Raw genomic sequence first — 56656 nt, forward strand, 5'->3', positions numbered from 1 at the left:
GTCCACCGCCACACCGCTGACGGTGTACGTGTTCACCCCCTGCGCCGATGACTGGTACGCCGGCAGCACCACCGCATAATCTCTTCCGTTCTGCACAATTTTACCGCCGGCTGCGTTCAGGGCTGAAGCATCCCAGTCGATGCGTTCTAGTCCATGCCTGCTGTTCACTGATACCCCCAGAGACTTCTGCTCACCGGTATAACCCGTCACCAGGTCTGCCGTCTTCAGGCGGACAATCTCTTTCTTTCGGTACTCGAGCACAATATTATTGTTACGCTCCACCAGGTCATACTGGCTGCCAGCCAGGCTTCGCATCGCCGCCACCGCGGTCGGGTCCACCTGGGCGCGCCACGGCACCCCGAGGTGGTAATTCATATTCAACGTCAGCCGGGTGTCGCTTTTCCCTGACTGGCCCTGACGCTGTTCCGCCCCCAGGGTGATCAGCGGCACCGGGGTATAGTTAATCCCGACCGTGATGGCATGCGGGTTCCTCTGGCGACTGTCCACCCCGAACAAGGCGACTTCTTTGCCATAGTACTGCTCATACGTGAGCTTGCCGCCCAGCTGCGGCAGCGACGGTACCCAGGCCTGCCCCCGGACATCCCAGCCGTTTGCTGGCCGCTCCTGATAATCCTCCAGGTCCGGAGAGTCTTTCCATCCAGACAAACGCAGGTAACTATTGACACCCAACTTCAGGAAGTTTCGCCAGTACTCAAGACCGGCGCCGGCACGCGCATGGTCCCGGGACAGGTCGAAATCCCCGAACAGGTTGCCGCCCAGCATGTATGTGGAGGTGGAGTGACGCCAGCCGGCGCCGAGGCTGGCCTGGGTACGACTGTCGGTACGGTGCAGGCTACCCTGGGTGAACACAAAGTTATCGCCCTGGTCATACAACGGCAGCAGCAGGTCAAACTGCGAGTTTTTCAGGGAGAAGTTTTTGTCCGCGTCCAGCTGCACGCGGGCGGTGCCGAAGTGGCTCAGCCACTGCTGAAATGCTCCGCCGGCCTCGACGGTGGCCATATTGCGGGCCATGGACGCGGCGGCGTCACTTTTTGCACTGCTGGCCAGGAAGCTGCCAGCCTGTGAGGCATACCCGGCCACTTTCTGCGCCTGCTCATTGCCCTCTTCTGCGGAAGCAGACCTGCCGGGGGCGGCGGCATCTGACGCGTTTTTATTATCCTTTGCTGCCATCAGCGGCACATCCACGTCATCCCCAGGCTGCAGACCATTGAGTCCGTGCGCGAAGGTGCGCAACTGATTGAGCTCGCGCAGCTGGTTCAGGGTGAGATCGAATTTTTTTGCAACCGAGATGGCCGTCTCACCGGGACCCAGTGTGTAGACCTGCGTGCGCTGCGTGGACAGCGGCGCAGGCTGCGGCAGGAAATGCTGTTCGCCGGCCATCGCCGGGGGGAACGCCACCGCCAGCGGAAAGGCCACCTGCACGGCAATGTTAAACCAGGCCAGTCGGCGCAAAGCCGGAGAGGCAACGGCATCCCCGGACGGATGCGGGAGAGATACAAACTTCATTAAATAGATTCCCTGCTGATACTATCGTCCACGCCCCTGCAGCCACGGGGTAATGAGGGGGAACACATCACTCTGTGGCTGCAGATAGCGGCTCAAAATTACTGCTACTGGACTTGCAATCCATCTGACAGACATGCAGTCCAGAACCGCTGACTCACATTAGACGCCTGCTTTCTATCATCTCAGGGGAACCGTGGAACTCGACATCATGCACTCGGGTGCTCAGGTCAAGGTCGGAGTGTTGCGCCTGTAGCGAAACCCGTGTTGGTTGTCGGCCCTGAAAATGAACGGTATGGTTGGCGGCTTCACTCTGTCCGTCCAGAATGTGGCGCGACAATCCTGCTAATTGTTTTGCGTGCTGGTCGAATACATGGCCCATCTTGCCAGGCTGGTCCAGAAGCGACATGCTGGCGCCTGCCTCGAAGAACTTGCTGTTTTTAACTGTCAGTTTCTGAGCGTCGGACAAGGTTATTCCTTGTAGGTCACTCCTGGATATTGCTTCCGGCTTACCTTGCTCATTCCTGCCGAAAATAGCGTTTAGAGTACTGCCTAATCTGGATACAAACATGGGTAACCTTACCTGGAGATATTAAAGTCACTTCTATGCCATGGGCTGTAATTGGAAACTTTCATAAAATGACTATTGAATTAAAAGTGTTAGTACAGCAGGGCAACTGATTAAAGTTTATGGTGACGCCAAAACGAAAATATTAGGAAGAGTATTACTCCAGGATTATTTTCTGCTTATGTCAAATTGGTGTATACCCTAACCTGACGTCAGACCTGATAATGAAAAACTGTCAGAGATCTTTTTCTTTATTCGTTCACGCTTCAGTAACTGAAAAAAACTTTCTGCAACTGCATTGTCGTGGCAGTTACCACGACGGTTCATACTGCTCTCCAGTCCGTGTGATTTCAGGATAACGCTTACTGCTCATGTGCACATCTGTCTAAGCCATTTTTGACGCTGAGGTGTCTGTTAATCCTGTGGTGATTCAGCGCTTTCTTTCGGCTCATTTTCAACGCGATAATAGGTGTCTACATCATAATTCTGTTTACGAAGATCATCGTCACTGTAAACACTCAGCTTTTTTTTAAGCCTGTTATCTTAAATACCCATTTTAAGGCATCTTTAATATAGCAAGCATCATCATAAGCATTCTCATCCGGAAACTCTTTATAACCCATACGCAACGCAACAGCACTACCATGCTTACTAGCATAGTTATAACTCATAGCTCCCACTAATATATTATCTTTAATATCTCATATATAAATCATGAGAAAAAAATATCCTGATAATCTACCCCACATGAAAGACAAGGTTTTATTCAATGTGTTCCTATAATGGCTTGTAATATCCCAAAAAGCAGCACTCGTTATGTAGGGATAGTTTCCAATTTATTAAGAGTTACAGTAGCCATACTTAATAAAAGCACGCGTCCCACTTAATATTTAAGCTGTGCTTTATGTTATTTAAATATAAATAAGTTAATCCTTAACCCACATATTTCAAATTTATACCAAATAATTTTAAAACTATCTATCAGAAACAATTTGCAGGGACATAGTTTGTTTTTTCAATCAATAATCCTCTCTGACATGTAAAATAGAAACATTTATTCATAATATGAATATTGTTGTGGTAACAGATTCGCGTGAAAGTAAATCGACTGAAGGTGATGCCGATGAATATTCCTTCAGAAAGAACTCAATAAGGTAATCCAGAATCGGCAACGGATTACTGTCATCAGCTTAAAAACGGAAATCGCCCCGGCGATTAATGACTTTAACACTGATAGTAACTATCAGTGAAAGGCAACAACAAGGAATGAATTATGTCTACACCCGCGAATTTTAACGGTCAACGCCCTGCCATTGATGCTAACGACGCAGTAATGCTGCTGATTGACCACCAAAGTGGCCTGTTTCAGACCGTCGGCGACATGCCGATGCCGGAATTACGCGCGCGCGCCGCGGCGCTGGCTAAGATCGCTACCTTATGCAATATGCCGGTCATTACTACCGCATCCGTACCACAGGGACCGAATGGTCCGCTGATTCCGGAAATCCATGCAAATGCGCCCCACGCGCAATATGTCGCGCGTAAAGGGGAAATTAATGCCTGGGATAATGCCGATTTTGTACAAGCGGTAAAAGCGACAGGCCGTAAAACGCTGATCGTCGCCGGTACTATTACCAGTGTCTGCATGGCTTTTCCAGCCATCAGCGCCGTCGCGGAAGGGTACAAGGTATTTGCGGTAATTGATGCCTCCGGCACGTACAGTAAAATGGCGCAGGAAATTACGATGGCCCGCGTGGTGCAGGCGGGCGTAGTACCAATGGATACCGCGGCGGTAGCCTCTGAGCTGCAACGTACCTGGAATAGGGAAGATGCCGCAGAATGGGCGGATGTATATACCAAAATATTCCCGGCCTATCAGCTACTGATTGAAAGTTATACCAAAGCGCAGGAAGTAGTAAAAAATAATGAACTACTGGATTCTCAACGCGCATAAATAACGCCCTGAAGCGGCTAAATAGCCCCATTTAATGGGGCTATTTTACTTGCCATTTTGGACCTGGGCAGTGCTCGCCAAAACGCGTTAGCGTTTTGAACGCCGCTTGCGGCGGCCCGAAGGGCGAGCGTAGCGAGTCAAACCTCACGTACTACGTGTACGCTCCGGTTTTTGCGCACTGTCCGTGTCCAAACTGGCTGCGCCAATAACGCCTGGTGGGATAGGCTCTTAATCAAATACGCCATTAATAATCGCCGTGACCACCGCAGTACTGAGCGCGATCAGCACCAGATTATCCCCAACGATTTTCCACTCATAGCCCGGATAATAAGGTAATTGTCCCAGCATAGACGCCGGCACCGTTTTTTTAGCGATTCCCGGCGGCAGCGGTTTTCCTCTCGCCAGATTTTTCGCAATCCCCGGAGGTAAAGACTGATAACCCGTCAGCCCTAAATTCACTGCCAGTTGCCTGGCGACAGCATAGCTAATGTCCGACTCGACGTGATCCGGTTTACCGCCATTTTTACGGTGTTCCGTTTTTTGCCCGGCATTTCCTTTATGTCCGTTACCGTTATTACCCTGATTAGCCGCGTTATTACCATGCCCGCCGCCATTGCCATTTCCCGGATTCGCCAGCACAGGCGTAGCGCTCAGGGAAAACGTAATCAACGTCGCCAGGACGGCGGTTAAACCACGACGATTGTTCATAATATTGCCCTTCGGATGTGGGATACCATGAAAATAGCGCCCCGCCATAAAAAGAACAACTACATCGATTCTTATTTTAAGCGGGCTCGCCAACAGCAGCTTATCGTATCCAGATAGTCAGTAAAATCAGGATGATTGCTATCAGGACAACCTGATAAAAAATTTTGTCCAACCCTCTTTTTTGCATGGCGTCACCTCGTTAGAAAACGATTTGCCAGAGGGCTAAACACAACACCAACAGGCTAATCAGTAAAAATATCAGCGCGATGATTTTATCGGGTGAGCGATTCATCTGAGCGATCCTCAAACATCGTTAAAACCACTGGCCAAAGCGTTTGATATAAAAGCGCTTCATGCCTTGCGCCACCAGACAGTAGCTCAATAGTGTCGCCACCAACCACGGGAAGTAGCTCAGTGGCAGCGGCTCCAGTCCAACCATCGCGCCCAGAGGTGAGAATGGAATATAAATGCCTATCGCCATAATCAAGCCGGTCGTCAATAATACCGGCAACGTCGCCCGACTTTGGATAAACGGTATTTTCTGCGTCCTTAGCATATGCACGACCAGTGTCTGCGAGAGCAGACCCTCAATAAACCAGCCGGACTGAAAGAGCGACTGTGCCTCTACGTTATTAGCCGCAAAAACGTACCACATCAGCGCAAAGGTTGTGATATCGAAAATAGAAGACGTTGGGCCAATCCATAGCATAAAACGACCAATATTTTTCGCGTCCCATTTCCGCGGCTTACGCAGGAACTCTTTATCCATTTTGTCCCACGGCAACGACAACTGCGAAATATCGTACATCAAATTCTGGATCAACAGATGAATAGCCAGCATCGGCAGAAACGGAATAAACGCGCTGGCTACCAGTACCGAAAAAACATTGCCGAAATTAGAGCTGGCGGTCATATTCAGGTATTTAATGATATTGCCAAAGGTTTCCCGCCCTTTGATAACGCCTTCCTCAAGCACCATGAGATCTTTTTCCAGCAGAATAATATCTGATGACTCTTTAGCAATATCGGCGGCGCTATCGACGGAAATCCCCACATCCGCATCACGAAGCGCGGGCGCGTCGTTGATCCCATCCCCAAGAAAACCAACGGTATGACCATTTCTCTGTAGCGCTTGTAAAATACGTGTTTTTTGTAACGGCGTCAGCCGGGCGAATACTGCGCGTTTCTCCACTTCAGACGCCAGTTCGGCATCCGACATCGCCTCAACCTGGGTTCCGGTCAGGATATCGTGCGTATCAATACCCACTTCCAGACAGATACGCGCCGTCACGACCGGATTATCGCCGGTGAGGACTTTGACCGCCACGCCGTTATCCCGCAACGCGGCAATCGCTTTTCCGGCGCTCTCTTTCGGCGGATCGAGAAAAGTGAGCATCCCTTCGATGGTAAGTTCGGTCTCATCCTCCACACTTAATGTCGGATTGTTCCCGGAACCATCCAGCTTACGTGTCGCTATCAGCAATACACGGAATCCCTGAGCATTGTAATCTTCGGTTTTCGCCAGCAGCAGCTCGCGGCGTGTTTCCGTCAGCGCCACCACACGATCGCCTTCGCGAAGATGAGTGGCTACCATCATCATCTCTTCAACTGCGCCTTTACAGATCAGGCATCTGTCTCCATGCTGCGCATCCTCCACCAGGACCGATACCCGGCGACGTACAAAGTCGAATGGCAGTTCATCGCGTTTAATGAAGCGCGCTTTTGTCGATGGTGCGATTCGACCCTCGCCAAAACGCAGTATGGCGCGATCCATCACATTCCGGGCGCCGCTCTGGCTGCTACTATTCAGCCAGGCCAGCATCAATACCCGGCCGCTTTTTACACCGCTCACATCCAGATGATGCTCCAGAAAAATATTGTCCTGGGTTAAGGTGCCGGTTTTATCTGTACACAGCACATCCATCGCGCCGAAGTTTTGAATAGCGTTCAGGCGTTTGACGATCACTTTGCGCCGCGACATCGCAATCGCGCCTTTTGCCAGGTTGGAACTGACAATCATGGGCAACATTTCCGGCGTCAACCCCACCGCAACTGCCAGCGCGAACAGCGAAGCCTCTACCCAGTCTCCCTTACTGAACCCATTGATCAGCAGGACAACCGGTACCATGATCAGCATAAAGCGTATCAACAGCCAGCTCACGCTGTTGACTCCGCGATCGAAAGCCGTCTGGGTACGCGTACCCACAATGGATTTCGCCAGCGAGCCGAACCAGGTACGGCTTCCCGTCGCAACCACGACCGCTTGCGCTCTGCCGCTGGTTACATTGGTTCCCATCAGACAGATATTGCCCAAATCTAACAGGCTTTTATCTTTGTCAGGCAATTGCTCGCTGTCTTTACCTGCCACATCAGCCATAACATCGTATTTTTCTACGGGTAATGATTCACCACTAAGAATTGACTGACTGATAAAGAGATCGCGCGACGCCAGCAGTCGGACGTCGGCGGGCACCAGATCGCCTGCGGCCAGAAAAACCACATCGCCCGGCACCAGTTCTTCAATGGGAATCTCTTCCTGCACCGCGCCTATATTGCCCGGCCCACGACGCAACACCGTGGCGGTGGTGCGAACCATCTTTTTCAGCGCCTGTGCTGCTCTGTTAGTGCGAAACTCCTGCCAGAAACGCAATAACCCGCTCAAACTGACCATCGTCAGAATAATCAGCACGCCGGTGAGATCGGTCTCTTCACCACGGCGTAACGGGAGCCAGTAATCCGTGATGAAACTGACCCCTGCCAGTGTCATCAGAACGTAAATAAACGGGTTATTGAATGCCTGCAAAAGCTGAACCAGCACCGGAGGAACTTGCTCATGCGCCACTTCATTGCGCCCATACACTTTCAACCGTTCGCTGGCCTCCTCCGTCGTGAGGCCCTGACGATGGCTGTTCAGCCGCGCCAGTGTCTCCTCCGGGCTATGAAAAGCTTCCGCTTCGATCGGAAATACTTTTTTATGCTGCTTATCATTTTCTGACGCCGGGCGATTGAGTTTCCGGTTTTCAATGTTCATGTCAGTCATGATGAATCCCCAAAATTAAGGTGTAGTGTTTCCTGCATATCACGCCCAGGGAATAGTAAACTCACGATTTGAAGGTGAATGCCCCGGGAGAATTATCTATGCATAAAAAAGGTTATTGCTTACTCACTATTTTGAGTGGGTTTTATTTTATCGACTCGGGAATATCCATCATTCCCTCCTTATACGTCTGGCGTAATGTTGCAATTGAATAAAAAACTATTATTGACTATCAATGCTCCAGTGAATTGCGGTGATATTATCGTTATCACCTATTCTGGATATAATCAGTTCTCGCGTTTTACGATAATCAGCATGACCCACGAGCTCGGCACGAATTTCTTTATAGCCCTGTTCCTGAGCGGGGACCGAACCTAACCCTTGTAAACAGATCGCGGCCTCTTTTACGATATTCAGTAACCACTGACGAACCGCGCTCTCATCTTCTTTATTACAGGTTACTTTCAGGATATAACGTTTTTCTGCCTCGGCGGATACCGGGAGTTGATTTATACGCTGCGCCGCTTCACGCAATAAAATATTGGCACAAAGAATAATGATCGTCGCCGCCAGCGCATTTTTGAACTGCCCTAAGCCGCATAACACGCCGATGCCCGCCGAACACCATAGCGTTGCCGCAGTGTTCAGTCCGCGCACATTCATCCCTTCGCGCATGATGACGCCCGCCCCCAGAAAGCCAATACCAGAGACAATCTGCGCCGCAATTCTCCCGGGGCTGTCTGGCGATGTCGTCATGGAGCTCAGAATAAAAACGGCGGCGCCTGTCGCCACCAGCGCATTAGTGCGTAATCCCGCCATACGTTGACGCCATTGTCTTTCCGCGCCAATCAGCGCGCCCAACAGCATAGCGGCCAGTAAATTCAAAATATAAGGAAACATTAACATACGTTCCTCCATTTTTTCTGGAAGAATAAGTACGTGCTATATTTAGCACACGACAAATTTCTGCCCTGAGGCAATTAGCGTCGTGTTAACGGCGGAGGAAATAAAGCGTGTTTAAACATGAACATGACGATTACCTCGCGACAATGCGCGTGTTGTAACATTATTGGGATGACAATCGTCACAAGGGGAGATTGCTGCCCACCGGTTCGGCAAGCAGCGCAGGAATAGCGTGCGTTAACTTGCCAGATGATTTACGTAAAAGTGACTGTCCAACATATTACTCCTGCATGAATTTGCGCTTATTATAGTCAGTCAATATGTTCTGTAAAGTGCAAAGGCGGGGATAGTGACGATTTGTTTAAGTTTGTTTGATATTTTCCTATGACAAAAAAATGACAATATTATGTCAATAACAGGCTCGTCTGAAATCATTAAACAATAAATTCCTGCTTAATGCCGGCGATAGCTCTGTTATGATGCCTGCACGTAAAAAAATAAAACAACATGACGAGGAAAAAATGGGTTCCACCAGAAAAGGGATGCTAAACGTCCTGATTGCCGCCGTATTGTGGGGGAGTTCAGGCGTTTGCGCGCAGTACATCATGGAGCAAAGCCGTATGTCGTCACAGTTCCTGACGATGATACGTTTGTTATTCGCCGGGCTGATACTGGTGACCTTCTCCTTTATGCACGGCGATAAGATATTTTCAATTCTTAAAAACCGCAAAGATGCACTGAGTCTGCTGATTTTCTCCGTGGTGGGCGCGCTCACCGTTCAGCTAACCTTCCTGCTCACGATTGAAAAATCCAATGCCGCCACCGCGACAGTGCTGCAATTTTTATCGCCGACCATTATTGTCGCGTGGTTTGCATTAGCGCGAAGAACACGACCAGGCATTCTGGTCTTAACCGCCATTCTTACATCGCTTATCGGCACCTTTTTACTGGTGACTCACGGCAATCCAACATCGCTGTCGATCTCTTCAGGCGCGCTGTTCTGGGGTATCGCCTCCGCATTTGCCGCCGCCTTTTATACGACCTGGCCTTCCAGGCTAATCGCCCAATACGGCACGCTGCCAGTGGTCGGCTGGAGTATGTCCTTTGGCGGCCTTATTCTGCTGCCCTTCTACGCTAAAGAAGGAACGCACTTTGCGGTGAGCGGCAGTCTGATTCTGGCCTTTTTCTACCTGGTGGTGATCGGTACGTCGCTGACGTTCAGCCTCTATTTGAAAGGCGCGCAACTGATTGGTGGCCCCAAAGCCAGCATTTTAAGCTGCGCGGAACCGTTAAGCAGCGCCCTGCTGTCGCTACTGCTGTTGGGGATTAGTTTTACCTTGCCGGACTGGCTGGGCACGCTGCTCATTCTCTCGTCAGTGATTCTGATCTCCCTCGATTCCCGTCGACGCGCGCGGGCCGCTTAACGCCGTTGATAATCACGATGACCGGGCGGAAGAGGGAAAAGTTTAATGGCGCTTTGCCTTAATCTCTTCGTCAGAAAGCCCGGTAATCATCAGCACCATCTCTCGCTCGATCCCCTGTTCCAGCATCGTATGCGCAATACGCAAGGCTTCCTCCTGCTTACCTTGATGTATACCTTGCTGTATGCCTTGTTGCACGCCTTCACGCTTACCTTTTCTGCGCCCCGATTCACGTATTCTGTCTACGATCGTCATTAATCTCTCCTTGTGTTGGGGAACACGACGCGCCACCTCGCGGATAAACTTGCCAAAACGAGGCGTGCTGCCATGCTGTATTAGCAAATAATTAAACAGCGCTTTTAGCTGACTGTCATTAGCGTTTCCCGTAATCAGAAGTACCGCTAAGCGCTCGACCAATCCCATCAGGTCGCGCTGACGTATATGCTTTTGTACCAGCTCCAGCATCGCGATACGTCGATGCTGCATAATCTCGTTATCCGGCACCACTGTAATGTCTACCAGTGGAAATGCCGTCGCATAAAGCTGACGCGCCAGCGCAGGATCGTCAAACTCATCCAGCCAGCAAAGCGAAAAGGGATACGGGCTTTTCGCGCCATGGTAAAACAGCATGGGAATCACCAGCGGTAACGTTTTATGGCCAGCATCCAGATGGCGCTGCATCGCGGCAGTCGCGTAACGCATTAACCGAAACGCCATATGCGCGTCCGGCGTACTCTGATGCTCTATAACGACATAGATATAACCGTCGCCTTCACACGTTTTTAGCGACCAAAGGACATCGGAATAAAACGCGCGTAAATTTTTCTCGATAAAACTGTCTGGCGCCAGTTTCAACGTCGTCAGATCGCAACGTATTCTTAGCGAATGGGGAAGATGAATATTGAGAAAATCCCGCGCGGTATCCGGATGGCGTAAAAACGTTTTGAATACCGCATCATGAGGTGTGGACGTGGGACTTTTTTTCATGGCGATCCGTCACCTGAGGAATAAGATGACGCCACTGTACTCGCCAAAAATACAGACAGCATTCAGGAAAATTTTACCCTGCGAGGAGGCTCGAAAGGGAATCACTGACGGCTGCAATACGTACATTTTTGCCCAGCCTGCTACGCATTATCGCCCGATAGCGTAACGCTAACCGGGCCTACAAATACACGTCATCTGTAGGCCAGGTAAACGCAGCGCTCTTCGGCGATAAATCTCACACCAGCGCTTTGACTATCTCCATCAACCGAATGACGTCTTCGGGGCGCGTATTGCCGGTTTGCGGATCGATAATCGAGCTGTAAACATGCGGCATGACGCGCGGCACGCCTGCTTCCAGGCAGGTTTGCAGGATAATACCGAAATTATCCAGTGAGATACCGCCGGTCGGCTCGATGAGCGTCATGCCGTGGCGGGCGGCGGTTGTCGCCAGCGCATAGAGTTCCGGTAACGACTTTTCGCCGCCCATCGGGAAAAACTTCGCCGCATGTGCGCCCATATCCTGCATCATGCGTACCGCCGCTTCACAGGAAACGCGGGCTGGCGTTCCCTGGCTGCTGCTGACGCCGGTAGAAATCAACACCTCGCCAGGCGTTCCCGTCGGGCTGACCAGGGCGTTAATATGTGTTTGCTCGCCGCCTGTCGCCGCCAGCGCGCCCGCCGCGAAGCCGCTGCCGGTAAAGGTCTGGTTAACGTGGGCCGGGTGAGTATGGGCGGCAATCATCGCCGCTTTGTAGTACTGCGCCGGGTCGCCTGCGCCCAGACCCACTGAGATAGACGGCACCTCCGCCATCCAGCGTTTCACCTCCGGCACGCCCTCTTCTACCGTAGCGAACTGCGCGGAAAGTACGCCAATGACCGCATGGCCTTCGGCGGCTTCATAGATAGCCTTCGCGTTGGCGATATCCTTTGCCAGCACGTTAATCGCTACCCGCTGACGATAAAAATTAATCTGCTGCATGTTCTGCAATCTCCCTGAGTCGCGCCACAATCAATGCCATTTCCCCTTCGGCTACCGTGCGTGGATCGAGGCTAAAAACCCCCTGATGAAGCTGATATTTGCGGGCGTAAATCGCTATCTCGCCGCCGCGCAACTGCGCTTCGACGTCCTGCGCATTCAGCCCCAATTCAGATGCGTTCACCCGCACACGAATACGCCAGATTGCACGCCCGGCCTCATCCTGTTCGATATCGGCATAAAGTCCATGGATGGCGGAAATCGCTTCCGCGACCGGCTGTAACTGTGCTGCGGTCACGGTCGTCTGGCCCTGGTGGTAATTCTCCAGCGCATACACCAGCCCAACCATGTTTTCCTTGCCGATTTTCATTGCCCTGGCAATCCCCTGGTGCTGCGCTTTGCAGGCGGCAATCCACGTTTTCTTACCAGTGATAAACCCGGAGGTTGGCGCATTAAAGGCTTTTGCGCCGCTGTAGATAACCATATCCGCGCCGCTCGCCACCCAGCCGCGCAAATCCTCTTCCGCCGCGGCATCGACAATCAACGGCAGGTGGTTGGCCTGCGCCACCTGTACAAAATCGTCAATGCTCAACATGCCTTTCTGTACGCAATGGTGTGATTTCACATAGAGTAGCGCGGCGGTCTTTTCGTTAATGGCGCTTTCCAGTTGCCAGCGGGCCGCCAGATTGCTCGACCCCACTTCCACTATGCGCCCGCCGCCAAGACGAATGGCGCTGGTGACTGGCGCGCCGTAGTCAACGTTATGCCCGCGCAGCATCACTACCTCATTGGCCATACCGGTACTGTCCGGCATCAGGGCGACGCGCGCCCGATCGCCGTGGGTGATGGCGGCAGCGACGGCAATGGCAATACCCGCCGAGGCGCACGAGGTGATATAGCTATCTTCAGCACCCGTATAGCGAGATACCAGTTCGCCGGTTTTTTCCACCAGCGCATCAATCTCGACGAAAGCGGAAGCCGCGCGCGCGGTGGCCTGCATGACCTCCGGCGCGACGCTTGAGACGCCCAGAATGGTCATTTTGCCGCAGGCGTTAATGACCTTTTTCAACCCCAGTTGTTGATAGATATTCGGCGTCATGATTTACAGCACTCCCAACAACGAACAGACTATGCTCAGTGCGACAATCGACAGCAAAATGGTGGTGTAGCGCGGCCCTTTTTTTACCAGATAGAAGTAGATGGCGAATACCGCCGCCAGTGGCAGTAAGCCCGGCGCGATAGAGTCGAGGATCTGCTGAACCACCACTTCAGATCCTTTCAAAGCGCTAATTTTTAACGGCGTGGTGATTTTGACGTAGCTGGCGGAAAGCGCGCCCATCATGATCAAACCCAGCACGTTGGCCCCGTAGATCAGTTCTTTGATTCGCCCCCCTTGCAACAGGCCGATAATCGAATCACGCCCCAGCGTATATCCCTTGTGGACCATGCCGTAGCTGATCGCCAGGGTGATCGCCGGGTAGAGAATCAGCGGGATAATACCGCCCATCGCGCTGCCATTTGCCGCGAACGGAATAAAGATCGCTATCAACAGCGGCATCACCGCCGCCCAGATAATCGAGTCGCCCATCCCGGCAAGCGGCCCCATCAGGCCCGTTTTAATGCCGGTGATAGACGAGTCGTTAATCGGCTCGCCGCGCGTTTTTTGTTCTTCCATGGCAATAGAGATGCCCTGAATCACCGCGCCGAAGGTCTGCTCGGAGTTAAAGAAGTTAAGGTGGCGTTTTAGCGCTTCTACCTGCTCCTCTTTTTGTGGGTAAAGTTTTTTGATGATCGGCGTCATCGAGGCGCAGAAAATCAGGCTTTGTAAGCGCTCATAGGAGCTGGAAACCTCGGCGCCCAGCCAGTAGATAAACCAGGCTTTGGTGATATCTGCTTTGGTCAGCGCCCCGCTTTCCCGCGCGCGCTCAACCAGTTCATGTTGCATTACGTCACTGCTCATCATGCTGCTCCTTCATTTTTCGCCAGGCCTTTAATCAGGAAGGCGACACAGGTGCCGAAGATGGCCATCGCCATGATGTCGACCTTGAGGTACAACACCGCGAAGAACCCGCCGATAAACCACGGCAGCAGGCTCTTTTTACCGATCACCATAATGGTGATGGCAAAGCCCAGCGCCGGCAGAATGCCGCCCATGATTTCAAAGGAGTGGGTTAACCAGTGCGGCATCAGTTTAAGGAAACTTTCCACCACATCCTGGCCAAAGTAGTTAGCGGCAAAGACCACCGGGAAGCGCAGCACCAGCCCCAGCAATGCCGGGTAAAGAAAGGCGCAACGCATGATGCCCGCCATGTTTGCCGTTTCCGCGTGTTTATCCGCCATATGCACCCAGGCGGCGTTCAGCGTGCGCCTAAGCTGATCGAGAAACACGCCAATCACGCCAAACGGGATTGCCAGCGCGATCGCCAGGTTTGGGTCCATACCGGCCTTCACCGCGATAGGAATGGAGATACAGGCCGCCAGCGCCGGGTCCGACGGCACGTTGCCGCCCGGCGTTGAGGTCACGCCCAAATAAACGAGCTGCATCCCTGCGCCGATGATCATCGCGGTCTGCATATTGCCAAGCAAAAGCCCGACAAATACCGCGATCACCACCGGTTGTAACAGCATCGCGGAGAAGGTGTAGCCGAGGCGTAAACGGGCAAACCAGTAATACAACCCCATCAGGCTTGCAAAGAGTAAGGTATCCATAGTGTTATCCTATACACTTCATCCTTCAGGCTGCCTCTTTGTTGGCTGCCTTCGCTCACCCCAGTCACTTACTTTAGTAAGCTCCAGGGGATTCACTCAGTTGCCGCCTTGATGCATCCAGAATGATTTTGTGTCTATTAAAGGGTTAGAATTTTTTCAGGATATCGTCGAGCGGCTGCGGCTTATCTTCCGGAATGGTCTGGAAAAATACCTGAACGCCACGGTTTTTCAGGTCGTTAAGAATGCCGACGTCTTTTTCATCCAGCGTAATATTCTGAAAAACCGCTTTGCGGTTTGGCCCGCCGCCGAGACCGCCAACCTGAATGCGGGTGACGTCAAAGCCCAATTGTATGGCGTCCTGCACCGCCGCCAGTGAGGGAAAAAGCACCAGCACGTTACCGTCGCCAAGCTGATTTTCTTTCCATGCAGCGGCAAAACTCTGGTTGCCGAAGCAATCCACTTTGATATTTGGCGGCGCCGCCATCAGGTAGATATTTTTCATAAACGGATCGGCGTCCAGTTCATCACTCACAACGGCTATCCGGTTCGCCTGAGATTGTCCGACCCACTTCGTGACAACCTGCCCATGAATGAGACGGCTGTCGATGCGGCATAAAACGATATTGGCCATGATGTTTTCCTTAGAGTGATTGTTGTAGCTGACGTACATGGGCGACCACATCCAGGCAGCTACTGCGCCCGGCCTCAACTAACTCGTCCACGCAGGCGGTTAGCATCCCTTGTTCGCGCCTGTCCAGCGCCTCCAGCAGTAGCGACGCATTCAGTCCGGCAATCACCGCCACCGGATAATCGGCGCTTAGTCGCGCCGCGACGTTGGATGTCGTGCCGCCGACAAAATCCGTCAGGATCAGCGAGCCTTCCGGCAGCGTTTTCACCACGGCCTCGACGCGTTGATAAAACTCGCCCAGCGTATCGACAGGCATTAGCGCGATTTCCGTCACGCCTTTAATTTCGCCCGTGACCATACGCAGGCTGTTGCAAAGCGGTTGTCCCCAGCCGCCATGCGTCAGCAGCAGGATGTGGGGCAACGGTTGTGTGGTAGTCAAAATGGCCTCCTGGCGCAATTACATGAGAACACCGGCATATATTGCCCGGTGGCACTGCGCTTACCGGGCCTACAGAACGCTCCCGGTAGGCCGGATAAGGCGTTTACGCCGCTATCCGGCATAACGCATCATCAGAAGAGCAAAGGTTGTGCCAGAATTTGTGTCACGCGAGGAAGAAGAAAGGTCTGGCGAGGCGCGAAGCCCCGCCAGTAAAAGGATTAGCTATAGAGCAGTTCGTAGATATAAAAATATTCCGCATCCGATAAACGGATGGCGTAGGCGTCTTCGATGGGCAGAAAAGCGGATTTGATGACACTAAACGCGCGCGCGTCCAGATTCGGCTGACGTTCCAGCGCCATCTGTAACGGTTTTCGGTTAATCACAATACGCTCTACCATACAGCAGCAGTGGATCAGGAAGCGCAGTGTCACCTGGCGGCTTGGTTTCAGGGAAAGCGAAGACGTCAGATGGTTAAAAACGCCCTCCATCTCTTTCAGAATACGCTGCGGGTTAAGCACGGAAATATGGTTGATGATGCTCTCCATCGTTAGCGCGCTGATAAAGCGCATGGCGCTGCGCTCCATCTCCAGACGGCGTTCAGCGTTGGACAGATCGGGCGTTAACAGGCTCAACACCAGTTCCGGCCCTTGTTCGGAGAAAAGCTCTTCCAGCGAAATAAACGGAATATCCGGCAGCCCTGGCTGGAAAGTGCCGACAATCCCCGCCAGCCGCTCGCTGGCATTCAATGCCTGCTGAACGCGCTCCAGACTTCGTACCTCGTTATAATCAAGGATCACCATCCTGGTGTCCTGCGACATCAGTTCGCCAAAGCTCTCCTCCAACACCTTTTTGATTTTTTCCGCCGTTCCCATGCCGGTAATACAGGAGATGACCAGCACTTTGCCGCCGTTCTCCTGCTGCGGCGTACAAAGCTGGCAGGGGATATTTTTACTCTGCAGGAGCGCCGTCAACTGTGGTAAGTCGCTGGTTTCATAGCTTAAATCCAGCCCGACTTCCAGCAGACTGGTCAGCGTGATATTCGGCATGAGCAAAACATCTATCTGGAATAATTTACTGATCGTACTGCCGAAATGGATCAATGAACCGATGTCCACCAACAGGATAAGCCGCCGATATTGTCGGGTTTGAATCATTTGGGTCAGCGTTTCCAGCGTGTCATGCACCGACTGTTCAAACGGCATGTCGATGGCGCTGAACAGCTCGCGCTCCAGCACGCGGTTGACATATTGCGCCTGGCTGGTGGCGGTGGTCGCGCCGTGGGCGATCAAAATGACCCCGCAGTCGGGGCTGGCATCGATGCGCTGACGATAATGGCGGCACTCTTTCAGGAACAGGCATAACCAGACCACTTCCGTCGCCGGACACTGAATATGCAGCAGTTCGTTGATTTTCCGACACAGCAGCGTGGCGTTGTCATATTCGTCTTTGCAGCGATCCAGGATCAAACTGGAAGAGTAAAGCTGCGGGATCAGGCCGCGCTGCACGTAGCCTATCAGCGCCAGGAAGTGTTTACGCAGTGGGTTAACCAGATTTTCCGGCAGCGAAAATCCCAACACCTGCTCTACGCAGCCAATCAGCAGCGTCACGCGCTCTTCAATCTGGTCGCCATAGCGCGGCGGATGCGCCACGCTGTCGCGGCTGTAGAGACCGTATTCAAAAATCGAGCTGAGTTTATTTTTCAGGATCGCCAGCGTCTCCGCCGGGGGGACGTTACTGTTGCGCAAATTAACATACTCGCGCGTCAGGAAGCTGTAAAAGAGGTCGCTCTCTTCAATTTCCGCCCCGGTCGCCAGCGACGTCTTCAATGCGGGCAGCGTGCGCGCGTCTATATTTAGCCGCGCTTTACCGTCAAACAGAGTATCCACCAATAGACGCTGTTCCGGCGTCGGGTTAACCGACATCTCCGCCAGCCGCTTATCCAGCTGTAGCGTGTCGTTATGCTCGGTCATTCCCGATGCCCACGCCTGAGCGCAGAGAAACTGAATATCGCTTTTTAGCTGACCGATATTGCCTTCCAGGGGTTTATTCAGCAACCAGAGCAACAACGGTTTATCAATGCTGACCGTGCGTTCTATTTTGCGGCTTTCCCGCTGTAAGAACCCCACGATCAGTTCGATCTGTTCTTCAACAGAGCGCTGGCGAATGCCCGGCAAATCAATGCATACCTGAATACGCCGCTGGAAAGTACGTAACAGCGCCGACCCGACCGGCTCGGTAGTGGCGCAAATCAGACGTACCGAAATTGATCGCGGCTGGCTGCTCACGCCAAGCGGACGGTACTCGCCTTTATCCAGAATAGAGAACAGCTTTTCCTGCCCTTCATAAGACAGACGGTGCACCTCGTCCAACAGCAGATAACCACCGTCCGCCTGCTCCACGAGGCCTGTTTTATGTTCATTCGCGCCGGTAAACGCCCCCTGCCGATGACCAAACAGATGCGAGGAGAGCAGTTCCGGGTTATGGGCGTATTCCGCGCAGTTAAAGTAGACCAGCGGCGGGATAGCGCCGCTCGCCTGTTCACAGGCGAAACGGTGCATCAGTTCCGCAAAAAAGGTTTTACCGACGCCGGACGGCCCGGTAAGCAGAACGTGTAAACCGTGCGGATAGAGCACCGCCGCACGGCCTTTTTCTACCGCATCGCGCAGGCTGCGATCGTAACCAATCAGGCTGGTAAACGGATCGTCGGGCGCGTAATGCTCTTCATGCGGCAGCACATCCGCCACCGACCGCACTTCGCGTTCAGACTCTTCCAGCTGACGTCCCAGCAACGTTTCCAGCGCCTGGCGATGCAGAAAATAGACCGGGCGGCCACGGCTTTTGATTGCCAGGCCGTCATTCCATAACTGATTGAGATCTTTGCTGACGGAGTTACGCGCCAGCCCAAGATTGAAACCTATCGCCTCCGCCGTAAACGCCGTCTCCTGCGCCAAATCGGCAAGGCATAGCCCGCGCGTCAGCCGTTCCAGCTCTCCCAGTACGATCTCAATACGTCTCATTACACTACCGCTTACGAAATAAAAGAGTAGTCAGAACATACACTATTCTGCCACGCAAGAAAGTGAAGGCGCAGCGAGAAACCGCCTTCCCACTTTTGCCTGACTTCAACGCCAACGGATAGCACGCCCCGATGAGTGAACGTCGCACGGTCTACACTTACTCTTGAAAAAGTGCAAACCGATAAGGATACCGTTTATGAAACGAAAAACGCTTCTGCTTATTGCCACACTTGTCGCGCTACCGGGCGTCACGTATGCCGACTCTCCGTTTAGCTCACTCCAGTCGGTGCATGAAAAAAATACGATTTTAAAGGATTTGCGCAAAATGTGTACGCCCAAAGGCGCGCTAACCGATGAAGCCTGGGAGAAAAAAATCATGGCGAGCGAGGGGAACCAGCAGCATATTCGGGAGGCGATGATCGCGATAGAGCGCAACAATCAGCATAACTACTGGCAGGCTCTCGGTAAGGTGGAATGCCCGGAGATGTAGCACACCTTTTCCGTTTTTTGGTCGCGAAAATGCGGACTGTAACCGGTTTCTGTTCGCTAAAACCGCGTATTCTGGAGCGAATTTACGCGATCAAGGAGTACGACAATGCGATACCGTTTTCCCGATAACTTCTGGTGGGGCAGCGCCTGCTCAGCGTTGCAAACCGAAGGGGATAGTCTGAATGGCGGTAAAAGCCAGACCACGTGGGATGTGTGGTTCGAGCGCCAGCCGGGTCGTTTTCATCAGGGCGTCGGTCCAGCGGAAACCTCAACGTTCTATCGCCACTGGAAGCAAGACATCGCGCTACTGAAACAGTTAAAACACAACAGTTTTCGCACCTCGCTAAGCTGGGCGCGGCTCATTCCAGACGGTGTAGGCGAGGTGAATCCACAAGCGGTGAGCTTCTACAATCACGTCATCGACGAGCTACTGGCGCAGGGCATCACGCCGTTTATTACGCTGTTCCATTTTGATATGCCGATGGTCATGCAGGAGAAAGGCGGCTGGGAAAATCGCGACGTCGTAGAGGCGTTTGGTCGGTACGCGCAAGCGTGTTTTACCTTGTTTGGCGACCGCGTGAAGCACTGGTTTACCTTTAATGAGCCGATTGTGCCGGTGGAAGGCGGCTATTTGTACGACTTCCACTATCCCAATGTGGTGGATTTTAAACGTGCGGCCACCGTGGCGTACCATACCGTGCTGGCGCACTCGACCGCCGTGCGCGCCTGGCGCGCCGGGCGCTACGACGGTGAAATCGGCGTAGTGCTGAATCTGACGCCGTCCTACCCACGCTCGCAGCATCCCGCCGATGTGCAAGCCGCGCATCATGCGGATCTGTTATTCAACCGCAGTTTTCTTGACCCGGTATTAAAGGGAGAATACCCGGCGGAGCTGGTGGCGCTGCTGAAAACCTATGACCAGCTGCCTGCCTGTCAGCCAGGCGACCGTCAGCTTATTGCCGATGGCAAAATCGATTTACTGGGGATTAACTATTATCAGCCGCGCCGCGTGAAATGCCGTGATACGGCGGTGAATCCGCAAGCGCCGTTTATGCCGGAGTGGTTATTTGACTATTACGACATGCCGGGGCGCAAGATGAACCCTTACCGCGGCTGGGAAATTTACGCGCCAGGAATTTACGACATCATTACCAACCTACGGGATAATTACGGCAATCCGCGCTGTTTTATCTCCGAAAACGGGATGGGCGTTGAGAACGAGCAGCGTTTTGTGCAAGCGGGACAGATTCACGATGATTACCGGATTGACTTTATCTCTGAGCATCTTAAATGGCTGCATAAAGGCATTAGCGAGGGCGGTCACTGTCTTGGCTACCACATGTGGACCTTTATCGATAACTGGTCATGGCTGAACGGCTATAAAAATCGCTATGGTTTTGTACAACTGGATTTAGCCACCCAAACGCGCACGGTGAAAAAAAGCGGAGAATGGTTTGCCGCCACCGCAGAGCATAACGGTTTTGATTAAGCATTTATTATTGCCGGATAACGACTAACGTCGTATCCGGCCTACAAATGGCAGCAATATCAACTCATTGGCGTAATACGGACTTTCGCCGCCACGACTAACGCCGTCAACAGCATCAGACCGCCGGAAAGCGCCAGCGGCGAAAGCAGCCCGAAATTGTCGAGCGCATAACCGCCCACCGCCGCGCCACAGGTATTTGCCAGTTGAATCACCGCGACCTGGATGGAACCGGCTTTTTCCGCCTGATCGGCAAGGGAACGAGTGATCCACGTTGACCATCCCACCGGCACCAGCGCAAACGCCAGCCCCCAGATAATCGCTATGACCGCCGCCACGGTTTTATCGCCTCCCCACACAATGAGCGTCAGCGCGCTCAGCGCCAGTAGCAGCGGCGCACCGGCCAGCGCCAGTTTTACCGAACGTTTCAGGACATAAGATGAGAAAGAAGTGCCAACGAAGCTGGCAATACCAAAACTGAGCAACACCAGCGTCAGACCATCAACGTCAAAGCCCGCCAGATTCATATAGACCGGGCGAATATAGGTAAAGAAAGCGAACTGCCCGGCAAAAGACATAAAGATGGCGATCATCCCGGCCATCACGCCAGGGCGTTGCAACAGGCTAAACATATTCTGTTTCTGGTGAGAAGGTTCGCCCGGCAGCGACGGCAGTGATTTCACCACCCAGATGACGCACAGTACGCCCATCACCGCAGCGGCGTTAAAGACATTACGCCAGCCAATAATACCGCCCAAAAAACTGCCCAGCGGCGCGGCGATCACTAACGCGATGGAAACCGCGCCAAAAATCACCGACAGCGCTTTCGGCACGGTACGCGCGGGAACCAGTCGCATGGTCAGCGACGCCGACATCGCCCAGAATCCGCCCAGCGCCAACCCAAGACAGGCGCGGCCCAGCAATAGCAGCGTAAAGCTGTTGGCAAAGGAGACCATCAGACAAGAAGCCGTCAGCAAAACGGCGAACAGAATAACGATATAACGCCTGTCGGTCGCCTGAATAATCTGGGTAATGAACAGGCTGGAAAACATCGCGACAAACGCCGTAACGGTGACCGACTGACCGGCGACGCCCTCGGAGATCCCCAGATCCTGCGCCATCGGCGTCAACAGACTAACGGGCAAAAACTCAACGGTAATCAGGCAGGCGACACAAAACGCCACGGCAAAAACGGCTGACCAGTTAGGCCTGGCAACCCCATCAGCGCGGAATTTTTCTGCGATATTTTCATTCATTGTGGTTACCTGCGTCGTTTTAGTGCGGAAAATCCACGCAGTGTAACATTACAAAATGTGATCTGATTAACATTTTAGCAACTGACATTGTTGCGCTGCATTTTGCGAGGCTGGTCGAGCGTTGAGAATTATCTTCTCTCGCTGCGTGCAAAACCAAAAGGTAAGACATAGTGTATCACCTGGTGCTATACTTTAGATTACAGGATGTCAATCTGATGCGAACCTTCAAAACCAGGTGGTTTAACAGAGAAGCGAAGCCCCACACGATAAAAGACGACGAGTTAAGCGAGGCCATCAACGCCGTACTGCAAGGAAAAGCAGATAATCTCGGCGGCGGAGTTTATAAAAAACGTCTCAATCAAAACCGCGATCGCGCAATCGTGTTGGCAAAGGGAGGCGAACATTGGTTTTACACCTTCCTGTATGCCAAACAGGATATGGCCAACATTAGCTATCGCGAACTCGCGGGTTTCCGTGAGTTAGCAAAACACTATGCTTGCCTGACCGAAGATCAGATAACGGCACTCATTAATAACAAAGAACTGATAGAGGTGCGCCATGTCAGCAAAAACTAAATTCAAAAGCCCTGCCTTTGAAGCGATTCATAGCGCGGCATCTGGATTATTTAGCGTGGATGCCATTCCCCCGGAGACAATGCGCAGTTTTGACACGACCTGCTTAAGCAGCATCAAAGACCTGCAGCCACTTGAAATAAAAGCGTTACGAGAAGAACTCAACGTTAGCCAGCCGGTTTTCGCTCGGTACCTGAATACCAGCGTATCAACGGTTCAAAAGTGGGAAAGCGGCGCCAAGCGTCCCAGCGGGATCTCACTGAAACTACTTAATGTTGTCCAAAAACACGGGCTAAAGGTGCTGGTATGAGGGTTTTACCGATGGTCTGTTAAGGCTATTCATACGATCATGAGTGCAGGAAGCCTCTACAACTTCCTGCGCCGTTTGATGGGAATTGCACTATACTGACTCACCAAAGCCATCAGCAAATGCAGATTTTAATTCATCCATAAAAGCCAGTTCATCCTGTCCATCACAAATTAAATCAATCATTGTGTTTCCCTTTACGCCAGCCCCCAAAATACTCATCATTCCTTTAATGGGAATTTCTTTGTCATTATTAACTAGCGTTAATGAAGACTGGTATTTTTTGACAATTTTCGCAAGTGTAGCGGCTGGCCGCGCATGAAGCCCCGTACTGTTCATAACGCGTACTGTTTGTCTAATCATATATTTTCCTTAAGAGACTTTGCGGAATGCTGAGTGATTTTTATTCATCATCTTAATTTTAGAATAAACATCATCCTCAACTGCCTGTTTTGCGTTCGCCATGACACGTGCCAGATTAGCCTCGTTGTTATTATTTACCCAAGCCTTACCGACAGTAGTAATAAAGGCTTTACGCAAATCACTCGCAATATTCACTTTGGCTACTTTGTAATTAACAAAGCTGCGAAGAATATCCGCGTCAATACCAGAACCTCCATGAATAACCAAAGGTACCGGACTGACAGACGCGATGCGTTGTAATAGCGGGATATCAATGCGTGGGATATCTTCAAGACCATGTACATTACCAATTGACACTGCCAGCATGTCGCACCCTGTCTCCTCAACAAAGCGCTGAACCTTCTCAGGTTCAGTTTTGCAGTCAGCCTCGCTGACATGATCATCTTCCTTACCCAGAATAGCGCCTAATTCCGCTTCGACGGGAACACCAAATGATTTACAGAAATCGACAGCTTCTCGGGTAAATGCAATATTTTCTTCGAACGGTAGCGCCGCGCCATCAATCATTACTGAGGTAAATCCGGCCCGGACAGCCTGCTTAACATCTTCCAGAGTTTTCCCATGATCCAGATGCAGGCTGACAGGAATATCCATTTTGTCGGCATGCCGCTTAACAATTTCATAAATGTAATCGTAACCTGAAAGCTGTGCATTAGTAGGAGCAATTTGAATAAAATTGGGCAATCCGGAACGTTCTATTGCATTAAGAATGGAAATTGTTGTCTCCAGGTTCGTTGTATTAAATGCACCCGCAAGGACATGTTTTTCCTGAATACAATTGAGCAGGATCCTACCATTGACTAAAGGCATATTAACTCCAGATATTTATGTGAGCAGTGTAAGTAAATTATCGAACTATTGAGTTATCACAGTTATTCACCAATAAGCGCCCCTTCTTGCCGCAGTTTAAATTGATAAAATGACAGCCATTGCTGCTGATATATTTTCAACTTTGCAGAACGAACCGCGTCAGGAAAATATCGATCAGCCACAGGAACAGTCGGGGGGACAACATTCGGACAGGCTATCAACAATGCTCCAAGGGAGACGGTTTCATCAAAAGCAATGGCCTCAATTGGACACTGGAGGATGTCAGCCTTCAACTGGAGCCAGTATGGGTTTTTCACCGCAGGACCAATGACTTTTACTGTCCTGCCCGCCGGGATATTAAAGCACCCGTGACAGTGTGCAAACTCCATCGCCAGGCCAATAAAGACACTCTCAAGCAGAGACTCCGGAGGAAGTGAATCCGTCAGACCAAAAAGCAGGCCACGAGTGTGCCGATTTTTATTTGGCGAACCCGAGCCCCGCAAATGAGGAATAAATACCGGCACATGCTCGACAGACCAGGAAGGTTTGAGGTATTGCTCCATGGCTTTTTCCAGGCCTGTGCTTATTTCCTTATCAGTTAAACGAAAGGTTTTTTTCACCCATTCAAGCGCATAACCGCCGACAGGCAGAGAAGCGAAAAGCGTGAAAAATTCACCATCGGAGTAACAACCATTTGCCAGCTTATCCCTGCGAGCCTGCACATCAAGCGTTGGCTGTGTATTCAGCAGTAAAATACCCTCTGTCGTGCCGGTAGAATTCAGCACATCGCCCGGTTGCATCTGTAATGCGCGGGCACCGACCATATGATCGTGTCCGGCCAGGGTGACTTTTACCTCATGTGGTAATCCCAACTCCTGCCTGAGCGTTGCAGTCACCCATCCGGCCACTTCACCCGGCTTTATCAACGGAGCCAGTACACCGAACGGTATGCCGAGAATCCCGGCAGCATTACGAGACCAGGTACGGCGAGCAATGTCCAGACACAACGTTCTACTGGCCAGGGATATTTCCGTCTTTTTCGCACCTGTCATTCGCCACAACAACACTTCTGGAGCATGTAACCAGCAGATATCTTTTCTTTCATGCAAGGAGTAGTTATCAAGCAACCATCTCATTTTAAATGCTGAGTAATTACTGTGAGGTGGCAATCCCGTTATAGAATACAGTTCTTCAGCCTCTGCCTTGCTTAATGACGAGAGATAAGATTCACCACGTCGATCATACCAGGCCAGCATCGGGGTAAGAATGACGCCCTCCTTATCCACAAAGACGCCAGACTCACCGAAACTCGCAATACTGATATTTTTTACCGGAAACGGTACTGAAGCCACCAGTTCAGCCATTACCAGTCGCAGTGCCTGCCACAGCGCTTCGATATCGAAATCTACCTCGCCTTTGTCCGACGATATTGTTGGCGTCGGAAACTTGCGGACTTCCAGAACTGACACGTCATGACAGGAATAACAGCTGACTTTGCAGTTAGTTGTGCCAATGTCAATGACAAGCGCTGCGTGGTAATCAGGCATAGACCGTTCCTTTTGTCAGGCGAAAAACACCATAAATAATCAGCGCAAGCACAGGAATCAGCCCGATAGCAATAATATTTCCGTTGAATATTTCAAGCAGCCAGAAACGGAAGGGGTTACCGCCATCAAGGAAGCTTGATACCTGACCACTTGACCCCTCAGCCATTTTGAAATTGACATCCTTAGCCATACCGGTAATAAATGGCGCAATTTTGGTCGCAATCCACAAGTCGGCGACAATAACAGGAATTGCGGTTATCACAGCCCGGAAAATATTGCCACGACATGCCAGTACAATCATGGAAGCCATGACTGCCAGGTTCGCAAGGTCTCCGAGTGGCAGGACTTTATTGCCAGGAAGAAGGAATGCAATAAAGACAGAGATGGGTGTCAGAATCAGTGCTGTAGATATAATGGCTGGGTTACCTACTGCTACCGCGATATCCAGTCCGATAAAGAGATCATCACGGCCAGGATATTTGGCATTCAAATATTTCTTAATGGCTTCAGACAGAGGTAATAAACCTTCCATCAAAATTCGTACCATACGCGGAAGAATGAACATGACACCGCCAATGCTGATCCCCAGCAACAGGATATGTTTAAAGTCATACCCGGCAATGATGCCCAACAAGACCCCCAGAATAGTACCCACCATCATAGGCTCGCCGAAGATTCCCATTTTTTTCTGAACGTTTTCCGGATCAATATGAATACGGTTAACACCAGGGATCTTGTCGATAATTTTGTCGAACAGCAATCCAATTGGAAAGAAGACGACAGATGACAGGGTCGGAAGTGAAATACCTTCCAGACCGAAGTACTTTGCCACTAATGGCGCTGACCAGTCCGCCAGTTTGAGAACCACGATCGCGGCAATAGCGGCTGCGGACAGACCCAAAACAAAACTCCCTGTGCTGTAGTAAACCAGCGTTCCAGCCAGGGCAAAGTGCCAGTAGTTCCACATGTCGACATCAACAGTACGTGTCTTATTCAGGGCCAGCATGGCGACATTAATCAGCATCGTCAGCGGAATGACAAAGGGTGCGATTGGTGAGCCCCAGGTAATTGCGGCCAATGGTGGCCAGCCTAAATCGACAACAGGAAGGCTAATACCAGTTCGCTCAACCATTGCCTGTGCAGCCGGGCCTACGTTGCTGGTGAGTATGTCAAAGATGGCATAAATTCCGACAAACCCTATTCCGACAATTAACGATGAGCGAAGTGCTTTAGCGGGTTTTACTTTGAAGAACAATGCCAGGAAAAAAAGGACCAGCGGCAATAAAACCGTTGGGCCAAATCCCAGGACATATTGCACAACGGTATAGAGAGTATGTGCTATATCATTCATATCCGACCTCTTATTCAGATGTGACCAGACCTCGCGTTAGCGCCTGGATAATTTATCTGTTTTTTATTTATGAAATCAGGCTTGGCCTTTAAGGATTGAAACTATTTTTTCAAGAACTTTATCTTCACCTACTCCGGTAATGATTGGCAGGCCACTAACAATCGGAATATCCAGTTCATAAGGAACTTTCGTTGTTGATACAACCAAAGCTGCACCATCGGTATTGTTTGGCAATGAGGCTACATTAGTTTGTGAATAATTAACATCAAGCCCATTATCTTTACAATATTCCATTACTTTTTCTGCCACAGCCGTGGAAGTAGCAACACCCGTTGCGCAAACAAATAGTATCATTTTACTCATACTTCACCTCTTTCAGATATGCGTGTGTAAATTGACTGATAAATTTCATCATCATTCATGACCAGTAACTGCTGCATAAAATCCTCATCCTGGATCACATCCATAATCCAACCCAGTACGTTGAGCTGCTTATTGCTTTCACCTAAAGCAAGCATAAACACCACCCTGACAGGTACGGGATCTGGTTCCCCGCCCATATCTTCGAAATTGACGGGTTCTGCCAGTATTCCAACGCTAATGGCGTTTTGGCGAACATACCTGTGATCAGTATGTGGAATAGCGACACCTACAGGCTCAACCGGTAGACCCGTTGGAAAATTCTGTTCTCGCGTAATGACGTGATCGGCAAAATCAGATACAACCATACCATCGTTAATTAACGGACTGGCAAGAGCCTTGATTATGTCATTCTGACTCACCTCTTTAGGGAGGTGGCGAACATAATGACGGCGAAAATGAATATCCTGCATAGCTTCCTCTTTGCTAGTTAGGCATCCAGGCGCTGTAAAATAGTGCCAAGATAATATTTATTACCTTTTAACCAGACGTTACCAAAATCAATGGCCAATCCTCTAGAGAAAAATACCAACTGTTCCAAATGCAAAACAGGTGCGTCTTCACCAATATCAAGATAATGGCCTCGCTCATTACCAATTAATTTAGCTGCGTAACGGCTTTCAGAAAAACTTATTTTCTTATCAGATAATCTTTCTATTGCTGAAAATAAATTCTCCCTGGTAAAATCTACATCAATAATACCGGGGCAGAGATCAATGTTGATACGATTTTCAATCAACATGACTTTTTCATCGCCAATACAACGAAGGCGTTTAAGAAATAAAACATCTTGTCCCGGTTTGATACTCAGTTTCTCTGCTACAAAGCGGTTAGCGGGCTCCAGTCGGGAGGTTATAACACTGGTTGTGAAGTTTATCTTCTGGCTGGCTAAGGCTTCAGCAAAGGAGAGCAAACCTTCACCCAGTGGGTAAGCAACATTTTCCTTCTTTACGAAAGTTCCTTTACCCTGCACTTGCACAAGAACACCTTCCCGGACAAGTTGGTCAACCGCTTTTTTAACGGTACCGCGACTCACCTCCAGCATATCCATGATTTGAAACTCTGAAGGTATCCGGTCATCCTCAACCAATTCTCCGCTATAAATACTTTCCCTTATCCACTCCACAACCTGTTGATACAGTGGGATGTGTGAACTTTTACTCAATGTTTTCATGGTGCGCGCCTAAACATTTAGAGTTGTCTATAGACAATCATGTACAACTTCGAGTTTATGATAAGAAATTTTGAGACAGGAGGTATGGCAAGGAGTCACAGTTTTAGTGTTCAAAACAAGATCACATTTCCGTGATATATGTCACGGAAATGATGAGCTACAAGTCTCTGACGTTTTGGCGTCGTTAGCGGTTATTCGGTACGTTACTTCTGTGGTTCACCCTTAGCAAATACGATGGCGGCTACGCTTTATTTGGCTAACGATGAATCGCGCCATCCGACCGTTAATCGTGGCTCTCCGCCCTTGCCAGCCTCATTCATCTCGTCTTTTGTTAACGAGATAGTGAAGAGTATCAATGCAGCCAGTGGACACCCTCTTCCGGCTGAAAAAAGGCGTTATAGCGCAGTTGAAACGCGTTGATCTCCTGCATATCGGGTTCCATTTCGCGCAAAAAGCCCAGCGCCAGCCGTACCTGTGTGTCGGTGATCGGCGCGGCTAAACGCGCTTTTTGCAGCAAGCGATGCCACCGCTGCAAATTCTGATCGCCGCCATCGACAATCACCATTTGCCAGATCAGTAACACCTGAGCGGCATTTTGCAAATGCGACTCATCAGGGCGATGCAGATACTGTAAAAATTCACCGCCCGCCGTTTTACCCATCTGATCAATCATCGATTCTATCGGCACTACATCAATATTCAGACGTTCGCTCAGGCGGCGAATCGCCCGGCGGGTATCCGATGTCAGCACCCGAAAACCCACAATAAACACCACCACAAACGTGGCCAGAATCAACCAAATCATGCGCACATCCGTCACCAAACAGGATGCCCATCATAACGGTAAATTTATAACTGTCGACGTTCTGGCCTGTCAGGATGTGATTTATTAACGCCTGTCTTCATTTACGCCAGACGCCGGATGTCCTGTCTGACGAACGCAAGGCATAAAAAAGCCCGGCGTTAAGCCGGGCAAAACGTTACCAAATGCACACATTTAAGCGATATTGACTTGCTGAATTTTTTTCTCACGGCGGATTTTGCGCTCTTCCATCACGGCGACCATCGCCATCAGGCAGATACAGCCGATCGCGGCGGCGTCCAGCGCGGCGAAGGTGCCCGCCCAGCCGGTCAGACCAAAAATGGGGGTGCCGTCGGCAATCATGCCCAGACCCAGCTTGGCAAAGCTATCGCCGATAAGATAAGCGAAGGTTCCTTTGATACCGTCCGCAGCGCCGATGGCTTTTTTCGGTACGAAACCGACAGCCGCCACGCCAATTAACAGCTGCGGCCCAAACACCAGGAAACCGAGCGCGAACAGCGAGGCCAGATAGACATACTGGTTGCTGGCGTGCTGGTAGACGCCGAGGGTGGCGATGATTAACGCCAGCGCCACACAGGCTACCAGCGCACGACGACCGTTCGCCAGGTCAGAGAGCCAGCCCCACAGCAACGTGCCGACCAGCGCGCCCACTTCGAACAGGGTAAAGCCCTGAATCGCCACCTCTTTAGAAAGTTTCAGTTCCTGGAAGGCGTAGACGGTTGACCACTGGTCGATACCAATACGTACCACATACAGGAAGATATTGGAGAAGCACAGCAGCCAGATCACTTTGTTTTTCAATACATATTCAACAAAGATCTGCCACTTGGTCATTTCGTTTTCTTCAGTCTCTTTGTCCTCTTCGCTGATCTCTTCGCCGAACAGTTCTTCAGCTTTGCCCAGACCGTAAGACTCTGGGGAGTCGCTGCCAAAACGCAGACCGATAAAGCCAACAATCAGCGCGATAATCGACGGGAAGATAAACATGCCGATGACGTGACCGTCGAACAGGTAGTTGGCGCCGAACAGCGCCACGCCTGCCGCGCCCGCGCCGCCGAGGTTGTGGGAGATATTCCAGAAGCCGAGAAAGGTGCCGCGTTTACGACGCGGAGTCCATTTGGTGATGGTCGAGTAGCTGCACGATCCGCCGGTACTCTGGAAGAAACCGCTCAGGGCATAGAAAGCGATCATCAGAAACAGACTGGTTGACCCCGCGCCCATGCTGGCGCTGAAGCCGAGCATACAGATAGCGGAGAGGATCAACATAAACGGTAGAAACTGCTTGGTATTTTTACCGTCAGCGTAGTAGGAAACCAGCGTTTTCCCCACGCCATAGGTGATCGAGAAGCCCAGGCCAATCATCCCCAGCTCGGTCATGCTCAACCCGTAGGTAGAGATCATGTCGTTCTGCGCGATGTTAAAGTTTTTGCGGATCAGGTACATGGTCAGGTAGCCGATAAAAACCACCAGATAGGACTGCATGAACGGCTTGAACCACATTTTACGCCGCACATCGAGCGGCAGATCCAGGGTCGGCTTGCGCACCTGGTTTAAGAAGGCCAGCATGGATTACTCCTGAGCTAATTTTTATACCTGCGAATGGCAGGCATTGTAAAAATCCACAGGAAAAGTGGCCTGCGACAGCGTCCAGGCAAAACCGGGAAAATTTCTTAGTTTTGCCCCATTCAGCGCAAAAAGGTGAGGTGCATCACGCTTCGCTGGTCTCGCGCGGGGCCTGAGCGTTCAGAAATGGCAACAGCAATAGCGCGGAGATCCCCGCCGCGATGGCGATGACCGCAAAAAAACCGGTCCAGTGCCAGATCTCCAGCACTTTCGCTAACGGCCAGCCGGAAAGCGACGCGCCGAGATAGGCGAACAAGCCGACAAAGCCGGTGGCCGCGCCCGCCGCCTCTTTATGCGAGCACTCCGCCGCCGCCATGCCAATGAGCATCTGCGGGCCGAAGACAAAGAAACCGGTGGTGAAGAAACAGGCCGCCTGCATCACGTAGCTGGCGAACGGCATCAGCCACAGCGAACCCACAGAGAGCAAAATCCCGGCAGCGAAGATTAAATTCATCGGTCCGCGGTTACCGTTGAAGAGTTTGTCCGAGCCCCAGCCCGCCACCAGCGCGCCGATAAATCCCCCCAGCTCAAACATCGATACTGCCGTGTTGGCCGTGACCAAATCCACGCCCAGCGTCTCGGACATATACAGGTTGCCCCAGTCGTTGATCGCCGCGCGCACCACGTACACTAAGACATAACACAGCGAAAGCAGCCAGATATAGGGATTCAACAGCACATATTTAGCGAGGATTTCTTTGCGGCTTAGCCCCGCGCCCTCTTGCTGTTGGGCAACCTCCAGCGCATCGTGCCGCCAGTCGCCTACCGGCGGTAAACCAATCGCCTGCGGACGGTCGCGCAGCCACCAGCAGAGGACCATGCCCACCCCGATGGCAAGCAATCCGGCCACCATCATCCCGACGCGCCAGCCATAATGCAGGGCGACAGCGGCCATAACGAGAGGGATCAGCGCCCCGCCGACATTGTGCGCGGTGTTCCATAACGCCCACCAGCCGCCGCGCTCGGTACGCGAGTACCAGGCGGTCAGCAAACGGGCGCAAACCGGCGATCCAAACCCCTGGAAAAAGGCGTTCAATGCCCATAGCAGCGCAAAGGCCCACAGCGAGGTCGAGAAGCCGAACAGAATATTCACTACGCCGGTCGCAATCAGCCCGATGCCCATAAAATAGCGAGCGTTAGAGCGATCGCTAACGATGCCGGAGACAAATTTCGACACCCCGTAGGTGATGTAAAACAGCGTCGCCAGCAGGCCGATATCGCTGCGACTCAGAATGCCGCTGGCAAGGATTTCCGGCGCGGCGGCGTTAAAGCTTTTACGGGTGAAATAGAACAGCGCGTAACCCAACCAAATGGTGATCAGGATATGCCGCCGCCAGTAGCGATAGCGGGCGTTAACCTCGTGCTTATCGGTGATGAGCGGCGCGTTGGCCGGGGCTTTTAAAAACGAAAGCATTATCCTTCCTTAAACGTAACGCTGGGGCAACGAGACGCTCACCCGCGTACCGTGGGTACAAGAGATGGTTAGCGTCCCGCCGAGCGCCGACACGCGTTCGCGCATTCCGGTCAGGCCGAAGCCCTGCTGGTGAGAGCCCGGCGGCAGGCCGCTGCCGTCATCCTCAATCACCAGCATCAGCCGCTCATCCTGCTGCCAGCCCTGGAGCGTCACCGCGCTGGCATTGGCATGTTTTACGATGTTATTCAGCCCTTCCTGACAGACGCGAAACAGCGTCACGCGCTGACTTTCACTCAGCGCCGTTTCGTCAATTCGCCAGTCGAGGTGACTGACAATACCGCGGCTTTCCAGCTCCATTTCGCGCAGCAGCGAACGGATGGCCTGCGCCAGCGTTAAGTCGTCTAGCTGGCGCGGGCGCAAGCGCCCCAGCAGGCGACGCACGGCGTCATACACACCCAGCGAAAGCTGCTCGATAAGTTGCCCGCTCTGCTTCACGCCGCCGTTATCCGCCGCCAGTCGTTGCACAATGCCCGCCTGGGTACGAATCGCGGTGATGGTCTGTCCGATGTCATCGTGCAGCTCACGCGCAACATCGCGCCGCACGCTCTCTTCGGTCTCCAGAAGACGCTCCGCCAGCCGATGGTTGCGCGCCAGCTCCTTTTGCAACGACTGGTTCAGCTCGCGCAGACGCTGAATGCCCGCGCCAAGCAGTAGCCCGGTCAGGCTTTGCGCCAACAGCGAAAGTAATAAATCGACGGGATGATCGTGCCAGGTCTGGCTGGCGATCAGCGCGATAGCGTTCATCAGTGTGGCAATGAGCGCGCCCTGCCAGCCATAATGCCAGGCGAGCGCGATAATCGGCAACGCCAGGCAGAACGGCGTAAAGCGCGAAAGTTCAGCAGGTAACCCCAGTTGCAGCCACAGACTGACGATAAACAGCAGCAGATACCAGATCAGATGCCGCCCGCGCCAGTTTACCGGCTGCGATACCAGCGATGGTCCCAGCGGCAGCCAGGTAGTGCTGGTGAGATAGTGCCAGAAAACCAGGCAGATGGGGGCCAGCGTCAGCCCCCCCGTGAGGGTCAGCAGTAGCGCGTTCCATGCCGCTTCCCCCTGCCCCAGCCAGGGCAGGGATTGCAGTAGCGCCGCGGCGGTGAGGGCCGCGCCCTGAAGCAATAACGTGCGCCAGTCGCGCTGATGGCGGTAACGCGAAGTCAGCGCCACGGGCAGTAGTGTCAACACACCACCGATCATCAAAAGCGGCAGATGGGCCAGCGCAACTTCCTGCGCTAACCAGTACACCAGTAGCCACTCCGCGCCCAGCAATACTGGCCAGTATCCACGCGGGCATTGCAGCATAAGTCCCAGGCGCAGGCCGAAGGGAAAGAGTAGCGCCGCCAGCTCCGGGCGCTCTACCAGATGCAGGCTGATACTCCACAGGCAGAACCACGCGGCGGAGAAAATAAAAAAGCAGGCAACAACGGTGATTAAACGGGAAAAAAAGGTGTTCATTACCAACCGTCAAACATGCGATGCGCCAGTTCAACGTCATTGCTGACGCCTAATTTTTCCAGCAGATTCGCGCGATGGACATGCACCGTTTTTGGCGACAGCCCCAGTTCGGCGGCAATCTCTTTTACCGCCATACCCTGGGCGAGTTTTTCCGCCACCTGACGCTCGCGTTTGGTCAGCGGATCTTGCCGACCCGCCGCCAGTTTCACGGCAATATCGGGGGTCAAATAGCAGCCGCCCGTCGCCACCGTATGCACCGCGGCGATCAGTTCATCCGGACTACAGCGTTTAGAGAGAAAACCGCGCGCGCCGGCGTTCAACGCCTGTTCCACCAGCGCCGGGCTATCGTGAACCGAGAGCATGATCGTCGCCATCCCTTTTGGCAGTTGGCTTAGCAGCTCCAGTCCGGAAATATCCGGCATCGAAATATCGCAGATACACACCTGTACGCCGCGCCCCGGTAAACCTGCCAACGCTTCGCGCCCGGAACCAAACTCAGCGACCACCTGCAAATCAGGTTCCAGCCCCAGTAGCTGTGCAAAGCCGGAGCGGACGATAAGGTGGTCGTCGATAAGGGCAACGGTGATCATGGGTTCTGTCCTGATGGATAAAAAAAACGCGCTTACCTTAACGATAAGCGCGCGGCTGTTCAAGCCTTGAGCGGTCAGACAATGCCTGTCGTGACGGTGAACGTCCGGGTTTGCTGCGGTTCCAGTTGAAGCAAGGTTCCATTTCGCTGCGCCGCGAGAAAACCTTCAGGCCGACAGGTCGCGGGCAGGGCAAAGGCGGCAACCTGCTGATCGCCGTTATAAAGAATCCAGCGGGTCACGTAATTTAGCTCCGCGCTGGCGAAACGTGTCACGAACGTGGTGCCATCCGGGGCGATCATACTGAATTCCGGGGTATCCGTGTATCTGTCCAGTTCATCGGCGAAGAAGACGATTTCCGGGTCATAAAAGCCAGGCTCGTTGAGCGTTTCCAGCGAGGCTTCACCCTGCAAAAGCCGTTGATTAAACGCCAGCCACTGCGCCGTGGGTTTGACATGCGCCGGCACCGACTCGCGTAGCTTCAGCGCGGTATCCGGGATATTCTGGCGGAACGTGGCGTTCGGCACATAGGCATAGTTCATGTGGCACATGTACTGTAGCGGCATGGCGACTGAAGCCAGGTTAGTCACTGTCATCTGAATATCAAACAGCGCGCTTGCTTTACGCATTACCACCGCAGGTTGCGCCTGATAATGATGACCGAACCCCATCACATACTCGTAGCGCCCGGTCACGCGCAGACTGTCGCCCTCTAACTCCAGCCAGGCGTCGTCCATGGCAGCGCAGGGCATCTCGCCGTGCAGCGGATGTGTATCTTCCGGCGACGGGCAGCCATTCGCCAATAGTCCGGAATGGAAAGCAAAGCAACCATACGTTGCCACCACTTCCGCAGCCGGCTTCGGCTGGCGGAACATGTTGCGCATAGTCAGATCATGACCGTCAAACTGCGCGTCCCAAATCATCTGCCCCATCCAGGGCAGAATCACCAGATGACCGCGGCTGTTTTGTATTTTCAGTCCTTCCACGCCGCTGGCGTAACGAAACGCCGTAACCGTAAAATCATCATTTTCCAGCAAGATACGCGGCTGCTCGCTAAAAAGCTCCCGCCATAATGTAATACGTGTTGTCATGGTTGATCTCCTCAGGACGCGGCGACTTCAGCCAGGTTGCCGCGCACTTTGCTTTCGCGCCAGAAGTAAACGCCAACGTAAACAAAGCACAGCATGGAAACCAGGAATGAGAGCTGTAGCGAGTGGAACATGTCCGCCACATAACCTTGAATCGCAGGAACCACCGCCGCGCCGACAATCGCCATCACGATGACCGCCCCCGCCATTTCGGTATGTTCGTTATCGACGGTATCGAGCGTTCCGGCATAAATGGTCGCCCAGCAGGGGCCAAACAGAACACTGACCAGCACCGCCACGTATACCGCGCTAAAGCTGGGCGCCAGCGCCACATAGGCCAGGAACAGCGCGCCGATCACAGAGTAAAGGATCAGGACTTTTTCCGGGTTAAAGCGTGTCATCAGAATGTTGGCGATAAACTTGCCGATAAAAAAGCAGGCGAAGCTGTAGACCATAAAGGTTGAGGCATCGCGCTCATTGATATCGCCTAACTCCAGCGCCAGACGGATAGTGAACGACCAGACCGCCACCTGCATTCCCACATACAGGAACTGCGCCACAATACCGCGACGGAAGCGGGCGTTGCTGGCGAGATAGCGTAGCGTATCCAGCGCCGAGGGACGTTTATGACTCGCGGTTTGCGCGACTTTACAGGTCGGGAAACGCGTCAGCAGGAACAGTACCATCACCACTACCAGAACCATAATCATGTACTTATAGGGTTCCAGAGTGTTTTCCAGCATCAGCACCTTGAAGTTGTGGACTTGCTCGGCATTCATGCCCGCCATCTGTTTTTCCAGGCTTTCCCCTTCGGAAAAGACCAGATATTTACCCAATAAAATTCCTGCCGCCGCGCCGATTGGATAAAAGGTCTGGCTGATATTCAGCCGCAGCGTGGCGTAGGCTTTCGGCCCGATCATCGAACTGTAGGTATTCGCCGCCGTTTCCAGGAAACTCAGGCCAATCGCAATGGCGAAAATCGCCGCGAGGAACATGGTGTAGGTCGCCATGTGCGACGCCGGGAAAAAGAGCGTACAGCCGACAATGTATAGCGTCAGGCCGATAAGTATCGCCACTTTATAACTGGTTTTTTTAATGACCAGCGAGGCCGGAATAGCAATTAAAAAATAACCGCCATAAAAGGCGCTTTGTACTAATGCCGAAGCAAAGTTGCTCAGCGAAAATACACTTTTAAATTGCGTAATCAGAATATCATTTAACGCGGCTGCGCATCCCCATAATGGGAATAAACAGGATAACAAAATAAACTGGAACAGAGGTGTCTTATTCAGATACCCGTCGGGCATCTGAACGATGTTTTTATCGTTCATAGTGCTACCTTTAACAGTGCAGGGTGATTGTTATTCGTTCAACGAAAGATACTCATTAAATTGCTCAATGCTTGGATAAGAGGATTGGGTGCCTTTCCCGGTGACGCTGAAAGCGGCAAAGAGGACGGCTTTTTTCATGGCGGCTTCCACATCCCCGCTCTGGACGTAGTAATGCGCGAAACAGCCGATAAAGGCATCGCCCGCGCCGCTGGTATCGACAGCGTTCACTCTAAACGCCGGGACATGGACTTCCTGGTCACGCGTCATCCACAGCGCGCCTTTCTCACCCATGGTGACAATAATATTGTTCAGCCCTTTATCTACCAGCGAACGTGCCGCTGCGCGAATATGGTCATAGGTATCCACTGGCATACCGGTTAATATTTCCAGCTCGGTTTCATTGGGTACAAAGAAATCGCATTTACAGGCATAAGACATATCTAATTCCCGTAATGCTGGCGCAGGGTTTAATAACACTTCAATCCCGTGTTTCTTGCCAAATTCTATTGCGTGATAAACCGTTTCAAGCTGAACTTCCAGTTGCAGAACAATAAGCTGGCATTTTTTTAAATCTTCCGCCGCGCGATCGATATCTTCCGGCGAGAGAAACTTGTTGGCGCCTTTGATGATCAGAATGCTGTTGCTGGAGTTGGCGTTGACGAAAATCGGCGCTACGCCGCTGCTGGTACACGGTACTTTTTCTACATACGTCGTATTGATCCCCCAGGATTCGAGATTACGAATGGTGTTGTCGGCAAAAATATCGTCGCCCACTTTGGTCAACATCAATACTTTTGAATTGAGCTTAGCGGCCGCCACGGCCTGGTTCGCCCCTTTTCCGCCGCAGCCGATTTTAAACGCCGGCGCTTCCAGAGTTTCCCCTTCTTTAGGCATCTGGTTGGTGTAGGTGATAAGGTCCACCATGTTAGAGCCAATAACCGCGATATCCATTTTACTCCCTCTCAGAAATCGTCACACGACAATGATATTAAAATAACATTATCATGTTACTTCCGTATCATTTGTGACTATGATCGCGATTAGAGGATCATTTTGTCATTTACTGCGTGAACAATCCCTGGCGGAACAAATCATTTTTAGGGTTACAATTTACTGAAAATTAACTATTTATTGTTATAAAACGCGAATAAACCCACTTTTATTTCCTGACAGCCGGACGTATAGTAGTGCCACACTGTAATGTTCTCAGAAACACATAAATGTTACTGATGGAACATAACAACATGATTTGCGGAGAGGGTGAATGGAGACCAAGCAAAAAGAACGTATCCGACGCTTGATGGAGTTACTGAAAAAGACCGATCGAATCCATCTGAAAGACGCCGCGCGGATGCTGGAAGTTTCGGTGATGACCATTCGCCGCGATCTCAGCCAGGATGATGACCCTTTACCGCTGACGCTGCTCGGCGGCTATATCGTCATGGTAAATAAGCCTACGTCTTCAACCAATATGCCGCTGCCGGCGAAAAAGACGCATCATCGGGACGACCTTCCCGTTGCGATCCTGGCCGCCGGCCTGGTGCGTGAAAACGATCTGGTTTTTTTTGATAACGGTCCGGAAATGCCATTAGTTATCAGCATGATACCGGATGATATTACCTTTACCGGGATTTGCTACTCGCATCGGGTATTTATCGCGCTGAATGAAAAGCCTAATGCCACGGCGATTCTGTGCGGCGGCACCTATCGGGCCAAGAGCGATGCCTTTTATGATGCCAATAATCCTTCGGCGCTGGATTCGCTCAATCCGCGCAAAGTGTTTATTTCCGCCAGCGGCGTACATGAACATTTTGGCGTGAGCTGGTTTAACCCGGATGATCTTGCCGCCAAACGTAAAGCGATGGAGCGCGGTCTGCGCAAAATTTTGCTGGCGCGTCACGCCCTGTTTGATGAGGTCGCGCCTGCCAGCATTGGTTCGCTTTCTGCCTTTGATGTCCTGATTAGCGATCGCCCATTACCGACAGATTATGCCGTTCACTGTCGGAATGGTTCCGTCAAAGTCATCACGCCTGATTCGGAAAGTGAATAACTTACTCAAAAAAGACGGCAATTTTATTGAACATGGTGGGATCGGACTGGTTTCGTACCACCTTCGCCACGTCTTCCAGTTTATCGATCTGACTGATCATCTGTTCAAGCCGCTGATCGTCATTGACCAGAAGCCAGATGCGGCTCTGATCGCTACCCTGAATCGGTAAACAGAGAATACCCTCAACGTTGAAAGCGCGTCGGGCGAACAGCCCGCAGACGTGGGTCATCACGCCAGGATGGTTGCGAACGGTCAGCTCCAGAATAACGTTATCATGTGATTGTTTCTGCATGGCTTATTCCCCCACCATCTCTGTATTTGCCGCGCCCGGCGGCACCATCGGATACACTTTTTCTTCTGCATCAATGCGCACATGGATCAACGCCGGTCCAGGACGACGAATGATAGCCTGCAACGCCGCCTGCGGATCGGCTTCGTTATTCAAATCACAGGTATCCAGACCAAACCCGGCGGCAATCTGCATAAAGTTGATGCTCCCCGGATAGGTCGCCGCAAAAACGCCCTGTTTATAGAACAGACTCTGTTGCTGATGTACCAGTCCCAGCGCGTCGTTATTCATCAGGATAATTTTCACATCCAACTGGTTTTCGCTGGCGGTAGCCATCTCCTGAATATTCATCATCAAACTACCGTCGCCGGAAAAACACAGCACCTTGTTGCCCGGATTCGCCAGCGCCGCGCCAATCGCCGCGGGCAGACCAAACCCCATGGTGCCCAGCCCGCCGGAAGTCAGCCACTGACGCGGACGGTTGAGCGGATAAGCCTGCGCGGTCCACATCTGATGCTGACCTACGTCAGTGGTAATAATCGCGTTGTCGTCCACACAGGCGGCGACCGCGTTAATCAGCCCATAGTGACTAAGCGGGTTATTTTCCTGGGGAATACTGCAAGGGAATTCTTGCTGCAAGTCCGCCACCAACTGATGCCATGCTTCCCGCGGCTGTGCCTCGATATGGGGAATTAACTGTGCCAGTACATCATCGACATCCGCCTGAATAGCCACATGCGGCTGCTTAATTTTGCCTAACTCGGCGCGATCGATATCCACATGGATGATTTTGGCGTTCGGACAAAACTGCTCCGTTTTGCCAATCGCCCGGTCATCAAAACGTGCGCCCAGGACAATCAGTAAATCGGCCTCTTGCAGAATAAAATTGGTACTGCGCGCGCCGTGCATCCCCAGCATTCCTAACGACAGCGGATGCGCCTTAGGCAGCATTCCCAGCGCCATTAAGGTCATTGTCGTCGGCAGTTGCGCTTTTTCCGCCAGTTCGCGCACGCGTGTCGGCGCATTGATCACGCCGCCGCCCAGATACAGCACCGGACGCTTCGCCGCGTTAATCATTGCGGCGGCCTCGCGGATACTCTCCGCGCTAAACTCCGGCGGGGGTGATTTTTCCGCCGGCGACGGCAACGCATCCAGCTCAATTGTCGCCGTCTGCACATCTTTAGGAACGTCTATCCACACCGGGCCGGGACGCCCCGACTGCGCCAGACGAAAAGCATCGCTCATCACCTGAGGCAGCTCGTTGATATTTCTGACCAGATAGTTGTGCTTGGTGATGGGGATAGAGATACCGTAGGTATCCACTTCCTGAAACGCGTCAGTACCGATCATGGACGCCGGAACTTGCCCGGTAATGCAGATTAACGGAATGGAATCCAGGCGCGCATCGGCAATAGCCGTGACCAGATTGGTCGCGCCCGGTCCGCTACAGGCCATACAAACAGCAGGTTTACCCTCCGTCCGCGCCATCCCCTGCGCAATAAACCCCGCGCCTTGTTCATGGCGCGCCAGAATATGACGGATTTGCGTGCTTTGGCTTAACGCGTCGTAAACGGGGAGGATCGAACCACCGGGAATGCCGGTGACGATACGAATCCCCTGGCGCTCCAGAAAATGAACTATAAATTCCGCGCCCGTAAAGCGCTGAGGTGTAGATGTTGTGCCCGAACTTGCCATGCTCCATTCCTTTTATTCTGAGCCGACGTTCCGGGAAGGTGTCTTAAACAAAAAACCCCGCCCGGTTTGCGCCGGCGGGGTTTTGGAATCGTGTGTGTTCCGGACCCTACGGCGCATTGCCGACGACCACCACCACACGCACGACGACCACTGCGCGAGATGGCGCAGTTGTTAGTAGGGTCGCGTTCAGCATGGAAGGGTTCATTAGGGGCCTTGTCTGTTTGTTATTAACACGTTTTATACAAGCACAGCGCTTTCAGCATGACAACGGAAAAATTTTCATCTGCACAAAAATGCGTCAGCGATCACATTTTTCTACGAATTTACACGCTTTGAGTATAGGCGTGATAAGCGTAGCGCCCTCCGGTAATCGCCGGGATTGATGATCACGCGTTTCACAATGCCGGAAAACAAAAAACCTCGCCGAAGCGAGGTTCTTACAGCGTAATGCGGGTGGTAGCCGCGAAGCACACTGTGTTATGTCAACAGCAGAAGTATACGCGTTCTGTGCAGAACGCGCAATTTCGGCGCGAATTTTGATGAATTTGAGTATGGATCAGAAGCTCCGTTCTGTCTATAAATTACTGTTAATTTATACAGTACTTAACTATAATGTCTTTGACACAATGTGTTATGCGGGGGCCGCATCGTAAACCGGCGCAACGAAGTCCTGGCTGAAACGGGTGGTGCCGTCAGCGCCTTAACCCCCTCGTGAGCACACTGTGTTATGTCAACACGCACACTATTCCTCGCAAAAGGGATCGCGTGCGCAACAGCTGACAACAGGCAGCGGAAAGGTACGTCGGCTGGCAGTGCTCCTTAACCACAGGAGACGCGTATGAGCGTAGTGGATATCACCATTCTTATCCTGAAACTCATTGTTGCAGCACTGCAACTGCTTGATGCTGTTCTGAAATACCTTAAGTAATTCAGATTCAAGCCGCACCGAAGGGGAGCGGGCAACCGCTCCCCTTTCACCTTATCCGCTGGTCTTTCGCTTCCCGGGTATGTTACGTTTTTATGACACCCTCAACGACGCCTGACGCTATGACCCTTTCCGTTTTCTGCATTTTGCTGTTCGCCGCGCTGCTACATGCCAGCTGGAACGCCATTGTCAAAGCGGGAAACGATAAGCTCTACGCCGCGATCGGCGTCAGCGGTTCCGCGGCGGTCATGGCATTGATCCTTTTGCCCTTCTCACCGCAGCCAGCTCACGCCAGTATCCCTTTTTTAGCGGCCTCTACCGCGCTCCAGGTGGTGTATACCGTCCTGGTCGCGAAAACCTATCAGGTCTCGGACATGAGCCAGACCTATCCTCTTATGCGCGGCACCGCGCCGCTGCTGGTGGCGCTCATTAGCGTTCTGTTTCTTGGCGACAGCCTGTCGTCGATGGCCTGGGTCGGCATCGCAGTGATCTGCATGGCGATACTTGGGATGGCCTGTAATGGCCGCGCCAGCTCTCAACGTGGTGTCGTGCTGGCATTAACTAACGCCTGTTTTATTGCCGGATATACGCTGGTGGACGGGACCGGCGTAAGACTCTCCGAAACGGCGCTGGGCTATACGCTATGGTCATTTTTTCTCAACGGCGCCTGCCTGTTAACCTGGGCGATGATTGCGCGGCGGCGGGAAGCGTCGCGTTATCTGGCGCAACAGTGGAAAAAAGGCATTTTTGGCGGGATTGGCACTATGGGATCTTATGGGCTGGCGCTATGGGCCATGACCCAGGCGCCGCTGGCGGTGGTCGCCGCGCTGCGTGAGACATCGATTTTATTCGGCGCGCTGATAGCCTGGCTGTTGCTTAAAGAGAAAGTGGCCGGGCTACGTCTGGTGGCGGCAGGCGGGATTGCCCTCGGGGCGATTTTACTCCGTCTGTCATGATCGCCCAATAACAACCGCAGACGTAACACATTCTCGGCAACATTTGTTGCCGCTTTTGTTTACATATCCTGCCGTTCCTTCGCCTGCCATTACTGGTCGCTGTCTGGCCTTCTTTTTCTGGTGTGATAGATTCCTCTCGCATTTATGGGAATGCGCAGCAAGTTATTCTTATTTTTTCTTTTTTTGAAAAGTAATCAGCGAAATGAAAAGGCAGAGAAACGTCAATTTGTTGTTGATGTTGGTGTTACTGGTGGCCGTAGGGCAGATGGCGCAAACCATTTATATTCCCGCCATCGCCGATATGGCGCAAGCGCTAAACGTCCGGGAAGGCGCCGTCCAGAGCGTAATGGCTGCTTACCTCCTGACCTACGGCGTCTCGCAACTGTTTTACGGCCCACTTTCCGACCGGGTTGGGCGCCGCCCCGTAATCCTCGTCGGCATGTCTATTTTTATGGTAGCGACCCTGATCGCCATGACCACGCATAGTTTGACGGTGTTGATTGCCGCCAGCGCCATGCAAGGGATGGGAACCGGCGTTGGCGGAGTAATGGCGAGAACGCTCCCGCGCGATCTGTATGAAGGAACGCAACTTCGTCACGCCAATAGCCTGTTAAATATGGGGATTCTGGTCAGCCCGCTGTTAGCGCCGCTGATTGGCGGTCTGCTGGACACCCTGTGGAACTGGCGCGCGTGTTACGCTTTCCTGCTGGTGCTTTGCGCTGGCGTCACCTTCAGCATGGCGCGCTGGATGCCGGAAACCCGCCCCGCCGGCGCGCCGCGCACACGGCTGATCGCCAGCTATAAGACGCTGTTTGGCAACGGCGCATTTAACTGTTACCTGCTGATGCTAATCGGCGGGCTGGCTGGCATTGCGGTCTTTGAAGCCTGTTCCGGCGTGCTGATGGGGGCAGTATTAGGTCTCAGCAGTATGGTGGTAAGCATTCTGTTTATTCTGCCGATTCCGGCGGCGTTCTTCGGCGCCTGGTTTGCCGGACGCCCGAATAAACGCTTCTCAACCCTGATGTGGCAGTCAGTTATTTGCTGTCTGCTGGCAGGCCTTATGATGTGGATTCCCGGCTGGTTTGGCGTGATGAACGTCTGGACGCTACTCATCCCCGCTGCGCTGTTTTTCTTCGGTGCCGGGATGTTATTTCCACTGGCTACCAGCGGCGCGATGGAGCCGTTTCCGTTCCTCGCAGGCACCGCTGGCGCGCTGGTCGGCGGGCTGCAAAATATTGGTTCCGGCGTACTGGCGTGGCTTTCGGCAATGCTGCCGCAAACCGGTCAGGGCAGCCTGGGACTGTTGATGACCCTTATGGGATTGCTGATCCTGGCGTGCTGGCTGCCGCTGGCGTCACGGATATCGCATCAGGGACAGACGGTTTAACGTTCCCCTCGCCCGGCTTTTTGCCGGGCGTTTCACACTCCGGCGCGATCATCGCATTGAGCAGGGGCTCCTGCGCCGGACGCCACGCTCCTTCTTCGCCGTCATAAAACTGAGTGTCCGCGTTTATCGCATACGGAATATGCGCTTTTTTCAGCTCGCAGGCCATAAAACGGGCAAACGCGAACTGTGAAGCGACCGGCGTGATTTTTATCGACTCTCCCGGCGCCCATCCTCCCACCCAGCTTGCATGGCCGGTCTTATGCTGCCAGCGAACCGCAGCGTTGATCCGTGCCCGAATCGCCGCTTTTTCCGCCGCCGTGCCTGATGTCCACGGATATTTACCGCCGCTTTTCAGGGGGCCCCACGGAAAGATGTGCCACTCCGCCAGTACATAGTTCTGGCTTTGCGCCGGCAGTTTAAGCGCCGACAAATCCTCCGGCGCGGCGCGCATTCGGGGGGCAACGAAAATCATCCGCTGTGGGTCAATGGCGTGAATCAGGCGGATGGTTTTGTCATATACGCGATTCAGCGACGCCATATTATGATTGAGTTTGTCGGCAGGCTCATAAATGAGATCGAACCCCAGAAGCGGGGATGTCTGACCAAAATAGCGCGCGACCACGCTCCACCAGTTGATCAGCTCCTTTTCATGACTGGCGCTGGGATCGGTTTTATACGCATCCGCCTGATAGGCAATAATGGGTATGACGCCATAGTATTCGCAGGCTTCTACCAGCTTACGCAAATGGATGAGGCGCGCTTCCGTCGGCGCGCCTGCCACACGGATACGGACATGCGTTAACCCTTTTGCCTTAAAATCCCGCACGACCAGCGGATCAAACTCGCGGATACCCCGTTCCGTTCGCGCCCAGTCAACATCCATCCCAACGCCAAGCTGCTGCGCATAGCGCGCCGCCGTCAAAGGCATCGGTTTCGCATAGACGACCGCGCTGGTCAGCATGAGAGAGGCAATAAGCGGTTTAAACACGACGCCCCCTAAAATTTTTACCACGGTGATAGCACGTATTTAGCATATTCACTCCCGGCAGGTGTAGCGACAAAGCGTAATAAATCTTCACACCTGTTCCTGCAACCAGCGAATAAATGCCTCGATTTTCGGCCACTGCCTGCCAGGCAGAGTGGTGACATAATAATGCTGATGACATTTCAGCCTCATGTCACCAAAAGGCGCAATCAGTTCTCCGCTGTCGAGACGCTTTTGCACCAGCCGTTTACGCCCCATCGCCACGCCAATGTGGTTCATCGCGGCAATCACCGCTAAATCAGAACGATCGAAGCCAATGCCGGATGAATCCGGCAAATTTACTGCAAAATGCTGCGCCCAACTGTGCCACTCATCGGTGCCCGAATCGTTACTCCACGCCTGTCTGTCGTGTAAGAGCGTACAGTGCCGTAGGTTATTCAGGTTATCCTGCAAGGCGAAACGACGGGCATAATCCGGGCTGCAAACGGGTAAAATTGCCTCATCCATTAAAAAATGGTGCGTGAGCTGCGCCGACGGCGCATCGTCAAAATAGATAGCCAGGTCAATGCCGGCACGCTGTAGGTTAACGTTATCGTTGCCGGTCAGCATAGTGAGAGAAATTGACGGATAGCGACGGGTAAAGTCCCCCAGCGCAGGCACCAGCCAGCACTGGGCGATAGAGGGACGTGAATACACGGTCAGCGTGCCGGACAGTTCCTGATTTTTGATATCGAGGATTTCCTGATTCAACGTATCCAGCGACGATTTCAGCGCCCAGAATACCCGTTTGCCTTCATGGGTAAGCTCCACTTTACGGTGAGAGCGGACAAATAGCTGGATTCCCAACTCGGCTTCCAGTTGATTGATACGATGGCTTACCGCACTGGGGCTTAACGACAGCTCATCTGCCGCCAGAGCAAAGGACTGGTGTCTGGCCGCGACTTCAAAAGTATAGAGTTTGGATAACTGCCAGCCGTTGAGTAAGCGGTTTCGGGTATCGCGAAGGGGTTCCATGGCAACCTCAGTCATCTTTTAATTTCCCGAAGTGTAAAAAAACACGCTGAAAAAATCCGCACATAGATGAAGCAAAATGAACCATATCGCAAAATAAAAGCAATATTAGATGGAAATCACATAGTTGATTCAATTTACATCATGTGAATGGCAAATTATATCGTTTGTCAGGGGGTGCTGTTTTTCTGTCCAATAAGAACAGATTAATCACAGGGTAGGTGAGATATGCACGCTCAAATCTGGGTAGTGAGCACGCTGCTGATCAGCATCGTGTTAATCGTATTGACCATCGTGAAGTTTAAATTCCACCCCTTCCTGGCGTTACTGCTCGCCAGTTTCTTTGTCGGCGCGATGATGGGCATGGGGCCGCTGGAGATGGTCACGGCGATAGAAAACGGAATAGGCGGTACGCTCGGTTTTCTGGCCGCCGTTATCGGTCTTGGCACCATCCTCGGCAAAATGATGGAGGTTTCCGGCGCGGCGGAACGCATCGGGCTTACGCTCCAGCGCTGCCGCTGGCTCTCTGCTGACGTGATCATGGTACTGGTGGGGCTGATTTGCGGTATCACGTTGTTCGTGGAAGTGGGCGTCGTGTTGCTCATCCCACTGGCGTTTTCTATCGCTAAAAAGACCCATACCTCGCTGCTGAAGCTGGCCATTCCGCTGTGTACCGCGCTGATGGCCGTCCATTGCGTGGTACCGCCGCATCCGGCTGCGCTGTTTGTCGCAAATAAACTGGGGGCGGATATCGGCTCGGTGATTGTCTACGGTCTGCTGGTCGGACTGATGGCCTCATTGGTCGGCGGCCCGCTGTTCTTAAAGTTTCTGGGTAATCGTCTGCCGTTCAAGCCCGTACCGACAGAGTTTGCGGATCTTGAAGTGCGCGCCGAAAACACCCTGCCGTCGCTGGGCGCAACGCTGTTTACCGTTCTGCTGCCGATTGGCCTGATGCTGGTGAAAACCGTCGCTGAACTGAATATGGCGAAAGACGGCACGTTGTATACGCTGCTGGAGTTTATCGGTAATCCGATCACCGCAATGTTTATCGCTGTCTTTGTGGCGTATTACATACTCGGTCTGCGCCAGCATATGGGTATGGGCACACTACTTACCCACACCGAAAACGGCTTTGGCGCCATTGCGAACATCCTGCTGATTATCGGCGCGGGCGGCGCGTTCAACGCCATTCTCAAAAGTAGCGGGCTGGCGGACACGCTGGCGGTGATCCTCTCAAATATGCATATGCACCCGATTCTGCTGGCATGGCTGGTAGCGCTGATTCTGCACGCGGCGGTCGGATCTGCGACGGTGGCGATGATGGGCGCCACCGCGATTGTTGCGCCCATGCTGCCGCTCTATCCTGACGTCAGCCCGGAGATCATTGCGATTGCCATTGGTTCCGGCGCCATTGGCTGCACGATCGTGACCGATTCCCTGTTCTGGCTGGTCAAGCAGTATTGCGGCGCTACGCTGAATGAAACGTTTAAATACTATACGACGGCCACGTTTATCGCATCTGTCGTTGCACTGGCTGGCACATTCCTGCTTTCCTTTATCATCTGATCGTAAAGAGACGTACTATGGAAAACATACAAAAGCTCATCGCCCGGTATCCTTTGGTCGAGGATCTGGTCGCCCTCAAAGAAACCACCTGGTTTAACCCGGGCGCCACCTCTCTTGCACAAGGTCTACCGTATGTCGGCCTGACGGAGCAGGACGTAAACGCCGCCCATGACCGTCTGGCGCGCTTTGCGCCGTATCTGGCGAAAGCGTTTCCGCAAACCGCTGCCGCTGGCGGCATGATCGAATCTGACGTGGTCGCTATTCCGGCCATGCAAAAGCGGCTGGAAAAAGAGTATGGGCAAACGATCGACGGTGAAGTGCTGTTAAAAAAAGACAGTCACCTGGCAATCTCTGGTTCCATTAAAGCGCGCGGCGGCATCTACGAGGTGCTAACGCACGCGGAAAAACTGGCGCTGGAGGCGGGTCTGTTAACCACCGACGATGACTATAGCGTGTTGCTTTCGCCGGAATTTAAACAATTCTTCAGCCAGTACAGTATCGCCGTCGGTTCAACCGGCAATCTGGGGCTATCGATCGGTATCATGAGCGCCTGCATCGGTTTTAAAGTGACGGTACATATGTCTGCCGACGCCCGCGCCTGGAAAAAAGCGAAGCTGCGTAGCCACGGCGTGACGGTCGTAGAATACGAAGATGATTACGGCGTGGCGGTTGAGCAGGGCCGAAAAGCAGCGCAATCCGATCCAAACTGTTTCTTTATCGATGATGAAAACTCCCGCACGCTATTTCTGGGCTATGCGGTAGCGGGTCAGCGTCTGAAAGCGCAATTCGCGCAGCAGGGACGCGTCGTTGACGCCAGTCACCCACTGTTTGTTTATCTACCGTGCGGCGTTGGCGGCGGCCCTGGCGGCGTCGCCTTTGGCCTGAAACTGGCGTTTGGCGACAACGTCCACTGTTTCTTTGCCGAACCGACCCATTCACCCTGCATGTTACTCGGCGTTTATACCGGTCTGCACGATGCCATCTCAGTACAAGATATCGGTATTGATAACCTGACGGCGGCTGACGGCCTGGCGGTAGGTCGCGCTTCGGGCTTTGTTGGTCGGGCAATGGAGCGTCTGCTTGACGGCCTCTATACCTTAGACGATCAAACAATGTATGACATGCTGGGCTGGCTGGCGCAGGAGGAAGGAATTCGACTGGAGCCATCAGCTCTGGCGGGGATGGCCGGGCCACAGCGCATTTGCGCCTCCGTCGCGTATCAGCAAAGGCATGGATTCAGTCAGACGCAGCTCGGCAACGCGACGCATCTGGTATGGGCAACCGGGGGCGGCATGGTGCCGGAGGATGAAATGGAACAATACCTGGCGAAAGGACGCTAATACTCGCTCAGTGCCGGAAAGACGGCAGCGCCATCCGGCACGCCATCGCATGATGGCGCTACGCTTATCAGGCCTGTGACGTTAACGCAGCATCGCCATCAACTCCTCCGGCGAGCGATGCTGCTTCAGTAAATCCCGCATCACCCGCATATGCGGCGAGGAGTAGTTAAAAAAGGTCTGGTAGCCCTCGCAAAGCTGATTTTTCCCCTGGCTATCCCGATGCTCAGGGCATCCGCCGCCGCAAAATCGTAATAAAGAACACTTCTGACATTCAGCGCTTAGCGGCGCCTTGTCCGGCGTTTTAGCACCATTCCTGCCGCCGCACCACTGCTGTAGCGTCTCATCAAAAAGGCGGACCGAGATACGCTGAATATCTTCACGTACCCAAATATCAAATACGCTATTTAAAAACCGCCCCCAGTCTGCTGAACACAATGAATCCTCGGTCAACATTCCGTTCCGGTCATGTTCCAACAATGGGATAAAATGGACATTGCGAATGCCGAGCCGTTGTAAGTTACGGTACAGTTGCTGAGGGCGCTGGCTATTCTGGCGATTTACGACGACCTGAATCTGGTCATCACTCACGACAATGTCCTGACGTCCTGTCATATAAAATTCCCGATAAATGCAATAAGTTGGCGAATATGGGTAACAGCAAACAGGATTGCGAGCGACAACACCGCGAGGGAGATCAAAAATTTGTCACGCACGACATGAGTTTCGGAAAAATCGCTATGCGCGACATCCATCAAATTACGACTCAGGGTATAACGCCAAAGAATCACCGCCACTATCGCCAGAACGCTGATTGACACCCAGAACAAGAACCCCGCCTGATGCCAGTGGTGCCTGACGGCTAACGCCATTAACGCCCCGTATCCCAGCAGCGTGCGAAACCAGGCCAGCGACGTACGCTCCGGTTGCAGTCCCGGATCGTTCTGCCGACGGGCTTTACGACTATCCGGCATACAGTACCAGCCCCATCACTATCACCGCGACAATCATCAAAATAACGCTGATGATCAACAGGCTATGGGTATAAGGCAAATCCTCTTTCAGGCGCATCGCTTTTTCATTACGTAACCAGCGTAGATAGCCATAAATCGCCAGGCCGCCCGCAAACAGACACAACAGTAGCGCCAGCAGTTCACGGATCACCGGCGTGGCAAAATCCGGGGCGAGCTGATCAAGACCGACGCCTGCCGCCAGAAATCCCAGCGAGGTGCGAATCCACGCCAGAAAGGTGCGCTCATTTGCCAGTGAGAAGCGATAATCCGGCGCTTCTCCGAGGCGGGAAATCTTCATGACGACTCCTTTTACGTTCTTATGTATTCCCGTTCGTTTTCAGAATACCACTCACGTTGTTGCTGATATGCTTCACATTATCCCGCAGCAAGGGAATCTTATTGCAAAATAACTGTAGTTCACTGGTGATGCGTTTTGGCGCAACCGCGCTCATTGCCGCTATTTTTCATTTCAGTTGCGACCTTTTTCAACGCCACCGCCAGGAAAGGCATTATTGCCGAATTAAAAGCTGAAAAACCACCCGTCGCGACGAAAAAAAAGGCGATGAAGATTGATAACTAACTGAAAAAAATTGGAATTATGCTCGTTGCCATTACGCTGATTAGCGCGTTCATTGAGGAAGAAGATAAGAAGAAGAGCAGAAGTGTGGCCGATGCGGCGCGCGTTATCCAGCCTGGATTTAACACAGTGCGTAGGCTGGATAAGCAACGCGCCATCAGGCGCTAACCCATTCCCCAAAAAATCACCGCCAGCAGTTGTGGCGTGATAATACGCAGGAACATCACTAACGGATAGACGGTCGCGTAAGAGAGCGCCGCCGCGCCGCTGGTGGCATGAAGATTGTTGGCAAATGCCAGCGCTGGCGGATCGGTCATCGAACCGGCCAGCATCCCGCACAGCGTCAGATAGTTCATTTTGGCAAAAATCCGCGCCAGCAAACCGACGGTAATCAGCGGAATAGCGGTGATGAAAATACCATAGCCAATCCAGCTTAATCCTTCGCCCTGCGTCAGCGTATCGACAAAATCGCCGCCGGATTTCAGCCCAACGACCGCCAGAAACAAAACGATGCCTAACTCACGCAGCGCGAGGTTGGCGCTCGGCGGCATAAACCAGTACAGCTTACCGATGCTGCCGATACGCCCCAAAATTAGCGCCATGATCAGCGGCCCGCCGGCCAGCCCCAGTTTTAACGCGACCGGGAATCCCGGCACAAACAACGGGATTGACCCAAGCAGAACCCCTAATCCGATGCCGATAAACACCGGCAGCATCTGCACCTGCTGGAGTTTTTGCTGCGCGTTGCCGACCACATTGGCTACCGCATCAATCGAGGCTGGACGCCCCACCAGATTGAGAATGTCGCCAAACTGCAGGCTAGCGTCACTACTGGCGACCAGCTCAACGCCCGCGCGGTTAAGGCGGGAGATAACCACGTCATAACGCTCTTTAAAGTGCAAATCGCGGATACGTTTGCCGAGCACTTTTTCGTTGGTGACGACCACACGCTCGACGCGTAAATCCGTGCCACGCGTCGACAACGAGGTGTCCACTTCCTTGCCGATCACCAGTTGCGCGTTATGCAGGTCGGTAGATTGGCCGACGAGGTGCAGCAGGTCGCCTGCCTGGATAATCGTCCCCGGCGACGGCACCATCAGCGTGTCGTCGCGTTTCAGGCGTGAGCAAATGATTTTATCGCTGTTCAGGATCGGCACATCCTGGATAGCCATATTATTGAGGTTCGGATTCTCGACACGGATATTCATTGTCTGAATTAATGAATGGCCGTTAGCGAGAGAGGATTCATGCTTCTGCGCCTCCGCCTCGACGTTAACGCGAAAAATCAGCCGCATCAGCCACATGGTGAGCAAAATACCGCAGATGCCAAACGGATACGCCATCGCATAGCTCATCCCCATCTGATCCACCAGATCCACTGGCGTTCCCAGATCGCGCAGGATTTGCTGACCCGCCCCTAACGCAGGCGTATTGGTGACTGCGCCGGAGAAAATCCCCAGCACCACCGGCAGCGGAATAGCGAAAATTTTATGCAGAATCGCGGTGACCAACCCGCCCATAATCACAATCAGAATGGCAAACAGATTCAGACGTAGCCCGGAAACACGCAGCGAGGCGAAAAACCCCGGCCCCACCTGTATGCCGATGGTATAAACAAAAAGGATCAGGCCGAATTCCTGGATAAAGTGCAGCATATCGCCGCTCAGCGTCACCCCAGCCTGATCGACGAAGTGGCCGACGATAATACCGCCGAACAGAACGCCGCCAATACCAAAGCCGACACCGCGCACTTTAATGTTGCCGATCCATAAACCGACAACCGCCACCAACGCCAGAACGCTGACCGTCAATGCGATATCACTCATCTTTTCTTCCCTGTGAGTAACATTTCAATTTATAGGGATTATGACTGAACCGTTAAGGCATATATACAGCATGGCGCACATTCTCATGTTACAAAACCGCCCAGACGTCCTGACTTCGGCAGCGTCTTACCCTTTTTCGTGGCACAAAAAAGCCCCGCCATCTCTGGCGGGGCAAGGCAAGGAGCTCATTAGCTATTTAATGCGGAGCGTTCGTTAATGGCGATACGCTGCGGCGCAATGGTTTCCGGCTCGTTGCGGGTTAAATCAATATGCAGCAGGCCGTTGGTAAACGTCGCGCCGGAAACTTCCATATTCTCAGCCAGCGTAAAGCTCAGGCTAAAAGGCTGCATGACCAGGCCCTGATGTAACCATTTGGGCTCGTTTTCCGGCTGTTCCGGCGTGCCTTTCACCGTCAGGCGCGTGCCTTCCAGTTGAATATCCAGATCTTCCTGACGGAAACCGGCTAACGCTAAGGTAATGCGATAATGGTTATCGTCGCTTTTTTCGATGTTATAGGGCGGGAAGCTCTGGCTTTCGCCGCTGTTTTGCAGCGCATTGGCCAGCTTGTCAAAACCGATCCATTGACGCAGCAGTGGGGATAAATCGTAGTTACGCATAATCATTTCTCCTTCTAAGAAGCGAGTTTTTACCTTCACACTTTACGTGCGAATATGCTCCCTGACGGCGAGCATGGGATGACAGGCCGCGCGACGCGACCCGACGGAATCAGTTAATTTCGATACGGCGCGGTTTGTTCGCTTCCGGAATCACGCGCTCCAGTTCGATATACAGCAGCCCGTTGACCAGGTTTGCGCCGCGAACGTGAATGTTTTCCGCTAACTGGAACTTACGCTCAAAGTTACGCTCGGCAATGCCCTGATACAGGTAAGTACGTTCTTTCTGCTCGTCCGCATGAGCGCCTTTTACCACCAGTAAATTATCCTGGGCGGTAATCTCCAGTTCGCTTTCCGCGAAACCGGCAACGGCAATGGCGATGCGGTAGTGGTTTTCGTCTACCAGCTCAACGTTGTACGGAGGGTAGCCGCCATTACTTTGGCTTTGGTTATTTTCAAGCAGGTTAAACAGACGGTCAAAACCAATGGCAGAACGGTACAGCGGGGATAAATCAAAGTTACGCATAATCATAAACTCCTGAAATCAGCGAGAATGTCAGACCTTCCATCATGGACAGGCCAGGATTGCCAGAACACCCATCAGGCGTGCCCTTCTATTCACTACGTCTTATAAATGGGTCTGAATACGTACTTTTCAAGTATTTTAATCCGACTTTTTTTTGCAGTTTATTGGCTATTGCATAGACTGGTTGGGACAGCACTGATTGTTAAAGTGCGATTACCGCCACAGTGCCACGTACTGGTGATGTTATTTTTAGCAACGGATCGCTATAACTCATCATGCAAATAACGACAACCAACAGATGAATGAGTGATGATAAAAAACGTGTGGTTAACGCTGATAATATGGAATGGGATGCTTTTATTAGGCGGTTGTTCAAGCGTCATGTCGCACACCGGCGGTAAAGAGGGTACTTATCCTGGCACGCGCGCCAGCGCTACGATGATCGGTAACGATGAGACAAACTGGGGCACAAAATCGTTGGCCATCCTGGATATGCCGTTTACCGCCGTGATGGATACGATCCTTCTGCCGTGGGACATCTTCCGCAAAGACAGTTCGGTAAGATCGCGCGTAGAAAAAAGCGAGGAGGAGACGAAAATGACCAATGCCGTCATCCCCCCGGCGAAGATGCCTCCTCCCTGATTTATCGCCCGGTTTCCGTCACCCATAGCTGACGGAACCCTTTCACCTCTTCCATCCATGCGACGTGTCGCCCATCCGGTGAAAAAACGACGGCGTCCGCAGACGGCGGGTTGTCGTGCCTGGCGGTTAAGAAGTCGATCCTCCCACTTTGTGCGTCGCAGCAGGCAATCCGATTTTCCAGCACCAGTCCCAGCCATTTACCCGACGGATGCCAGTTAAACGCTGACTGTACGCCGGTCGCATGATGCGTTAACTGCCGGGGCTCGCCTCCCTGAGGCGATATCAGCCACAGTTGCGCTACGCCGTTATCGTCCCGCATCAAAAAGGCGATCGCCGTCGCCTGCGGATTACTGCGGACCCAGTGGCGTGGTTCGTTAGTGAGTCCAGGATAAACACGCTGGTGAGTGAAGGTAAGACGCCGCTGAACTACGCCCAACGGCGGCGATGGCATCGTTGATTCGGTTCCCGTCAGCGGCGTGTCGCCTGCCTGTTTCCAGCCGTTTTCATGACACGGTAAATCGACAATAAACAGCTCCGGGACTTTTTTGCCCGTCAGCGACAGCGTATCGCCAATAAAGGCGATCTGGCGGTTGCCCACCCAGCCCTCTTCATAGGCGCGGTTAATGTCATCGCTGCCAGGTCTCGGCGCAGGCGTCGTGCGGCTAACCAGTACGCACCAGTAGCTACCGCTGTATTCGCGCGGATGCTGAACCGGCACTGTTACCGGCCCATACGGCGCGGCCACGCCGACATTACGCAGATCCAGCGCCGGATCGCGCTCATGCAGAACGTGGTCATTATAGGTAAAACTCACCAGCTCGCCGTTCGGGCTAAACACATGGACGTGACTGCCGCCGCGCAGCGCGCCGGGAGTATACGGCGCAGTAATATCCATCGCATCGAGGTTAGTCACACCCTCCGACGTTGCAATAACGCCCCGGCGGTGGTGAAAATCGTAATGCCACGTCTCATCAGGGTTTTCAGGGCCATGAATAAACACATAGTGGTTGTCGGCAGGATGCACCGTCACCACGCCGACATGCGCGCCCTGCACGGCGCGATAAATCACCTCCACGTCGCCGGTATGCACATTGACACGCTCAATAGTCTTGCCCGTAAATGACGCGCCTGAAGGCCGCACATCAAAGACCAGCCACTGGCTGTCAGGTGTCCAGGTATTGGTGTTGGTAAGCTGGTGATGGCGCGGCGTAAAGGTGATTTGTTTCATAGGATGTCCTGATAAGAGACGATGCTCGTCATCATACTTCACACGGGCTTCACTTTCAGGCTTTAGCGTATCGTTGGGATAGCCAGGCCCGATGGCGTCACGCCACCGGGCCGTCAGGGCATTATTTCTCCTGCGCCAGCCGGATACTGCGCTCTATCACCGCCCGCCGGGCGTCACCCGCCGGCAGCAGCTTCAGCATCATCTCCCAGGCCGCCACCGCCTCGCCAAAGCGCTGCTGCTCAAAGGCGCTGAACGCATACAGGCTTAACACCCGGATATCCGTGTGGTCGCGGCTCACCAGCCGGCGCAGCAGCTCCCCGCCGCGGCGGTTATCCTCCGGGTCGGACGAGCGCGTCAGCGCCTCCGCGTAGCCCAGCGCCGCATCGCGGTTTTCCGGGTCCAGGCGGTAAGCGTTCGCATACGCCCCGGTGGCGGTACCGGCATTACCCAGTACCATACCGGTGCGCCCCAGCATGAGCCAGCCCTCAACATTGCCGGCATCATTCTGCAGGCGGGTGCGCAGCCCCAGCGCCAGCCGCGCCATCTCCTCCTCATTCAGCGGCTGCGCCTGCGGGTCCAGCGCCCGCGCCAGCAGCCCCGGCGTCTGCGCCGTCGCCTGCTGCCAGGCCCTCACCTGCGGATAGCTGCCGGTCTGTGAGTAACTGATGGCGGCCACGACCAGCGCCATAACCACGCCCGGAAGATACACCCCCACCCCTGCGCGCGGTCCCGCCGCCGGAATGGCGTCAGCCAGGACGTCCTGTCTGATACGCACCCGCCGGCGCGTGCGGGCGACGATTATCCACCCGCCCGCCACGATGGCGGCCAGCGGCAGCACCCACAGCAGCACCGTCAGCGGGGTCAGCGGCGGGTCGTAGGTGACAAAGTTGCCGTAGCGCGCCACCATGTAATCGATGATTTCCTGGCGGCTCTTCCCCTCCTGCA

General features: G+C 52.9%; 57 protein-coding genes, 2 pseudogenes and 1 other annotated feature (1 of these 60 running past the window's edge). Of the genes and pseudogenes, 14 read left to right on the forward strand and 45 right to left on the reverse strand.

Annotated elements, in window-relative coordinates; translation table 11 throughout:
* From ABVN36_RS11735 to ABVN36_RS11745, 3 genes and pseudogenes are all read right to left on the reverse strand, one after another.
* Positions 1-1527, reverse strand: the 5' portion of a protein-coding gene (locus ABVN36_RS11735) for an inverse autotransporter beta domain-containing protein (protein WP_001537629.1). It extends 1923 nt beyond the left edge of the window; only the first 1527 of its 3450 coding nucleotides appear in the window; the start codon lies at positions 1525-1527; its stop codon lies beyond the left edge, outside the window.
* A 154-nt stretch (positions 1528-1681) separates the two neighbouring features.
* Positions 1682-1993: a hypothetical protein gene (locus ABVN36_RS11740; protein WP_226985747.1), complete on the reverse strand. Its 312-nt coding sequence runs from the start codon at positions 1991-1993 to the stop codon at positions 1682-1684.
* A gap of 528 nt (positions 1994-2521) precedes the next feature.
* Positions 2522-2763 (reverse strand): annotated as a pseudogene (locus tag ABVN36_RS11745) (hypothetical protein); the annotation flags it as partial.
* Positions 2764-3365: 602 nt separating this feature from the next.
* On the opposite strand from ABVN36_RS11745, the gene ABVN36_RS11750 reads away from it, so the two are divergent.
* Entirely contained in the window at positions 3366-4046 is a 681-nt protein-coding gene (locus ABVN36_RS11750; RefSeq protein WP_000106464.1) for an isochorismatase family protein, read from the forward strand.
* A gap of 228 nt (positions 4047-4274) precedes the next feature.
* Here the strand turns inward: ABVN36_RS11750 and cigR are convergent, their stop codons facing one another.
* The 5 genes from cigR to ABVN36_RS11775 all read right to left on the reverse strand — a co-directional run bounded on the left by cigR (position 4275) and on the right by ABVN36_RS11775 (position 8709).
* Positions 4275-4754 (reverse strand): anti-virulence regulatory inner membrane protein CigR, encoded by a 480-nt coding sequence (cigR, locus tag ABVN36_RS11755; protein WP_001065324.1) that lies wholly within the window; start codon positions 4752-4754, stop codon positions 4275-4277.
* 100 nt (positions 4755-4854) lie between these two features.
* Positions 4855-4941: a magnesium transporter protection protein MgtU gene (gene mgtU / locus ABVN36_RS11760; RefSeq protein WP_252515021.1), complete on the reverse strand. Its 87-nt coding sequence runs from the start codon at positions 4939-4941 to the stop codon at positions 4855-4857.
* Between the two features lie 12 nt (positions 4942-4953).
* On the reverse strand, positions 4954-5046 hold the full coding sequence (gene mgtR / locus ABVN36_RS11765) for a protein MgtR (protein ID WP_001082117.1): 93 nt from the start codon (positions 5044-5046) through the stop codon (positions 4954-4956).
* Positions 5047-5067: 21 nt separating this feature from the next.
* On the reverse strand, positions 5068-7794 hold the full coding sequence (gene mgtA, locus ABVN36_RS11770) for a magnesium-translocating P-type ATPase (protein WP_023138297.1): 2727 nt from the start codon (positions 7792-7794) through the stop codon (positions 5068-5070).
* A 219-nt stretch (positions 7795-8013) separates the two neighbouring features.
* Positions 8014-8709 carry an MgtC family protein gene (locus tag ABVN36_RS11775; protein WP_000392697.1) on the reverse strand — a complete coding sequence of 232 codons (696 nt, stop codon included), beginning with the start codon at positions 8707-8709 and terminating at the stop codon, positions 8014-8016.
* 506 nt (positions 8710-9215) lie between these two features.
* Between ABVN36_RS11775 and ABVN36_RS11780 the strand changes: the two genes are divergently transcribed.
* Complete coding sequence (locus ABVN36_RS11780; RefSeq protein ID WP_000535970.1) at positions 9216-10118, forward strand: EamA family transporter; 903 nt, start codon at positions 9216-9218, stop codon at positions 10116-10118.
* A gap of 42 nt (positions 10119-10160) precedes the next feature.
* Here ABVN36_RS11780 and ABVN36_RS11785 read toward each other — a convergent pair whose 3' ends face one another.
* The 8 genes from ABVN36_RS11785 to dagR form a co-directional block, all read right to left on the reverse strand.
* Positions 10161-11102 carry an Rpn family recombination-promoting nuclease/putative transposase gene (locus ABVN36_RS11785; protein WP_000749540.1) on the reverse strand — a complete coding sequence of 314 codons (942 nt, stop codon included), beginning with the start codon at positions 11100-11102 and terminating at the stop codon, positions 10161-10163.
* A 235-nt stretch (positions 11103-11337) separates the two neighbouring features.
* The gene (locus ABVN36_RS11790) at positions 11338-12081 is read right to left on the reverse strand and encodes a 2-dehydro-3-deoxy-phosphogluconate aldolase (RefSeq protein WP_001186140.1); all 744 of its coding nucleotides are present in this window, start codon (positions 12079-12081) and stop codon (positions 11338-11340) included.
* On the reverse strand, positions 12068-13177 hold the full coding sequence (gene dgaE / locus ABVN36_RS11795) for a D-glucosaminate-6-phosphate ammonia lyase (protein ID WP_000188468.1): 1110 nt from the start codon (positions 13175-13177) through the stop codon (positions 12068-12070). The genes ABVN36_RS11790 and dgaE overlap by 14 nt, the downstream gene beginning before the upstream one ends.
* Before the next feature lie 3 nt (positions 13178-13180).
* A complete protein-coding gene (locus ABVN36_RS11800) occupies positions 13181-14041 on the reverse strand; it encodes a PTS system mannose/fructose/sorbose family transporter subunit IID (protein WP_001526325.1) in 861 nt (286 codons plus the stop codon).
* Positions 14038-14787, reverse strand: coding sequence for a PTS sugar transporter subunit IIC (locus ABVN36_RS11805; RefSeq protein ID WP_000380259.1), 750 nt, complete (start codon positions 14785-14787; stop codon positions 14038-14040). Before ABVN36_RS11805 ends, ABVN36_RS11800 begins: the two co-directional genes overlap by 4 nt.
* A gap of 145 nt (positions 14788-14932) precedes the next feature.
* A complete protein-coding gene (locus tag ABVN36_RS11810) occupies positions 14933-15418 on the reverse strand; it encodes a PTS system mannose/fructose/N-acetylgalactosamine-transporter subunit IIB (RefSeq protein ID WP_001284295.1) in 486 nt (161 codons plus the stop codon).
* Between the two features lie 10 nt (positions 15419-15428).
* Positions 15429-15854 (reverse strand): PTS sugar transporter subunit IIA, encoded by a 426-nt coding sequence (locus tag ABVN36_RS11815; protein WP_000214106.1) that lies wholly within the window; start codon positions 15852-15854, stop codon positions 15429-15431.
* Between the two features lie 218 nt (positions 15855-16072).
* Positions 16073-18871: a transcriptional regulator DagR gene (gene dagR / locus ABVN36_RS11820; protein ID WP_023137574.1), complete on the reverse strand. Its 2799-nt coding sequence runs from the start codon at positions 18869-18871 to the stop codon at positions 16073-16075.
* A 196-nt stretch (positions 18872-19067) separates the two neighbouring features.
* Between dagR and ABVN36_RS11825 the strand changes: the two genes are divergently transcribed.
* Together ABVN36_RS11825 and ABVN36_RS11830 are read left to right on the forward strand one after the other, a co-directional pair.
* The gene (locus ABVN36_RS11825; protein ID WP_023138298.1) at positions 19068-19361 is read left to right on the forward strand and encodes a YicS family protein; all 294 of its coding nucleotides are present in this window, start codon (positions 19068-19070) and stop codon (positions 19359-19361) included.
* Between the two features lie 105 nt (positions 19362-19466).
* Entirely contained in the window at positions 19467-20849 is a 1383-nt protein-coding gene (locus ABVN36_RS11830) for a glycoside hydrolase family 1 protein (protein WP_112324589.1), read from the forward strand.
* 59 nt (positions 20850-20908) lie between these two features.
* Here the strand turns inward: ABVN36_RS11830 and nepI are convergent, their stop codons facing one another.
* On the reverse strand, positions 20909-22102 hold the full coding sequence (gene nepI / locus ABVN36_RS11835) for a purine ribonucleoside efflux pump NepI (protein WP_001004796.1): 1194 nt from the start codon (positions 22100-22102) through the stop codon (positions 20909-20911).
* 215 nt (positions 22103-22317) lie between these two features.
* Here nepI and ABVN36_RS11840 point away from each other — a divergent pair, with 215 nt between their 5' ends.
* The gene (locus ABVN36_RS11840; protein ID WP_023138056.1) at positions 22318-22677 is read left to right on the forward strand and encodes a type II toxin-antitoxin system RelE/ParE family toxin; all 360 of its coding nucleotides are present in this window, start codon (positions 22318-22320) and stop codon (positions 22675-22677) included.
* Positions 22661-22984, forward strand: coding sequence for a DNA-binding transcriptional regulator (locus ABVN36_RS11845; RefSeq protein WP_001274839.1), 324 nt, complete (start codon positions 22661-22663; stop codon positions 22982-22984). Before ABVN36_RS11840 ends, ABVN36_RS11845 begins: the two co-directional genes overlap by 17 nt.
* Before the next feature lie 90 nt (positions 22985-23074).
* On the opposite strand, the gene ABVN36_RS11850 is transcribed toward ABVN36_RS11845, so the two are convergent.
* The 15 genes from ABVN36_RS11850 to rbsK all read right to left on the reverse strand — a co-directional run bounded on the left by ABVN36_RS11850 (position 23075) and on the right by rbsK (position 38035).
* Positions 23075-23344 (reverse strand): HPr family phosphocarrier protein, encoded by a 270-nt coding sequence (locus ABVN36_RS11850; protein ID WP_000621109.1) that lies wholly within the window; start codon positions 23342-23344, stop codon positions 23075-23077.
* 9 nt (positions 23345-23353) lie between these two features.
* Positions 23354-24214, reverse strand: a complete 861-nt coding sequence (locus ABVN36_RS11855; RefSeq protein ID WP_001131798.1) for a class II aldolase — start codon at positions 24212-24214, stop codon at positions 23354-23356.
* Positions 24215-24276: 62 nt separating this feature from the next.
* Entirely contained in the window at positions 24277-25761 is a 1485-nt protein-coding gene (locus ABVN36_RS11860; protein ID WP_001113560.1) for an L-fuculokinase, read from the reverse strand.
* Positions 25754-27112 (reverse strand): PTS galactitol transporter subunit IIC, encoded by a 1359-nt coding sequence (locus tag ABVN36_RS11865; RefSeq protein WP_000997824.1) that lies wholly within the window; start codon positions 27110-27112, stop codon positions 25754-25756. The genes ABVN36_RS11860 and ABVN36_RS11865 overlap by 8 nt, the downstream gene beginning before the upstream one ends.
* A gap of 75 nt (positions 27113-27187) precedes the next feature.
* Positions 27188-27475, reverse strand: a complete 288-nt coding sequence (locus ABVN36_RS11870) for a PTS sugar transporter subunit IIB (protein ID WP_023138057.1) — start codon at positions 27473-27475, stop codon at positions 27188-27190.
* Entirely contained in the window at positions 27472-27945 is a 474-nt protein-coding gene (locus ABVN36_RS11875; protein WP_001152237.1) for a PTS sugar transporter subunit IIA, read from the reverse strand. Before ABVN36_RS11875 ends, ABVN36_RS11870 begins: the two co-directional genes overlap by 4 nt.
* A gap of 17 nt (positions 27946-27962) precedes the next feature.
* Positions 27963-28706 carry a GntR family transcriptional regulator gene (locus ABVN36_RS11880; RefSeq protein ID WP_000854956.1) on the reverse strand — a complete coding sequence of 248 codons (744 nt, stop codon included), beginning with the start codon at positions 28704-28706 and terminating at the stop codon, positions 27963-27965.
* A 352-nt stretch (positions 28707-29058) separates the two neighbouring features.
* On the reverse strand, positions 29059-29511 hold the full coding sequence (locus tag ABVN36_RS11885; RefSeq protein WP_001519640.1) for a DUF1198 domain-containing protein: 453 nt from the start codon (positions 29509-29511) through the stop codon (positions 29059-29061).
* Between the two features lie 192 nt (positions 29512-29703).
* A complete protein-coding gene (uhpT, locus tag ABVN36_RS11890) occupies positions 29704-31095 on the reverse strand; it encodes a hexose-6-phosphate:phosphate antiporter (protein WP_000879180.1) in 1392 nt (463 codons plus the stop codon).
* A gap of 142 nt (positions 31096-31237) precedes the next feature.
* A complete protein-coding gene (locus ABVN36_RS11895; protein WP_023138058.1) occupies positions 31238-32566 on the reverse strand; it encodes an MFS transporter in 1329 nt (442 codons plus the stop codon).
* Between the two features lie 9 nt (positions 32567-32575).
* Positions 32576-34078: a signal transduction histidine-protein kinase/phosphatase UhpB gene (uhpB, locus tag ABVN36_RS11900; RefSeq protein ID WP_001091257.1), complete on the reverse strand. Its 1503-nt coding sequence runs from the start codon at positions 34076-34078 to the stop codon at positions 32576-32578.
* A complete protein-coding gene (uhpA, locus tag ABVN36_RS11905; protein WP_000633672.1) occupies positions 34078-34668 on the reverse strand; it encodes a transcriptional regulator UhpA in 591 nt (196 codons plus the stop codon). The genes uhpB and uhpA overlap by 1 nt, the downstream gene beginning before the upstream one ends.
* A gap of 74 nt (positions 34669-34742) precedes the next feature.
* Complete coding sequence (locus ABVN36_RS11910) at positions 34743-35756, reverse strand: aldose 1-epimerase family protein (protein WP_023138059.1); 1014 nt, start codon at positions 35754-35756, stop codon at positions 34743-34745.
* Positions 35757-35767: 11 nt separating this feature from the next.
* Positions 35768-37084 carry an L-fucose:H+ symporter permease gene (fucP, locus tag ABVN36_RS11915; protein WP_000998359.1) on the reverse strand — a complete coding sequence of 439 codons (1317 nt, stop codon included), beginning with the start codon at positions 37082-37084 and terminating at the stop codon, positions 35768-35770.
* Positions 37085-37114: 30 nt separating this feature from the next.
* Positions 37115-38035, reverse strand: coding sequence for a ribokinase (rbsK, locus tag ABVN36_RS11920; RefSeq protein WP_000350272.1), 921 nt, complete (start codon positions 38033-38035; stop codon positions 37115-37117).
* 313 nt (positions 38036-38348) lie between these two features.
* Here rbsK and ABVN36_RS11925 point away from each other — a divergent pair, with 313 nt between their 5' ends.
* The gene (locus ABVN36_RS11925; RefSeq protein ID WP_000448643.1) at positions 38349-39134 is read left to right on the forward strand and encodes a DeoR family transcriptional regulator; all 786 of its coding nucleotides are present in this window, start codon (positions 38349-38351) and stop codon (positions 39132-39134) included.
* Position 39135: 1 nt separating this feature from the next.
* On the opposite strand, the gene ilvN is transcribed toward ABVN36_RS11925, so the two are convergent.
* The 3 genes from ilvN to ivbL form a co-directional block, all read right to left on the reverse strand.
* Complete coding sequence (gene ilvN, locus ABVN36_RS11930) at positions 39136-39426, reverse strand: acetolactate synthase small subunit (protein ID WP_001171826.1); 291 nt, start codon at positions 39424-39426, stop codon at positions 39136-39138.
* 3 nt (positions 39427-39429) lie between these two features.
* Positions 39430-41118 (reverse strand): acetolactate synthase large subunit, encoded by a 1689-nt coding sequence (ilvB, locus tag ABVN36_RS11935; RefSeq protein WP_000168439.1) that lies wholly within the window; start codon positions 41116-41118, stop codon positions 39430-39432.
* 106 nt (positions 41119-41224) lie between these two features.
* Complete coding sequence (ivbL, locus tag ABVN36_RS11940; RefSeq protein ID WP_001541152.1) at positions 41225-41323, reverse strand: ilvB operon leader peptide IvbL; 99 nt, start codon at positions 41321-41323, stop codon at positions 41225-41227.
* Positions 41324-41845: 522 nt separating this feature from the next.
* Here ivbL and ABVN36_RS11945 point away from each other — a divergent pair.
* The 4 genes and pseudogenes from ABVN36_RS11945 to emrD all read left to right on the forward strand — a co-directional run bounded on the left by ABVN36_RS11945 (position 41846) and on the right by emrD (position 44386).
* Positions 41846-41960 (forward strand): annotated as a pseudogene (locus ABVN36_RS11945) (hypothetical protein).
* Positions 41957-42046 carry a type I toxin-antitoxin system toxin TisB gene (tisB, locus tag ABVN36_RS11950; RefSeq protein ID WP_000117642.1) on the forward strand — a complete coding sequence of 30 codons (90 nt, stop codon included), beginning with the start codon at positions 41957-41959 and terminating at the stop codon, positions 42044-42046. The pseudogene ABVN36_RS11945 and the gene tisB overlap by 4 nt, the downstream one beginning before the upstream one ends.
* 92 nt (positions 42047-42138) lie before the next feature.
* Positions 42139-42999, forward strand: a complete 861-nt coding sequence (locus tag ABVN36_RS11955) for a DMT family transporter (RefSeq protein ID WP_001531658.1) — start codon at positions 42139-42141, stop codon at positions 42997-42999.
* A gap of 202 nt (positions 43000-43201) precedes the next feature.
* Positions 43202-44386: a multidrug efflux MFS transporter EmrD gene (emrD, locus tag ABVN36_RS11960; protein WP_000828744.1), complete on the forward strand. Its 1185-nt coding sequence runs from the start codon at positions 43202-43204 to the stop codon at positions 44384-44386.
* Here the strand turns inward: emrD and ABVN36_RS11965 are convergent.
* Both ABVN36_RS11965 and dsdC read right to left on the reverse strand, forming a co-directional pair.
* Positions 44313-45398, reverse strand: a complete 1086-nt coding sequence (locus ABVN36_RS11965) for a cellulase family glycosylhydrolase (RefSeq protein ID WP_033903574.1) — start codon at positions 45396-45398, stop codon at positions 44313-44315. The genes emrD and ABVN36_RS11965 overlap by 74 nt on opposite strands.
* A gap of 63 nt (positions 45399-45461) precedes the next feature.
* Complete coding sequence (dsdC, locus tag ABVN36_RS11970; protein ID WP_001541637.1) at positions 45462-46385, reverse strand: DNA-binding transcriptional regulator DsdC; 924 nt, start codon at positions 46383-46385, stop codon at positions 45462-45464.
* Positions 46386-46610: 225 nt separating this feature from the next.
* On the opposite strand from dsdC, the gene dsdX reads away from it, so the two are divergent.
* Positions 46611-47948 (forward strand): D-serine transporter DsdX, encoded by a 1338-nt coding sequence (dsdX, locus tag ABVN36_RS11975; RefSeq protein WP_000543314.1) that lies wholly within the window; start codon positions 46611-46613, stop codon positions 47946-47948.
* Between the two features lie 17 nt (positions 47949-47965).
* Positions 47966-49288, forward strand: a complete 1323-nt coding sequence (dsdA, locus tag ABVN36_RS11980) for a D-serine ammonia-lyase (RefSeq protein WP_023138061.1) — start codon at positions 47966-47968, stop codon at positions 49286-49288.
* A gap of 81 nt (positions 49289-49369) precedes the next feature.
* On the opposite strand, the gene ABVN36_RS11985 is transcribed toward dsdA, so the two are convergent.
* The 6 genes from ABVN36_RS11985 to ibpA form a co-directional block, all read right to left on the reverse strand.
* A complete protein-coding gene (locus tag ABVN36_RS11985) occupies positions 49370-49900 on the reverse strand; it encodes a radical SAM protein (protein ID WP_000147833.1) in 531 nt (176 codons plus the stop codon).
* Positions 49897-50259: a DUF202 domain-containing protein gene (locus ABVN36_RS11990; protein ID WP_001113454.1), complete on the reverse strand. Its 363-nt coding sequence runs from the start codon at positions 50257-50259 to the stop codon at positions 49897-49899. Before ABVN36_RS11990 ends, ABVN36_RS11985 begins: the two co-directional genes overlap by 4 nt.
* Entirely contained in the window at positions 50249-50596 is a 348-nt protein-coding gene (locus ABVN36_RS11995) for a YidH family protein (RefSeq protein ID WP_000703964.1), read from the reverse strand. The genes ABVN36_RS11990 and ABVN36_RS11995 overlap by 11 nt, the downstream gene beginning before the upstream one ends.
* A gap of 443 nt (positions 50597-51039) precedes the next feature.
* The gene (locus tag ABVN36_RS12000) at positions 51040-52701 is read right to left on the reverse strand and encodes a putative transporter (protein WP_001279781.1); all 1662 of its coding nucleotides are present in this window, start codon (positions 52699-52701) and stop codon (positions 51040-51042) included.
* A gap of 188 nt (positions 52702-52889) precedes the next feature.
* Positions 52890-53318, reverse strand: a complete 429-nt coding sequence (gene ibpB / locus ABVN36_RS12005; RefSeq protein ID WP_001246919.1) for a small heat shock chaperone IbpB — start codon at positions 53316-53318, stop codon at positions 52890-52892.
* Between the two features lie 109 nt (positions 53319-53427).
* Positions 53428-53841 (reverse strand): small heat shock chaperone IbpA, encoded by a 414-nt coding sequence (gene ibpA, locus ABVN36_RS12010; protein ID WP_001532742.1) that lies wholly within the window; start codon positions 53839-53841, stop codon positions 53428-53430.
* Positions 53835-53908: a sequence feature (ROSE (Repression Of Heat Shock gene Expression) occurs in the 5'-region of heat shock genes and acts as an RNA thermometer to modulate expression.), on the reverse strand. Its footprint overlaps the gene before it by 7 nt.
* Before the next feature lie 242 nt (positions 53909-54150).
* Here ibpA and ABVN36_RS12015 point away from each other — a divergent pair.
* On the forward strand, positions 54151-54483 hold the full coding sequence (locus ABVN36_RS12015; protein WP_001675643.1) for a YceK/YidQ family lipoprotein: 333 nt from the start codon (positions 54151-54153) through the stop codon (positions 54481-54483).
* Between the two features lies 1 nt (position 54484).
* Here ABVN36_RS12015 and ABVN36_RS12020 read toward each other — a convergent pair whose 3' ends face one another.
* Together ABVN36_RS12020 and ABVN36_RS12025 are read right to left on the reverse strand one after the other, a co-directional pair.
* Positions 54485-55711, reverse strand: coding sequence for a DUF3748 domain-containing protein (locus ABVN36_RS12020; protein WP_020838450.1), 1227 nt, complete (start codon positions 55709-55711; stop codon positions 54485-54487).
* 121 nt (positions 55712-55832) lie between these two features.
* On the reverse strand, positions 55833-56656 hold an 824-nt coding region (locus ABVN36_RS12025; RefSeq protein ID WP_393921196.1), incomplete at its 5' end, for a cytochrome c-type biogenesis protein CcmH.

The organism is Salmonella sp. SJTUF15581 (assembly GCF_043356775.1).
In the GTDB taxonomy this organism is placed as follows: Bacteria; Pseudomonadota; Gammaproteobacteria; order Enterobacterales; family Enterobacteriaceae; genus Salmonella; species Salmonella enterica.

Bases quoted from the DNA above. Each gene is read 5' to 3' on its own strand.
- rbsK (WP_000350272.1), bottom strand. From the start codon at position 38,035: ATGGATATCGCGGTTATTGGCTCTAACATGGTGGACCTTATCACCTAC.
- ABVN36_RS11860 (WP_001113560.1), bottom strand. From the start codon at position 25,761: ATGCCTGATTACCACGCAGCGCTTGTCATTGACATTGGCACAACTAAC.
- ABVN36_RS11885 (WP_001519640.1), bottom strand. From the start codon at position 29,511: ATGATTTGGTTGATTCTGGCCACGTTTGTGGTGGTGTTTATTGTGGGT.
- ibpB (WP_001246919.1), bottom strand. From the start codon at position 53,318: ATGCGTAACTACGATTTATCCCCACTGCTGCGTCAATGGATCGGTTTT.
- ABVN36_RS11865 (WP_000997824.1), bottom strand. From the start codon at position 27,112: ATGAATGATATAGCACATACTCTCTATACCGTTGTGCAATATGTCCTG.
- mgtU (WP_252515021.1), bottom strand. From the start codon at position 4,941: ATGCAAAAAAGAGGGTTGGACAAAATTTTTTATCAGGTTGTCCTGATA.
- dagR (WP_023137574.1), bottom strand. From the start codon at position 18,871: ATGAGACGTATTGAGATCGTACTGGGAGAGCTGGAACGGCTGACGCGC.
- mgtR (WP_001082117.1), bottom strand. From the start codon at position 5,046: ATGAATCGCTCACCCGATAAAATCATCGCGCTGATATTTTTACTGATT.
- ABVN36_RS11895 (WP_023138058.1), bottom strand. From the start codon at position 32,566: ATGCTTTCGTTTTTAAAAGCCCCGGCCAACGCGCCGCTCATCACCGAT.
- ABVN36_RS11910 (WP_023138059.1), bottom strand. From the start codon at position 35,756: ATGACAACACGTATTACATTATGGCGGGAGCTTTTTAGCGAGCAGCCG.
- ABVN36_RS11845 (WP_001274839.1), top strand. From the start codon at position 22,661: ATGTCAGCAAAAACTAAATTCAAAAGCCCTGCCTTTGAAGCGATTCAT.
- fucP (WP_000998359.1), bottom strand. From the start codon at position 37,084: ATGAACGATAAAAACATCGTTCAGATGCCCGACGGGTATCTGAATAAG.
- ilvB (WP_000168439.1), bottom strand. From the start codon at position 41,118: ATGGCAAGTTCGGGCACAACATCTACACCTCAGCGCTTTACGGGCGCG.
- cigR (WP_001065324.1), bottom strand. From the start codon at position 4,754: ATGAACAATCGTCGTGGTTTAACCGCCGTCCTGGCGACGTTGATTACG.
- ABVN36_RS11810 (WP_001284295.1), bottom strand. From the start codon at position 15,418: ATGGCCAATATCGTTTTATGCCGCATCGACAGCCGTCTCATTCATGGG.
- ivbL (WP_001541152.1), bottom strand. From the start codon at position 41,323: ATGAACCCTTCCATGCTGAACGCGACCCTACTAACAACTGCGCCATCT.
- ABVN36_RS12020 (WP_020838450.1), bottom strand. From the start codon at position 55,711: ATGAAACAAATCACCTTTACGCCGCGCCATCACCAGCTTACCAACACC.
- nepI (WP_001004796.1), bottom strand. From the start codon at position 22,102: ATGAATGAAAATATCGCAGAAAAATTCCGCGCTGATGGGGTTGCCAGG.
- ibpA (WP_001532742.1), bottom strand. From the start codon at position 53,841: ATGCGTAACTTTGATTTATCCCCGCTGTACCGTTCTGCCATTGGTTTT.
- ABVN36_RS11790 (WP_001186140.1), bottom strand. From the start codon at position 12,081: ATGCAGCAGATTAATTTTTATCGTCAGCGGGTAGCGATTAACGTGCTG.
- ABVN36_RS12015 (WP_001675643.1), top strand. From the start codon at position 54,151: ATGATAAAAAACGTGTGGTTAACGCTGATAATATGGAATGGGATGCTT.
- uhpA (WP_000633672.1), bottom strand. From the start codon at position 34,668: ATGATCACCGTTGCCCTTATCGACGACCACCTTATCGTCCGCTCCGGC.
- ABVN36_RS12000 (WP_001279781.1), bottom strand. From the start codon at position 52,701: ATGAGTGATATCGCATTGACGGTCAGCGTTCTGGCGTTGGTGGCGGTT.
- ABVN36_RS11870 (WP_023138057.1), bottom strand. From the start codon at position 27,475: ATGAGTAAAATGATACTATTTGTTTGCGCAACGGGTGTTGCTACTTCC.
- ABVN36_RS11985 (WP_000147833.1), bottom strand. From the start codon at position 49,900: ATGACAGGACGTCAGGACATTGTCGTGAGTGATGACCAGATTCAGGTC.
- ABVN36_RS11995 (WP_000703964.1), bottom strand. From the start codon at position 50,596: ATGAAGATTTCCCGCCTCGGAGAAGCGCCGGATTATCGCTTCTCACTG.
- ABVN36_RS11780 (WP_000535970.1), top strand. From the start codon at position 9,216: ATGGGTTCCACCAGAAAAGGGATGCTAAACGTCCTGATTGCCGCCGTA.
- ABVN36_RS11800 (WP_001526325.1), bottom strand. From the start codon at position 14,041: ATGATGAGCAGTGACGTAATGCAACATGAACTGGTTGAGCGCGCGCGG.
- dsdC (WP_001541637.1), bottom strand. From the start codon at position 46,385: ATGGAACCCCTTCGCGATACCCGAAACCGCTTACTCAACGGCTGGCAG.
- ABVN36_RS11830 (WP_112324589.1), top strand. From the start codon at position 19,467: ATGCGATACCGTTTTCCCGATAACTTCTGGTGGGGCAGCGCCTGCTCA.
- uhpB (WP_001091257.1), bottom strand. From the start codon at position 34,078: ATGAACACCTTTTTTTCCCGTTTAATCACCGTTGTTGCCTGCTTTTTT.
- ABVN36_RS11775 (WP_000392697.1), bottom strand. From the start codon at position 8,709: ATGGAGGAACGTATGTTAATGTTTCCTTATATTTTGAATTTACTGGCC.
- ABVN36_RS11825 (WP_023138298.1), top strand. From the start codon at position 19,068: ATGAAACGAAAAACGCTTCTGCTTATTGCCACACTTGTCGCGCTACCG.
- ABVN36_RS11880 (WP_000854956.1), bottom strand. From the start codon at position 28,706: ATGAAAACATTGAGTAAAAGTTCACACATCCCACTGTATCAACAGGTT.
- ABVN36_RS11875 (WP_001152237.1), bottom strand. From the start codon at position 27,945: ATGCAGGATATTCATTTTCGCCGTCATTATGTTCGCCACCTCCCTAAA.
- ABVN36_RS11840 (WP_023138056.1), top strand. From the start codon at position 22,318: ATGCGAACCTTCAAAACCAGGTGGTTTAACAGAGAAGCGAAGCCCCAC.
- ABVN36_RS11850 (WP_000621109.1), bottom strand. From the start codon at position 23,344: ATGATTAGACAAACAGTACGCGTTATGAACAGTACGGGGCTTCATGCG.
- dsdA (WP_023138061.1), top strand. From the start codon at position 47,966: ATGGAAAACATACAAAAGCTCATCGCCCGGTATCCTTTGGTCGAGGAT.
- ilvN (WP_001171826.1), bottom strand. From the start codon at position 39,426: ATGCAGAAACAATCACATGATAACGTTATTCTGGAGCTGACCGTTCGC.
- dsdX (WP_000543314.1), top strand. From the start codon at position 46,611: ATGCACGCTCAAATCTGGGTAGTGAGCACGCTGCTGATCAGCATCGTG.
- mgtA (WP_023138297.1), bottom strand. From the start codon at position 7,794: ATGACTGACATGAACATTGAAAACCGGAAACTCAATCGCCCGGCGTCA.
- ABVN36_RS11955 (WP_001531658.1), top strand. From the start codon at position 42,139: ATGACACCCTCAACGACGCCTGACGCTATGACCCTTTCCGTTTTCTGC.
- emrD (WP_000828744.1), top strand. From the start codon at position 43,202: ATGAAAAGGCAGAGAAACGTCAATTTGTTGTTGATGTTGGTGTTACTG.
- dgaE (WP_000188468.1), bottom strand. From the start codon at position 13,177: ATGACGCCGAATATCTATCAACAACTGGGGTTGAAAAAGGTCATTAAC.
- uhpT (WP_000879180.1), bottom strand. From the start codon at position 31,095: ATGCTGGCCTTCTTAAACCAGGTGCGCAAGCCGACCCTGGATCTGCCG.
- tisB (WP_000117642.1), top strand. From the start codon at position 41,957: ATGAGCGTAGTGGATATCACCATTCTTATCCTGAAACTCATTGTTGCA.
- ABVN36_RS11750 (WP_000106464.1), top strand. From the start codon at position 3,366: ATGTCTACACCCGCGAATTTTAACGGTCAACGCCCTGCCATTGATGCT.
- ABVN36_RS11785 (WP_000749540.1), bottom strand. From the start codon at position 11,102: ATGAAAAAAAGTCCCACGTCCACACCTCATGATGCGGTATTCAAAACG.
- ABVN36_RS11990 (WP_001113454.1), bottom strand. From the start codon at position 50,259: ATGCCGGATAGTCGTAAAGCCCGTCGGCAGAACGATCCGGGACTGCAA.
- ABVN36_RS11925 (WP_000448643.1), top strand. From the start codon at position 38,349: ATGGAGACCAAGCAAAAAGAACGTATCCGACGCTTGATGGAGTTACTG.
- ABVN36_RS11805 (WP_000380259.1), bottom strand. From the start codon at position 14,787: ATGGATACCTTACTCTTTGCAAGCCTGATGGGGTTGTATTACTGGTTT.
- ABVN36_RS11855 (WP_001131798.1), bottom strand. From the start codon at position 24,214: ATGCCTTTAGTCAATGGTAGGATCCTGCTCAATTGTATTCAGGAAAAA.